Here is a 54,556-nt window from a genome sequence, read left to right as displayed (position 1 = left end):
CAGGCCTGCCACTGTGGTCCCCGTACCCGCCGCCAGCCACCAGCCGTCGAACGTGTCCCACCCCAGTGTCGCCAACTGGTCCAAGGCAAGCGCTTTCAAGTCGGTGCAGCCCTGCACGCCACGTTCACACGCACCGCCTTCGGGTAAGGCAAGCCAACCAGGGTAGCGGGCTTGCCAGGGTGCCCAGAACCCCGGCTGATGGCGAGCGCGGTAACCCCCATAACCCAACCAATGGAGCGTCATGCCCATGGCCTGAAGGTCCTCGGTGGTGGCTGTGGCCTGAGGCTCACCCCGCAGCAGGCCGACCGTTTGCAGCCCCATGCGCTGCCCCGCTGCAGCCAAGGCGTGGAGGTGGTTGGACCAGGGCCCGCCGAGGCTGATTAGCCCAAGGGCGCCCTGCTGCCGAGCCAGTTCCAGCCAGGGGCGCAGCTTGAACCACTTGTTGCCGCTGACCAGAGGGTCGATCAGGTCCAGGCGCAACACAGCCACCTCGACACCTGCGGCGACCAGCCAGGGCAGGCGCAGGGGTTGCAATGGCGGCAGGGGTAGGCTGGGGGTGATCACAGTGCAGCGGCAAGGCGCGAGCCTTGGTTGATCGCCCGCTTGGCATCCAGCTCGGCGGCCACGTCTGCGCCGCCAATCAGATGCACCGGTATCCCCGCGGCTTCCAGGCCCTGGGCCAGATCACGCAACGGGTCCTGCCCAGCACAGACCACCACGTTGTCCACCGCCAGCACCTGTGGGTCGCCTTCGCCCACCCGTATATGCAGCCCCAGATCATCTACCTTCAGGTACTCCACCCCGTTGAGCATCTGCACCTGCTTGCTTTTGAGCCCTGCCCGGTGAATCCAGCCGGTGGTCTTGCCCAGGCCATCCCCTACCTTGCTGGCCTTGCGTTGCAGCAACCACACCTGCCGCGCCGGGGGGCTGACTTCGCCGCGAATACCGGCCACGCCGCCACGGGCCTCCAGAGAAGGGTCAATACCCCACTCGCGCCAGAACGCCTCGGGGTTCACACTGCTGGCCATGCCCTGGTGCACCAGAAACTCACTCACATCAAAACCAATGCCACCGGCCCCTATGACAGCCACCCGAGCGCCCACTGCGCGGCGGCCTTGCAGCACGTCAAGGTAGGTCAGCACCTTCGAGTGTTCAATACCGGGAATGGGCGGAAGTCGCGGCGTGATGCCCGTGGCCAGAATCACCTCGTCAAAGCCGCCCCCAGCCAGGTCTGCTACCCCTACCCGCTGGCCAAGGCGCACGTCCACGCCGGTCGTTTCCAGCTTGCGACCAAAGTAACGCACGGTTTCATTGAATTCTTCCTTGCCTGGAATACGCTTGGCCACGTTGAATTGCCCGCCCACCTCGCTGGCCGAATCGAACAACGTCACCTGGTGCCCTCGCTCGGCTGCGACAGTGGCGGCCGCCAGCCCAGCGGGGCCCGCCCCCACGACCGCGATGCGCTTGGCGGCCAGGGTGGGCAGGTACAGCAGTTCGGTTTCATGACAGGCGCGGGGGTTGACCAGGCAACTGGTGAGCTTGCCCGCGAAGGTGTGGTCCAGGCACGCCTGGTTGCACGCGATGCAGGTATTGATCTCATCCGCCCGGCCCTGCGCGGCCTTGGCCACGAAGGCCGGGTCGGCCAGGAACGGCCGCGCCATGGACACCATGTCGGCGCTACCACTGGCCAGCACCTGCTCGGCGACGTCAGGCGTGTTGATACGGTTGGTGGTGATCAAGGGCACCCTTACGGCCCCTCGCAGCTTGGCGGTAACACGTGCGAACGCGGCGCGTGGCACCTTGGTGGCGATGGTGGGGATGCGCGCCTCGTGCCAGCCGATCCCCGTATTGATCAACGTGGCCCCAGCCGTTTCCACCGCCTTGGCCAATTGCACCACTTCCGGCCAGTCGCTGCCGCCTTCGATGAGGTCAAGCATGGACAGGCGGAAAATAATGATAAAGCGCTCGCCTACGGCTTCGCGTACCTGACGCACAATCTCCACCGCCAGGCGCATGCGGTTCTCGTAGCTGCCGCCCCAGCGGTCGGTGCGGTGGTTGGTCCAGGCCGCCAGGAACTGGTTGATGAAGTACCCCTCGGAACCCATGACTTCCACGCCGTCGTACCCTGCCTGCTGGGCCAGGCGGGCACAGTTGACGAAGTCAGCGATCTGTTTCTCGATACCGGCCTCATCCAGCTCGTGGGGCTTGAACGGGTTGATGGGGGCCTGGATGGCGCTGGGCGCTACCAGGTCAGGGCTGTAGGCGTAACGGCCGGCGTGAAGGATCTGCAGGCAGATCTTGCCCCCTTCGGCGTGCACGGCTTGGGTCACCACACGGTGGCGCTCGGCCTCCTCCTGCGTACTGAGCTTGGCGGCGCCCTTGTATACGCCGCCCTCGGCATTGGGCGCGATGCCCCCGGTAACCATCAGGCCAACGCCGCCTTGCGCACGTTCAGCGAAATAGGCCGCCATGCGCTCGAACCCGCCTGCCACTTCCTCAAGGCCCGTGTGCATCGACCCCATGAGCGTGCGGTTACGCAAGGTGGTAAAGCCAAGGTCCAGCGGGGCGAGCAAGTGGGGATACGGCTTGTGTGGGTCGTAGGCGGTGGTCATGGGGTGCTCCATCATCAGGGGGGTGCGGCCGCTCAAATCGTCGCCTGCACCATGGGTGCGACAGTAATGAGCACAGCGCAGGCACTCAATGATCGCAAGTGACAAGTCGTTGATCCTTTTGTACAGGGTGCTACCCTAGGGCCTCATTCCCTGTGCCTGCCCCCCATGCGCAAAATCGTTGTACTGCTGTGCGCCGTTTTCACCCTGTTTGCATTGGCAACCTACGCCTGGTGGACTACCCAGCGGCCGGTGGCCCATTACTTGTCCGACCTGCGCATCGAGCCCCTGCTTGAACAGGGCCGCCCAGGCGCGGCGGGCAACCTGCTGGGCCTGCAGCCGCGCATGACCCCTGCGGACTACCAGGACGCCCGCCGCCTGCAAATGAAGTTCGAAGCCTACCTGCGCCAGGCGCGTACCAAAGGCCTGCTGGGGCCACGGACCATCGTGGTGTTGCCGGAGCACATCGGCACCTGGCTGTGGCTTAGCGGCGAAAAGGATGAGGTGTACCGTGCCGAACAATTGAGCGAGGCCAGTGGCTGGTTGACCCTCAGCAACCCCCTGGCGTTTCTCGGTGCCTTGGTCGAAGGCCAGGGCGAGCGTCGCCTGAGCGAAGCCCAGTTACGCATGAAGGCGGCACGCATGGCCGACGACTACCAACGTGTGTTCGGTGGGCTGGCACGGCAATTCGGGGTCACCCTGGTCGCCGGTTCCATTGTGCTCCCCGAGCCTGGCCTGCAGGCGGGCCGCCTGACCCTGGGCAAAGGGCCTTTATATAACGTGACCGTGACCTTCGGCCCCGATGGCCTGCCAATGGCCGCGCCTTTACGTCAGCATCGCGTTCAGTTCCACCGGTTCCTGGCCGCAGGCACCGGGCCGGCGCTCCAGGTACTTCAAACCCCTGCCGGGCCTCTGGCGGTCGCCCTCGGAGATGATGCCCGCATGGCTCAAGTGCACGCCCAGGTGAAAGCCCAGGGCGTACGCATGCTGGCCGTACCGGGCTTTGTGTCCAGCGATGTGGACGAACCTGCCCCGCCAGAAGCGCCAGCGCTGACCGGCGCTGCACCTGCAGGCTTGGTGGTATACCTGCACGGTCGGTTCTGGAGCCACCGAGGTGTGGGCCAGGGCTATAGCTGGCAGGCGGGCCAGCGGGGCACGCCGCGAGCAGACCCCGGCACCGCAGGGATCATCAACCTGTGGCTGTAAAGGCCGGTCACTTGCGCCTGGGCGAGGTGTCGGTGGGCCTGTTGCAGGGGCTGGCCACCGCGCTTCACGAACAGGGGGTCAACCCTACCCCTCTGCTGGAGCAATTCGGCCTGGACAGTGCGCGGCTGGCCCAGCCTGGGGCCACCCTCTCCATCGCGCGCTACATGCGCCTGGGCCACGCCGCGATTCAACTGACCGGCAACCCTGCTCTGGGGCTGGCCATGGGCCGTGCGGCAACCCTGGGGCAGTCAGGATTGGCGGGCGTGACGGCCGCCCAGGCCCCCAACGTACGGGAAGCGGCCCGTACGCTGGTCCGGTTTGAACCGTTATATGGAAACAATTACCGGGGCCAGTCCCGCTTCGACGAAGACGCCCAAGGCGCCTGGCTCAGCTTCTACTCCATCAGCCCTTACAACGGTTTCAACCGTTTCGTGGTGGAGGCATTGCTCAGCGGGTGGCTACAACAGCTGTCTGTTGTGGCCCGGCAACCGCTCCAGGCCGAACAGGTACAGATCGAATTCCCTGCGCCTGCCTATGCCACCGCTTACGAAGGCTTGAGCCTCACCCCGGTGGCGTTCGAGGCGGGTCACAATCGCCTGCGCCTGAGCCAGCCGGTGCTGGCCCTGCGCAACCCTGACCACTGCCCTGGCACCTGGCGGTTGCTGCTGGGGCTGTGTGAAGAGGCGCTGGCCCGACAAACCCGTACCCGCACCCTGAGCGAGCGTATTGCCGCACTGCTGGGCCCCTTGCTGGAAGGCCGCCGGGAGCCCGATCTGGACCAGGTGGCGGCTCGGTTGAAGATGCCGCCCTGGACCCTGCGGCGCAAGCTGGCCGAAGAAGGTACCGGGTTTCGCGACATTCTTAACCAGACCCGGCGGGACCTGGCCCTGGCCTATATCCGCGATACGGACCTGAGCCTGGGTGAAATCACATGGCTGCTGGGGTTTACCTCTGCGGAGGCCTTCCAGCGTGCTTTCAAACGTTGGGCTGGCCAGCCGCCGGGCGCGTACCGGCGTGAGCACCGGCAGGCACGGCGAGAAAGCTACTGATCGGTAGCGGGTGCGGGGGGCTCTACACTGGCAGGGGTATCCGCCTTGATCGGTGCCTGCTCAGGCGGAGGGGCCAGAGGTTCGGCCCCTTCAGCAGGGACAGGTGCCAAGGGCTCCGGGGTGATGGCCGGCTCGGCAGGCGTTGCGGGTGCAGGCGCTTGCGCCCCAGGGGCCTGGGTAGGCGTTGCTGCCGACTCAGGCACGCCCAGCACCGCCTTGGGTGCCTCCTTGGGCTGGGCCACGTGATGGGCTCCACCGTGGGCTGCTTTGGGCAGGAAACTTTCCACCAGCCCGAAATAACGCTCGTAGAACTGCGTCGCCGACACTGTCTCGCTGGCCACCTTCACCATGGAGTCGTCCGTAGAGCCAATGGGCATGGAGACCGAACCCAATACCCCCACGCCCAGGCTGGCCGAGTTGTTGGTTTTCTTGAGGGCGTAGCGGTCCTGCAATGCGTTGGCGAACATGGTGGAGCTGCGGCCGCTGTCATTGTCGGCAGCGCACACTACGTTGAAGGAGATTTCCAGGTGAGTGTCGCCATTCTGCTGAAAGCTTTTATGGCCACTGACCAGCTTGGGGTCGCTGCTGGTAATGATGTAGCCCTGGCTGAGCAGTGCCCGCCGCGCGGCTTCACAGGACGCTGTATCACTGACCGGGTAGCTGCGGGAAAACGTACCCGAATCGTTGAAGTGTTCGTGTTCGTAGATCGCCGGCTTTTGCGAAGAACACCCTGCAGCGCTGGCCACGGCAAGGGCCAGCAGCGCCCCTTTGCGTGAAAAGGCGGCAGCGATGGAATTGAACATGTGCATATCCTGCTTGGGCATCGGCCGGGTGGGCATTGTGCACTACAACGCCAGCCCGGCCCGTGAAATCAGTGTACGAGGGCGTGAATTTTACTACGCCCGGCCGGTGGGCAACACCCTGGGCAGAGGACAGTGCCCACGCCTGTGCCGTATATTGCGCAGGCTTTGAGCACCGACCTGCCCCAAAGGATGCCCTGATGTCACGCCGCCTGATGCCCTCGATGACCGCCCTGCAATGCTTTGAAGCGGCAGCCCGGCACCTGAGTTTCACCCGCGCGGCCCAGGAACTGCACCTCACCCAAAGTGCCGTCAGCAAACAGGTAGCGCAGTTGGAGGACCTGCTGCGCCACCCCCTGTTCCAGCGTGTACGCCGGCGCTTGCAGCTCACCCCGGCCGGTGCCCTGTACCTGGCCGAGGTGAACAAGATCCTGACCCAGATCGACATGTCCAGCCGGTACATCCTGTCCTATGGCGCCGAAACCGAGGTGCTCAGGGTCGCTACCCAACCTACGTTCGGGGCGCGCTGGCTGATTCCCGCCCTCAAAGGGTTCGGCAAGCAGTACCCGCAGATTCACCTGGAAATCAGCAACGCCCTGGAGCCTTTCGACCTGTCCCAGTCACGGGCCGACATCGCGTTCTTCTTCGGGCAGGGGACCTGGCCGGGCGCCACCTGCCTGGCGCTGTTCGACGAAGAAGTGGTGCCAGTGTGCGCGCCCGAATGGTTGGCTGAGCACCCCATGACGCAACCGGCGGACCTGACCGGCGTGGTGCTGCTGCAATGCACGTCACGCCCTGAGGCTTGGCACGAATGGTTTCTGGCCCAACAGCTGCACTCCCCCAATAGCTACCACGGGCCACGTTTCGACACGTTCTACATGTGCATTCATGCCGCCGTGGCCGGCTGCGGCATGGCCTTGATTCCCCGTTACCTGGTGGAGGAAGAACTGGCCAGCGGCAAGTTGGTGGCGCCTGTACCCGCGGCCATGCCCAGCGCCGGTTCACACTTCATCGCCTATTCCGAGCACGCGGCGCAGGTGCCCAAGGTGAAATGCTTTGTGCAGTGGATACTGGAGCGGGCAGGCTCAGGGTGTGCTACTGCGGGCCAGGTTATCCCGAAACACCCGGGGTGAAAGCCCAGTGAGCCGCCGGAAGAACCGGGCAAAGTAGGCCGGGTCTGCAAACCCCAGCGTGTCGGCAATCTGGTTGATGGTCATGCTGGTATAGGTCAGGTCGCGCTTGGCTTCCAGCAGTAACCGCTGGTGGATGACCTGCAGCGGCGATTGCCGCGCCAGGCGCCGGCACAGGCTGTTGAGCTGAGGCACCGATACCCCCACGCGATGGGCCAGGGTTTCCACACTGGGCTGTTCCCGGAAATGGGCCTCCACCTGTTGCTGGAAACGCCCCAGCACGTCACGCCCGCGATCAGGCCGTTGGCCTTCGGCCCGATGCTGCTGAATGCGCCGCCCCAGCCACACCAGTGCCACATTGGCCAGGGCATGGAGCATCAGCTCGCGTCCCGGTTGCGGCCCCTGGTATTCATGCTGCAAAGCCTTGAACAGGCTATGGAGGTAACCACGCTCAGCCCCAGCAGGCAGCCGCACAGGCTGCTGAAACAGATCCTGCCCCATGCCGGCCTGGGTACGCAGCTGTTCGATCCACGGCGCTGCTAGCGTTACCACATAACCTTCCACGTTTTCGCTGAAACGAAAGCCATGCACGGCCAAGGGTGGTAGGAACTGCAAGGTGGCCTCGCGTACGGTTTCACGATGCCCCTCCACTTCGATTTCGGCACGGCCGCGGTGTACGTACAGCAGTTGATACAGGTCAGCGTGACGGTGCGGGCGAATCTCCCACTGGAACAGCTGGCTGCGCGCCGAAATGGTTTCGCAGTGCAACAGGTCAGCGACAGGCCAGTCCAGCCCCGCGCCATATAGCTTGAAGGTGGGAACGGGTTCAGGCGAAGGGTTGCGCACAGGTGACCTCGACAGTTCGATTATCGAACGCATTACGCAAAAGTACCGATTATTTAGCCGATTTGGCCTGTGCGCTGCAACGGCACCCACAAAAAATACAAGCCTACATAATAATGACAACAGGACACCTCCATGCACACCTCAGTCGCAATCATCGGCGCAGGCCCTTCTGGCCTGTTGCTTGGCCAGTTGCTCCAGCGCGCCGGCATCCCCAACGTCATCCTTGAGCGCCAAGCCCCCGACTATGTCCTTGGTCGTATCCGTGCCGGCGTGCTCGAACAAGGTATGGTGGACCTGCTGCGCAAGGCCGGCGTACACCACCGCATGGACGCCGAAGGCCTGGTCCATGAGGGCTTTGAGCTGGCGTTCGATGGGCGCCAGGTGCACATCGACCTCAAGGGCCTCACCGGTGGTAAAACCGTGATGATCTACGGGCAGACGGAGGTCACCCGCGACCTGATGGCCGCACGCGAGGCTGCTGGAGGCATGACCGTTTACCAGGCCGGCAATGTGCAGGTCCATGACCCCAAGGGCGAGCGCCCCTGGGTGACCTATGAGCAGGATGGCCAGATGCATCACCTGACCTGTGACTACATTGCCGGGTGCGACGGCTTTCATGGCGTTGCACGGCAGTCCATTCCCGTTGACGCCCTCAAGACCTTCGAGCGGGAATACCCCTTCGGCTGGCTGGGCGTTCTTGCCGATACGCCGCCTGTCAATAATGAGCTGGTCTACGCCGCTCACCCTCGCGGCTTTGCCTTATGCAGCCTGCGCTCCCCCACTCGCACGCGCTATTACGTGCAGGTGAGCGCGGACGAAAAAGTAGAGGACTGGAGTGACGAGCGCTTCTGGAATGAGCTCAAGGCCCGCCTGCCGTCAACGCTTGCCCAGCAGTTGGTCACCGGCCCCTCTATCGAGAAAAGCATCGCGCCCCTGCGCAGCTTTGTGGTGGAGCCCATGCAATACGGTCGGCTGTTCCTGGTAGGCGATGCGGCGCACATCGTGCCACCCACCGGGGCCAAGGGGCTGAACCTGGCCGCCAGTGATGTGAGCACGTTGTTTGATATCCTCGTAAAGGTGTACCAGGAAGGCCGTACCGACCTGCTGGCGCGGTATTCGGCTATCTGCCTGCGCCGCGTATGGAAAGCGGAACGCTTTTCCTGGTGGATGACCACGATGTTGCACCGCTTTCCAGGCGCCGACGCGTTCAGCGAGCGTATCAGCGCCACGGAACTGGACTATTTCACAGGCTCCGAGGCCGGGCGACGTACCATTGCGGAGAATTACGTGGGGTTGCCGTATGAGGCCGTGGAGGATAGGCCTGATACTGTGGTACAGAGTGCTTCGCATTGTGCTTGAGGGGTGAAGCGGCCATCCTCGTACCCTGAGAATGGGAGCCTTCCAGGCATTGGGTGGCGCTACCTAGGCGGCTCTACCTATTTCCAACGTAAGTGCTCCATAAACCGCGTTTTGCTCCACGATCTACAGCGCCCTCCCATTAGCTAGTAGCCGGACAACTCCATGGCAGCAGCGCTTCGCAATCCTCAACAACTTGCACTGCCATCAGCCGCTCCAGCATATACCGCAACCAAGCATAGAGTTCACGGACGTTCGCCTTGGCTATTTCGATCAGGCTGTAGATCTGCGCACTGGCTGTAACACCCTGAGGCATATCGCTGAACATCCAGTTCTTGCGTACGATCACGAACGGGCGGATGACGTTCTCAGCGCGGTTGTTATCCATCGGCAGGTGGTCGCCCTCGACATGACCTCTACGCATCTCGACATGCAAAGGACTGGTTATCATTGCCATGCATCAGGTAACCTTATTCACTATCTGAAGCGAAGCAGGGAGCTAAAAATGTCATTCGATGCATTTATGCAAATAGACGGCGTAGAAGGCGAGTCGTTGGATGCTGACCATAAAGGCTGGGTCGAGCTGCTGTCTTTACCATTACGATGCGATTCAGTCGGTCAGCCAATCGGCTAGTTCTAGCGGTGGTGCATCTGCCGGTGGAGTAACGTTAGGTGACTTCCAAATAAGCAAGCATGTAGATCGGGCAACGCCAAAGATTTTCGAGCTATGCTGTCGAGGCTCGCACATCAAAACAGTGACCATTCGTATACATAGGTCTGGTGGTGAGAAGTTCAAGTATATGGACATCGTTCTTGAAGAGGTTTTAATTTCTACAGTTAGAGGACATGGCGCTGATCAAGGCGGTTTCCCAGCGGAAGTTATCAGTCTAAATTATGGTCGCATCAGATTCGAGTATTCCCAGCAACGCCGCACTGATGGCAGCAATGCCGGTGTAGTATCCGGAGGCTGGGACAGAACCGCCAGTAAACCATTCGCACCATTCGCGTAAGGAAACGCAATATGGCTGACGATGGAGAGTTTAGCGTTGCGCTTAGTTTCGCTCAGATGGCTGCAATCTTGACTCAAGAGTCGCTTTCACCTGCGGAGATAATGTCGAACCGTATATTCGGTAGCTTACGCCTTGTCGGCGGTATCGTAGAGCTTGCAGGTTCAGGTGTACTGTGCGCAGTACCTGACCCAACAATGATCTCCAAGGTAGGATGTATAGCGATGGGTGTACATGCATCCGATCAGCTTTCGGCTGGTGCAACACAGCTCTTTACAGGCAAGGAAACTGACTCTTTTTCATTCAAGGCGGGCGAATCTGTGGCTGAAGCGCTAGGCGCGTCCAAAGCGACAGGTCAAGTCATTGGCCTAGCGACAGAGTTCGCGGTTCCCCTTTCAACCGCCTCGCTTTATAACGCATTCAGAGTATCCTCTGTACGAGCAGGCCGGATATCCGTCGTAACGAGTGAAAAACCGCTGCAAGCCTCTAAGTCGCTAGGCGGCGGGCATGCCATGCGCAAGCACGTGGGCAAAGACATTAATTTTTTAACCTCGAGGTTCGCGTCCAAAAAAGTTGGTATATCCTCTACATTTTACGATCTGCAAATAGCAGAGCGGGCAGTAAGCCAGGCACTCCAAAGAAACAGACTAAAAAATACTTATGTATTCAAAAGCTAAATTCTTATTGCGACACGAACAATATACCTTTGATACGAAACTAGAAAAGGCTATTGGATGGGGTGTTACCAGACAAGAACAGCCTAAGGCAATCACAATGTCAAAGGTTACAATAACCATTAAGTATTCTGAATACAATCACATGCCTTACTATATTGTGACTGCTTTTCCCTCTCTATAAGGTGAACTCATGGGCAAGTATATGCACTTGCATGGCTTTATGTACGAGGTTGGCGAAGGTGTTGGAGAGTTCCTTTCAGACGAAGAAAAGGAAAACTTCCGCCCATTGACCTTGCCTGAAATAGTGAAAAAATCTTTTGGCAAAGGCGGAATAATAAGCTTAATTCATGCCTTTGTTTTGAAGAGACAAATAAAGCACTATATCAAAAATCACATGACCGCTGAGGGCTTAGCGTATGTTTATCCTCCATTTGGTCAAGAAACCTCTTTCGCAGAAGATTATTTTGAAGGTGATCTGCACACCTTCCTAAATAACGTCCTAACGCTACTCGATAAAGAAATAATAAACCACCGGCGGAATCTATTTTCAAAACAAACCTGACTCTTTGCAAGCACTACATTACACGCTACACTAAAACTTTTAGACATAACTCAGCCTCGTTTTTTAGTCATTTTTATTAAGCCATTCGCTACATTTTTTTGATACCTCAGCAATGATTCGCATCCACTCTATCTAGCTCGCCGTCGAGCCAATGGATACTGGCCGTGATAATCGGGAAGACGACATATATCAGAATTGCCGTCAACGAAAAGCCTCTAGAGTTTGTCTGAAAACTCAGCCCGCAAGTACTTCTCGATATAGTTCAGTGTGCCCATGGCTTTGAAGCTACTCGACCTTCGGGCTGTACTATCTGCGCTTCGGCAAACTTGTGCCGGGCATGCGCCCAGCAGCCTAACCGAGTAATGCCCGGTAACGCCGCCACGGCGTTGTAACCTGCATAGTCGTCGGTCATCAAATAGCCGTTGTAGTCTTCGAGCAGGCGCAAGGTCACCGCCTGCGCGCGGCTAGGGTCGTAGCCGAACAGAATAATTGGCGTGTCGAGCGGCCCACCGGCCTACACCCACATCCAGGATTGCCCGGTGGGGTTGCGCCCGGATTCGTGAAGTACTTGAAGCCGCGTTTCGTCGCAATGGATAACGGGGCTTTCCAGTAGTCGATCTCGAAGCAGGTTCAGTAGCGGCTGAAATTACTTTGCACATTGGAATTGCAGTGAAGCCGCGTCACTGACTTTCTCGGATGATGGCGCAAAAAGCTTGCGCCGAAGCAAGGCGTAGTCTTCCTGCAAACGTTCAAGTTGCGTACCCATCGCGACCAGCAATTGCTTGAGCAACACCGGGTCGTCGAGCAGTGATTGGAGGGATAGTTTCATCGGCCGGATTATACCGGCCCAGCGTCATACGACCCAGCGCGGGGTGAAGATCCTGTGCGGTTTGTTGCGCCAGAGATCAAAGCCGTCGAGCATCCCGTTCAGTTTATCGACGGTCAGTTGGAGGGACTCATCATGCGGGTCCGGGCAGACGTGGAACCGCTCGGCTTCGAAGCGTTTGAGACAGAGTCAAAAGCCGTTGCGCTCCCAATACAACACCTTGACTTGGTTACGAGCGCGGTTGATGAACACGAACATCAGCGGGTCGAACACGGCGAACTTGATTTCCAGTCCGACAAGCGCGACCAAGCCGTTGGTGGATTTTCGAAAGTCGACAGGGTACGGGTAGAGGAAGACTTTTTCGGTCTTGGGGCCGGGACGCATCATCGGTGGGGCTCCTGGAATTGGGAGCGTCAGGATCGGTGACTACGTAAACGAGTTGAAGGTGCAGAGTGTTTCGCACTGTGCTTGATGGGTGAAGCGGCCACTAGCCATGCCTTGGGGGATGGGAGCATTCCAAGCCTCGAGCGGCCCCACCTAGGCGGCCCCACCTAGGCGGCCCCACCTATTTTCAACGCAGCATTATTGAGTCTTAGAACGTTGATACATGCCTTTAGGGAGCGTGCAACGTGCTACATGCATTGCGTACCAACAATCAAATCTTATACGCCCAGGCGTATATTCATATCGTATATTTATACACCTAGGGTTATAATAACCCTATCGACAACGACAGGAGGCGGGGGTGCAAAGTAGAGAGTTGATAAAGGAGCTTGAGGCAGATGGGTGGGTTCTAGACCGAATCAGAGGCAGCCACCACATGTACAAGCATCCGACCAAACCCAACACCGTTGCAGTGCCCCACCCAAAGAAGGATCTACCAAGGGGAACGGTCAAGGGAATCAAGGAAACAGCTGGGTTGAGATAACCCGGCTACACCCTTTGCACCTTCGCAGGAGACGCAGCAAATGAGATATCCAATGTGCATCGAGTGGGGCGACGAAGATACCGCCATCGGTATTCAGATCCCCGACATTCCAGGCGCCATTACCGCAGGCGATACCTTTGAGGAAGCCTATGCGGCTGCCGTTGAGGTTGCCCACATCATGCTCGAAGAACGTGCAACAGATGGTAAGGCGGTGCCCATGCCCTCAGCAGTATCGGCACACCGTGACAATCCAGACTTCGCTGGCATGGGCTGGGGCATGATCGAAATCGACGTGACGCCTTACCTGGGCAAAACCGAGAAGGTCAATGTCACCTTGCCTGGCTATGTCATCCAGAAAATCGACAGCTATGTGGCGGCCCATAAGATTAAAAGCCGCTCATCCTTTCTGGCTGATGCGGCCCTTGAAAAGATTGCTCGCTGATAAGAAGGCACGAAAAACCCGGCTCGCAATGGCCGGGTTTGAATTTCAATGGGCCAAATGTCTAGGCTCTGTACGAAAGTGTTGGGTAAAGCGTTGCTCCGCACAAAGCCCAAGCTATCGATCTTTTCTGATTACGCCGGAATAATCACCGAACGCCGGAATTTTCTCGTAGTTACCTGTTGGATCGAAATTGGCGTTAGCCTCTTCAACTTCATGAGGATTAAATTTCTCACACCTGATTACTAAGCCGCCCTCTTTGTTAAAAATATAGCTAGTGCCAACGGAAACCTTGCCATCAGCACTGAATTCACGATAAGTCGCCATGGTAAGAAAAAGCCTTTCCGAATCCATGCATTGGAATTGATAGGTCAGGTATTCACGTCCCTTCTCATCCAAGTAAACAACCCCTACCATGTCCTTATCCAGCAGAACCTCGACAAAACAAGATGGCGTAGTATTGGACCCAATCAATGCTACGTAGGGCTTTCCAGCAACGTGACGAACCTTCGCAGCCTCTTCACTGATAGGGCCTACTGCAGTGTTCTTGGATCGAAACCAGGCATCACAATAAAAAACTGGAACGTTCATTAATAAATCTTCCCGACCACCGTTGAAAAAGCGCTGACGCTACATCCCTGCCGGTACGCAAAGGCTGGGCACTATTGCTGCACGCAGGCAATCGTTACCAGCCCCTTACGCCGATCAAAGCCGATCAACCGTACAATCAAGCACTATTTGGTAGCAAAGCGTGTTTGTTCGAACGAGTCTCAGGGCGGTACGCAAAGCGCTTTCAGATACTTTCCTCATTGAGTATCTTTTCAGGGAATAAACATAGCCGCACTCACCCGCCATAGCGAGGCCCCCATGCCCTGTGAATCAGCCCACTACACCGAAACCGCCAAATGGCTGCACTGGCTGATGGCAGCCTTCTGGATCAGTGCCTGGGCGCTGGGGTTCTGTGCCGTGCACTGGCATGCGGTAAATGAAGACCACCAGGTTACGTTCTGGCACAAGGCAATCGCCAGTACCCTGCTGTTCCTGATTGTTTTGCGTGTGGCCTGGCGCCTCACCCACCCTGCGCCTGCCCTGCCCGGCAACATGACTCCGTTCATGCGCAAGGCCGCTCACCACGGGCACCTAGTGCTCTATGCCGTGGCCTTGATGGCGTTGCCGCTGTCCGGCTGGCTATGGAGCTCGGTGGTGGGCCGCTCGATTCTGGTGCTGGGGCTTTTCCCGCTTCCGCCACTGACCGGCGAGCACAGCAGCCTCGCCCCTTATGTAAAGGGCTTTCATACCTACGTGGCCTGGGCGTGCGGCGTGCTAGTAGCCGGGCACGGGTTGATCGCGCTCAAGCACCATGTGATTGACCGGGATGGTGTGCTCAGGGGCATGCTGCCGGGCCGACGGGCGTAACCCCCGGCTGGCCATAGGGTGCTGTCCATTGCAGCACGCTTGCCCGTATCATGCGCCGGTTCTTTTTCTCGGATACTTCCCATGCATATCCAGGCCTCGCCCTCCCAGCCCCGTGGCTGGTCCTTCTGGTGGAAACCGGCGCTTTTCCTGTTGGTAGCGATGGTAGGGCTATACTACGTGAAGTGGTCGCCCTATTACCTCAAGTCCTTCGTGGCAGCGGAAAAGCACAGCATTGGTGGTTCAATCATCAATGACCAACTCACCTCCCCCGTGGCCGCAGCACTGGCCTATGCACAGGTCTATTTCCTGGCGATCTGGAAAGCCGCCGTACTGGCGATTGTGCTGGGTTCGTTGCTGCAGGTCCTTATTCCCCGGGACTGGCTGTTGCGCCTGTTCGGCAAGGCAGGCTTGGGTGCCACTGTACGCGGCGGGCTGTTCGCACTGCCCGGCATGATGTGCAGCTGCTGTGCCGCACCAGTGGCGGCGGGGCTGCGCAAGCAACAGGTCTCCGTGGGCGCGGCATTGGCGTTCTGGATCGCCAACCCGGTGCTTAACCCCGCCACACTGGTATTCATGGGCTTTGTGCTGGGCTGGGGGTTTGCGGCCTTGCGCCTGGTGGGTGGTATCGCCCTGGTGCTGGGTGTGTCGCTGATTGCCCAGCGCCTTTCTCGGCCTGAGCAGTTGCCGGAACAGGCCATGAATGCCGTAGAAGCGGCCTCGGTGCCGCCCCAGGGCCATCTGTTGCAGCGCTGGGCGGTAAGCCTGTGGCAGCTGTTCTGGAGCACCATCCCGGTATATGTGGTAGCGGTGTTGCTGCTAGGCGCGGCGCGCGTATGGCTATTCCCTCACGTGGAAGGCGGCTTTGGCGAGGGACTGGGCTGGCTGGTGCCCATGGCCATCGTAGGCACCCTGTTCGTGATTCCTACGGCTGCAGAAATCCCCATCGTTCAAACCCTGATGGCCCTGGGCCTGAGCACGGCACCGGCAGTGGCGCTGCTCATGACCCTACCCAGCGTAAGCCTGCCGTCCTTGCTGATGCTGCGCAAATCCTTCGAGGCCAAGGTGCTGTGGGTGGTCGGCGGGCTGGTGATGGCGTTTGGTGTGGTGTGGGGGCTGGTGGGGGTGGCGATCTTGTGACGCTCAGGGGCGCTGCCGGCTGCAGAGGCCTGAAGCTGGCGGCGCCCTTGCTTGGCATCAACCGCTCACGCGCGCCTTCAGGTACTCAAGCACGGCTGCGCGCTCGCCTGCGAACTCGATCCGCTCGGCTTTGGCGTCTCGCTGGAAGGCGTACATGGGGTCGTAGTACTCCAGCAACAACCCTTCGATCCAGCCACGGTGCCCACTCACTTCGCCACGGGCACCCTGCTCGGCCAAGGCGGCCTGCAGAATGGCGGCGAAGCGCTGATACCGTTCCCCGCCCAAGCGCTTGGCGATGCCCGCCAGGCTCTGCTGCAGGCGCTCGGCAAAGGCGGTGAAGCCTGCCTCCTGGCCGTGCAGTGCTACGAACTCGGCGCACAGGTTCACGACGTAGTCCTGGAGGATGCGCGATACCCGCGACTCCAGGCCGTCCTCCAGCCACACCATTGGGCTTACCTGCATGCGCCGGTACAGCGAGAGCGGCAAGGCGCAGCTGCCGATCATTCGGCTTTCATCTTCCACCACAAAGGCCGCCTGGCCTTGGGCACGGCGCTTGAGCAGGTCCACGCCAAGCGCATTTTCGAAGGCAATGGGCGCAGGTTGAGCCGTGGCACGCTTGCCGAACCCCGAACCCCGGTGATTGGCCAAGGCTTCCAGGTCCACAGCATGGTCCAGCTCGGCCAGCACTTCGGTTTTACCGATACCGGTCATGCCACCCAGGCACACGAATTCGCAGGTGGCGACACTGTGCTCAGTCTGCTCGATCAGAAAGGTACGCAGCGCCTTGTAGCCGCCCACTACCCGAGGGTAGTCGATGCCGGTGGCCGCCTTGATCCATTGCTGGGTGATCTGCGACCGCAGGCCACCTCGGAAGCAGTACAGGTAACCCTCGGGGTTCGCCTCAGCGAACTGTGCCCAGGCGGCAATACGGGCTTCCTTCACGGCACCAGCTACCAGAGTGTGGCCCAGTTCGATAGCCGCCTGCTGCCCATGCTGCTTGTAGGCAGTGCCCACCCGCTCGCGCTCGCGGTCGTTCATCAAAGGCAGGTTGATTACGCCGGGGAACGCCCCCTTGTGGAATTCGACCGGGGCACGAACATCCATCAGGGGTACGCCCTCCAGGAACAGGCGCTTAAAGTCCGTGGTGTTGTCTACCATCACACAACCTCAACTGCATGGGTGCCTCGGGCAACCATTTCCCCAATCGGTTGCAGGGCCATGCCCAACTCGCCGGCAGTGGCCAGGAACGCAGGTGCCTCGCTCGGCGCCACGGCCACCAGCAAACCACCGCTGGTTTGAGGGTCGCACAGCAACAGGCGGGTGGCTTCATCCAGGGGGCTGACGCTTGCCCCATAGCTGTCGAAATTGCGCAGGGTGCCACCCGGCGCACAGCCCTGGGCCAGGTAATGTTCAACCCCTGGCAGGCGCGGCACGGCCTGGGCGTTCAGGCGGGCGGTGAGGCCCGCGCCATTGGCCATTTCCAGCAGGTGCCCGATCAGCCCAAAGCCGGTCACGTCCGTCATGGCGCGTACGCCTGCCAGCCGCGCGAAGCGGCTGCCGGCACGGTTGAGGGTGCACATCCAATCCCGGGCCACACCTATGTCTTCGTCACGCAGCAGGCCTTTCTTTTCTGCCGTGGTCAGAATGCCGATGCCCAGCGGTTTGGTCAGGTACAGCTGGCAGCCCAGTGTGGCGGTGTCGTTACGCTTGAGGTGGGCCTTTTCCACCAGCCCTGTGACGGCGAGGCCGAAGATCGGCTCCGGCGCATCGATGGAGTGGCCACCGGCAAGCGTGATCCCTGCCGCCTCGCACACCGCGCGGCCGCCACGGATCACCTCACGGGCGATTTCCGGGGCCAGCACGTTCACAGGCCAGCCGAGGATCGCAATGGCCATCAAGGGCGTGCCGCCCATGGCATAGATATCGCTGATGGCATTGGTGGCAGCGATGCGACCGAAGTCGAAGGGATCATCCACAATAGGCATGAAGAAATCGGTGGTGGAGACCACCCCGCGTTCCTCGTCAATGCCATACACCGCCGCATCGTCGCGCGACGCATTGCCTACCCACAGGGCCGGGTCCAGGTCCTGGGCGCCGCTGCCTGCCAGGATCACCTCCAGCACCTGGGGCGATATCTTGCAGCCGCAGCCAGCACCATGGCTGTATTGAGTCAAGCGAACGGGTTGGGTCATGACAGGCCTCTGAAGAGCAGGGGCCGAGAGTCTAGCATCCATGTTGGCTGCCTGTTGATGCCGGTGTGGCCAGCGGTCAAGTTGCGCCCGTTCATGCCGATAGCCTGGGCACGACCTTCACACCTTCACCACCCAGCCCACGGAGCGCGAGCATGCCCCCAGCCTGGCCCACGTGCCTTTTATGCGCTGCCTATGCTGCCGCCGCGCGCCTGGCCTGCCTGTCAGGTGCCAGCGAGGCGCCCCTGCTACAGGTGGTGCCCGAGCTGGAGGGTGGAGGCTTGAGCGCCCCCTTCAGCCGCAATACCCCTGCAGAAACGGTCGACGCTTTCCGTAAAGCGTTGTTGCACGTGCATGAAGACGGTCGTTACGAAGCCATCGTGCGTAAATGGACGGCACTTTGAACACCCATCCCTATGACGATCCCACCCACCCAGGCATGACGGCCGAACGCCCGCTGGCGCACCGGCTGGTCGTGGCAACACTGGTGTTTTGCCTGGCCTTCACGTGTGTCACGGTCACTGTGCGCACCTGGTTCGCGTGGCGCAGTGGCGAGCACGCCATGAATGCCGAGCTCGCCCTGATCGACCAGGTGTTCCAGGGCTCGCTGTCCAAGGCGATCTGGGAAATGGACCGCGAGAGCCTGGAGGCTCAGTTGCAGAGCGTCTCACAGGCTGGGCCGGTAGGCCGCGTGACCTTGAGCATTCCTCGCGCCGAACGTGCCGAAGAGGTACTGGTCCATCAGCGTGAGGGTTTCCTGGGTGCAGGCCCGGCACCTACACTCACCCGCGCGCTGACCGTTTCGCCCTACCCAGGGGCGGTTCAGCCGGTCGGCACCCTTACGATTGAGGGCGACCCTGCGCTGTTACGTGAACGCCTGTGGAAAGAGGTATGGGCCATCGCCCTCACTCAGGTGCTTCAGTCCTTGGCCCTGGCCGGCATCACCCTGCTGATGTTCAACAGCCTGGTGACGGTGCACGTGCGCCAGATTGCCCGCCATCTGGAGCGCCTCACCCCGGCCAGCCTTGGCACACGCCTGCGGCTGCACAGGCTGGGGCACCGTAATGACGAACTGGACCTGCTGGCCGTACGCATCAATGCACTACAGGACAACATGGCCCAGTACCTGGCGCTGCAGCACGAGGCCGAGCGGGCATTGGCCGCCAGCCGTGATCACCTGGCGCTGGAGGTAGCACAACGTACGGCCGAGCTGATGAGTGCCAATACCCAGCTGCAAAATTTGTCGCGCCTGGACCCCTTGACCGGGCTGGCCAACCGCCGCTATTTCGACGAACTCAAGGACGTCGAATTCAACCGAGCGCTTCGTACCCGACACCCCTTGACCGTACTGATGTGCGATGTGGATTACTTCAAGGCCTACAACGACACCCACGGTCACGTGGGCGGCGACGCTTGCCTGCAAGAAGTGGCGGCCCTCATGAAGGCGTTATTCACCCGCAGCGGTGAAGTGATTGCCCGCCTGGGCGGCGAAGAGTTTGCGGTACTGCTGCCGGACACCGATACCCCCCATGCGCTTCAGGCGGCGCAACGGTTGCGCCAGGCCTTGGCAGACAGGCAACTGCCCCATGGGGCGTCCCCGCTGTCACCGTGGCTGACCCTGAGCATTGGCGTGGCCGAGCTCGATGCCGGCTCAATGACCACCTTCGACCACCTGCTACGCCGCGCAGACGAAGCCTTGTACCGGGCCAAAAACACGGGAAGGGATCGCGTATGCGAGTAACACGCTGGCAGTCTCTGCGCATGGGCCTGCTCGGCCTGGTGTTGCTGAACCAGGCTACATCCCCTGCCCTTGCCGCCCCTATTGAAGCCATCACCGAGGCGTCTTCGTACAGCTACCTGGAGGAAGGCAAGGTCGCGGGGCCGGCCAGCGAGGTGGTCAAAGCCACCCTTGAGCAGGCAGGCCTGAACGATTACCACCTGGCGATTTACCCGTGGGCGCGTGCCTATGACATCGCAAGGGCCGAGCCCAACGTGCTGATCTACCCCATCATCCGCACCGCAGAGCGCGAACGCCTGTTCAAATGGGTGGGCGAATTCGAAGAAATAAAAACGGTGCTGTACCGGTTGCAGGGCCACGAGGGCGTGGAACTCCAAGACCTGGACCAAGCCAAGGCTTACACCGTGGGGGTGGTGCGCGACGATGTACGCGACCAGTACCTGCGCAACGCGGGGTTTACTCGCTTGGTAGTATCGGCGTCGGCGCTGGACAACCTGCGAAAGCTGCTGGCTGGCCAAGTGGACCTGATTCCCCTGTCACCGCGGGACGCACAACGTTTCTGTGAACAATTGCACATCCCGTTCTACACCCTGGAACCGGTCATGAACCTGGAGCAGATTACTGCCCACGCTTACATAGCCTTCAGCCTGGCTACGCCTGACGAGGTGGTACAGAAGGCCGTTGACGGGTTCAACCACTTGAAGGCGCGTGGGGAGGTTAGGCGCCTTATGGCGCCGTAGTACGCGCTGTCATTCCATCAGGTCGGCAGGATAGAACTCACCCTCCAGCCCTTGCTCCAGCAGGCGCTGTTCCACCAGCGGGCGCATACGCTCTCCAGTGGCGTGGTCTTTGGGGTTGGCCACTCGCAGCCAGACGCGCCGGACATTCTGCTCATGAGTGCCCTCGCTGAGCATGTCATGGCTGGCTACCGGCCCGCCTCGCCATAGGCATTGCCCGTCCGGGTGAGTACTGGCCTGGGGGTCGGCTTCAGGCGGCACTAGCCACAGCTCAGTGGCGCCCCGTAGGTCGGCGGTATTGATATGCGCTTCATCGATCGCTATGTTCATAAGGCCCTGGGCTCGAACAAGAGGGTGTGTTGCTCTGAGTCGCCGCCCGTACCACGGGTTCATTCCAATGCCGCACGGCTGCCCACATGCTGGCCGCCGCCCATTGTGCGGCACCGCCTACCACAAGGATCTGCCATGAAACTGTATTACCTGCCTGGCGCTTGTTCACTGGCCCCTCATATCGTACTGCGCGAAACCGGTACGGCAGTCACCTTGGCCAAGGTCGACCGCAACACCAAACAAACAGATACGGGTGAGAGCTTTCTTGAAGTGAACCCCAAAGGCTACGTACCGGCTATCGCCCTGGATGACGGTACGGTCATCACCGAAGCCCAGGTCGTGCTGCAATACCTGGCCGACCATGCCCCTCAAAGCGGGCTTGCGCCTGCCGCCGGAAGCCCGGATCACTACAAGCTGCAGGAATGGCTGGGGTTCATTTCCACCGAACTGCACAAGAACATGGGGTCGTTTTTCAACCCCAAGCAAACCCCGGAATGGCGTGAAACCGTCGCGGCCCTGCTGGGCAAACGGCTGGACTACGTCACCACCCAACTGGACGGCAAGGCCTTCCTCCTTGGCGACACGTTTACGGTGGCCGATGCCTACCTGTTCACGGTCTTGAACTGGTCCGGCAAAGCGAAGTTCGACTTGAGCCCCTGGCCCGTACTGGTCGATTATCACAAGCGCCTGAGTGAGCGCCCTTCCGTACAACAGGCGCTGAAGGAAGAAGGCCTGATCTAATCCTCTCGCACTTGCCGCCCGCGCTCAGCGGGCGGCTCCTCCAGGCGCCCGATGATCCCCTCCCAGGCTTACCTTCAACTGCACATAGCCGCCCTGTTGTACGGGCTTTCCGCCTTGTTCGGCCAGGCCCTCCAGGTGCCACCGGTGGTGATCGTCTGTGGCCGGGGCGTGTTCGCTTTGGCGGTGCTTGTACCCCTTTGCCTTTGGGCCAGGGGCTCGCCTAATCACTCAGCGTTCCCGCCGCTGGGCGCGGCCGGCAAAGTGACGCTTATGTTGCTGGGCTGCGCACTGGCAGGGCATTGGGTGCTGTTCTTCATGGCCATCCAGGCCGGCGGCGTGGCAGTGGCTACCTTGGGTTTTGCTACCTTCCCGGTGTTTACGGCGGTGACGGAACGGCTGGTATTTGGATACCCCATGGGCCCCAAAGCCTGGGCCATTATCGCCTTGGCCACCCTGGGGCTCGCTTTGGTAGGCCCGGGAGCCGATGCTGGCTCCGCCAGCCTGACAGGCCTGGCCTGGGGCGTACTCAGCGGTGCGGTATACGCCGGTATCGCCATTGCCAACAAACGCCTAAACATTCAGGCCCATGGCTTTACCCTGAGCCTGTGGCAAATGCTTGGGATTGTACTGGCCACGCTGCCGTTCGTAGGTGGCCAATGGGCAGGCGTCACGCCTATGGGCTGGCTGCTGCTGGCAGGGCTGGGTGTACTGTGTACGGGGCTGGCCTACACACTGTTTATCGGTTCGCTCCAGCACGTCAGTGCCAATACGGCTGCCGTGGTGATCGCCTTGGAGCCAGTCTATGCCATTGCTGGCGCCTGGCTGCTGTTCGGCAATCGCCCTACCCTGGCCATGGCCGCAGGCGGCGCACTTATTCTGGGCGCAGTGGCTTGGGCAAGCCATTCCCCCGGCAAACCCGTGGCCGGCTCTCTCTGACCCCAGGTCGGCCTAACGTCAGCTGCCTGCATCACCGTGAGCCTCTTGGAAGAAATAGTCCTTCCAGCTGCCAGCCTTGTGCTTGAGAACACCCAGTTCCTGCAGTTTTTCGGCATAGATGAACGTACGCTGCGGGACCACGGTGAAGTCGATTTCAGGGTCTTGGATGATTTTTTCCACAAACGGCAGCGGCAGCTTGGACTGTTCCACACGCACGTAGGTCTGCGCGGCTGCGGCCTTGTCGGCCTTGATGATCTGCGCGGCTTCCACCAGCGCCTCGTAGAATGCCTGGTAGGTTTTTGGGTTTTCGTCGTGGAATTTCTCGGTGGTGTACAGCACGTTAAACGTAGCCGGCCCTCCGAGGATGTGATAGGAACTGATGACCTTGTGCACCTTCGGGTTTTCTAGTGCCTGGTACTGGAACGGCGGGCTGGAGAAGTGGGCCGTCACCTCCAGGCCACCGGAGATCAGGGCGGAAGTCGCATCAGGGTGTGGCAGGCTGATCGACCACGTATCGAAGCGTTTGAAATTATCGTTGCCGAACCGTTTGGCGGCTTCGATCTGTAACGTACGGGACTGGAACCCTACGCCCGCCGCAGGCACGGCGATGCGATCCTGGGCCGTGAAATCCTCAAGGGTTTTCACCTCTGCCCGGTTGCTCAGCAGGTAATTGGGCATGGACCCCAGCGAAGCGATAGCCTTCACGTTTTGCTTGCCACGGGTGCGGTCCCAGACAGTGAGCATCGGCGGTACGCCGGCTGAGACGACATCTAGCGCACCGGCCAGCAACGCCTCGTTCATGGCCGTGGCCCCGGAAATGCTGCTCCAGTCGACGCTGATGTCCAGGCCCAGGGCCTTGCCATGCTTCTCGATCAGGTGTTGATCACGGACGACGTCCAATATCAGGTAGCCGATTCCGAATTGCTGGGCAATGCTGATCTTACCTTCAGCCTGGGCACCGCCTGCCACCAAGCTACCCGCCAGTGCGCCGAGCAGCGTGATAATACGTAACGAAGCCATGGGGGCTCTCCAGTCAGAGTTACAGGGCCCAGAATGCCAGGGCTGCGCCAGCATAAAAGCATAAGAATAAAGATTTAAATATCTTTAATGCATAAGCATATGCACCCGTAACCTGGCTGTCTCACGCCTTGGCGTGCCAGGGTCAGCCGGCGGTCCAACCTCCATCCATGCTCCAGGCCGCGCCCCTTACCTGACGTGCCGCCTCACTGCACAGAAAGCTCACCAGCTCCCCCAGTTGCTCGGGGGTAACAAACTCCAGCGAAGGCTGCTTGTCAGCCAGCAAGGCCTGTGTGGCGGCCTCAGGGGAAAGGCCCTGTGCGATCCGGGTATCAATCTGCTGCTGCACCAGGGGGGTGAGCACAAAACCGGGGCAAAGGGCATTGCAGGTGATGTTCAGCTCGGCTGTTTCCAAGGCAACCACCTTGGTAAGCCCCACCACCCCATGCTTGGCCGCCACATAGGCCGCCTTTCCCACCGACCCCACCAGGCCATGGGCGGAGGCGATATTGACGATGCGCCCCCACCCACGCGCTTTCATACCTGGTAGGCAGAGGCGCGTGGCATGGAAGACCGACGACAGGTTGATGGCGATGATGGCGTCCCAACGCTCCACCGGAAAATGCTCCACGCTGGCCACATGCTGAATGCCCGCGTTGTTGACCAGAATGTCCACCGCGCCGAAGGTTGCTTCGGCCAAGGCCACCATGGCTGCAATTTCGCCTGGCTCGCTCACATCCGCCGGGTGGTGGATAGCCTGCACGCCGTGAGCCTGCACGGCTCGGAGTGCAGGCGCCGGGTCGCCGAACCCATTGAGCACCAGGCTGGCGCCAGCTTGGGCCAACACAGTGGCGATACCCAAGCCAATACCGCTGGTGGAGCCGGTGACGAGTGCAGTTTTGCCGTGTAGTTGCATGGAACGCTCCTTGACGAAGAGGTAGCGTTACAGCGTAGCGAGGCTGCGTTAAGGCGCCAGTGGCCCAGGTATTCTCCTGTTCAGTGCATGGCCACAGGCGCCGCGCCTGCCTGAGGCTCAGGCACGCCATAACGCCGCGTAGACCAGGCGCACAGCACCAGGCCGCCCAGGGCCAGCAGGCCGCCCACCAGCCCCACATGCCCCACACCCAACTGGCTGGTGACCACACTTCCCAGCAAGGCGCCGCCACCAATGCCAATGTTGTAAATGCCTGAATGCAGTGCCATGGCCACATCCGTCGCATCGGGAGCCAGGTTCAGTACACGGGCTTGCAACACCAGCCCAAAGCACATAATGAAGATTCCCCACAACGCGCTTTGCAGCGTCAAGGCAGGCAGCACATTGGCTACCGGGGTCATCAGCAGCAGGCACAGGGTCAGGCCTGCGATGGCGGCCAACAGCAGGCTACGTGGGTAGCGATTGTTGTAGCGGCTGAACACGAAGGAACCCAGGATACCGGCGCCGCCGAACACCAGCAGCAGGCCCGTGGTGGTTTCGCCACGAAGCTTGGCCACCGTGGCCACGAAGGGCTCGATGTAGGTATAGGCCGTGAAGTGTGCGGTCACCACCAAGGCAGTCAGCACATACTGCAGCATCAAGGCTGGCCGCTTGAACAGGATGGGCAGGCTGCGCAAGGAGCCTGAATTCTGGCTCGGCAGCGACGGCAAGGCACGTACCAGCACCACCAGGGTGGCGCAGGCCGCCAGCCCAATCACCCCGAACGTGGTCCGCCAACCGAACGCTTCGCCCAGTACTCGGCCCAGCGGAATACCCAGCACCATGGCCAGCGATGTGCCGGTGGCCAGCAGCCCCAGGGCCTGCACTTGTCGGCCGGGTGGGGCTACCCGCACCGCCAGCGAGGCAGTGATGGACCAGAACACCGAATGGGCGAAGGCAATGCCAATGCGGCATGCCAGCAGCATGGCAAAACTGTTGGCGAACGCGGACAACAGGTGGCACCCCACAAACAGGCCAAAGATGATCACCAGCAGCTTTCGGCGCTCCATGTTGCGGGTCAGCAGCATGATAGGCAGTGAAATCAGGGTCACGATCCAGGCATACACGGTCAGCATCAGCCCAACCTGGGCCGTGGTCATGTCGAAACTGTCCCCAATGGAGGACAACAGCCCCACCGGAACGAACTCGGTGGTATTGAAAATGAACGCGCCCAACGCCAGGGCGATGACGCCCAGCCAGCTTTCGGGGCTCGATGGTGCTTGTGAACTCATGCTACTCACTCTGAATCAGGGGTTCGGCCAGCAGGCACTGGCGCAGAACGGCAAAACGGGACAGCCCGATGCAAGGTCGGGCACGCGGCTATGGACCACAGGCCATAGCGGGTGTGCGGTCTGATTGTTATGGGGGGGTGGGCAGGTATCAATCCAGCGCCGATGCTACCTTGGGTTGCCCTGCAGGGTAAATGCTGCCTGCGCGTACCGGGTGTACCACTGCATAGGCAAACAGACGCAGGCCACAGGGCCGCTTCGCTGTGATAGCCGTCACAAAATCGAATTTCGGGCCGCCCGTACAGGCCGGAAAGGCCCTATTGCGCTGGCCCCAGGCGGAACCAGAATGCCACTATTGAGTCCGAAGCGGGTCGATGGTCTTGGCGCCAGGGTGCCGAAGGGGTTCAAGGGTGCACAGGAAACGATTGGAGTCCATGCTTCAGATGCTCGAAGAGCTCGCGGCTGGGCGTTGGCAGGTGAGCCGCAAGGGTTATGCCGGGTCTGGCCACAGGCGACCGTCGTTTCTGCCAGACGTCTGGGTAACACCCATGGATGACCCCCTGGGCCACGCCGCCTGCGCCATTGGCTTTGCCTGCCTGGATGAGCGCTTCGAAGGGCTCTACCTGGATGGCCTGGAGCCCTGCACCCGGCTCCCTGGCACCGCCCGTACCCATGCCCGGCTGGCGAAAGGCTGGGAGGCGGTAGCCGCTTATTTTGAACTGGACCAAACCACTGCGCGCAGCCTGTTCGGTGTAGAGCGCTCGCCTGCGTCCATCACCCAAGTGCGCGACTGGCTGCGTGCCTTCCTGTATACCCCCACCGACCAACCCAGGCCCGACCCTCAAGCGCAGCATTGCGGTTAGGCCTTCGCCTCATGCGGTAGGGTTTACAGGCCGGTTGGCGATGCCAAACGGCACATGCACCATGGGAATGTTTCCTGCGGCCGAGGCCAGGTGGCTGCGTTGGTCATCGAAGAACATGTGTGGCTTGAGCACCGACAACACCCTGCTCTTTTCCATGCCGCCCAGGAAAAACGCCTCGTCAGGCGATACCCCCCACGCTTTGAGTGTGGTGACTACCCGTTCATGGGACGGCGCGTTGCGAGCCGTCACGATGGCGATCCGCAGGATCTTGCTGTAGGTAGGGTCTTCGCTGAGCCGTTGCGCTTCCAGCTGTTGCAAAAAAGCCAGTTTGCGAAATAGATCGGCCAGTGGCCCAGGCTGGTGGGCAATGGCCTGGTGCTCACTCTCATAGGTCTGGAATTCGGCAAGGTCCAGGTTGCGCTTGAAGACCGTCTCAGCTTCATCGTCCGCGATCACACCGTCGAAGTCGAACGCTACCCGCAACTCGGTATCGATCTCATCGTCGTACACCCGGGAAGGCAACACCACCCCCGCCGGATAATCCGCATCAATGGCCCGCTGCACGTCGCCCTCATTGGCACTGAGGAACAATGAGGCGTTGAACGCCGGTATGTACTCGTGAGGGGAACGGCCGGTCATGAAGGCCGCACGGCTGATGTCCAGCCCATAGTGCCGGATAGACCTGAACACGCGCACGCCCGTCTCTGGCGAGTTGCGAGAGAGCAGCACCACTTCCACCGGGGCCTGCGCTGAAAAGCCTGTATTGAGGCTCAGGAAGCGGCGAATAAAGGGAAACGCGACCCCTCTGTCAAAGGGCTGGTCAGCGTTGCGTTGCTGATGCAGGCGGTAGGCTTCCACCCCCTCGTTCAGGTACACCTCGTTGGACTCGGACAAGTCGAACAGGGCGCTGGACGCAACGCCAATCACCAGTTTTTTTTCGATGGGGTACGGCATAAAGGCCCGTCAGCAATGGTTCTGCAGCAGCATACGTGACCCTACGCGGCCACGCCAAGGACGCTAGCACCGCGCGCCGAAGCAGATCGGCTCAATGGTTGCAGAACGGGCTCAAGCCGAGTGCGCTTAGTGCCGATAGCGTGGATGAGCCCAGTGCAAGAAGCCGCCTGTCAGGCGGCCACAGGTCTCGACGCTACTGCCGGAGGGCGCGCAATGGAACACAGCAACCATGTCGGTTCATACACTGAGGCGCACAAAAGCCTGATGAACCTGTTGAGCGACAGTGTAATGGCTCAGCTCGTGCGCCCTAGTGAGCCCGAGGCCGCTTCGGAGGCCGACCAGGCTATGGAAGCGGCTATGGCCAGTAGCTTCTACTTCAAACGTCGCAGCGCCAAGCGGTGCGGCTGCGCCCAATGCAAGGCCGTGCGCGCAGCTATGGGAGCGTGCTGGCCGACTAGCGTTTGGCCTCAAGGTCTGGATGAGCCGAACGCCCCAGGAACTGCTGTGTCGTAGGCGCCAGGTGCTCCAGTATCCACTGAGCCATGGCTTTTTCCTGGACAAGGATTTTCTCGCAGGCTTCAGCTGTCTGGGTGTCGCCTGCTGCTTTGGCGGCGGCGATGATCACGGTGTACGTGGCAATCTCAAGGTTTTCGAACACATACCCGCTCATGGAGCCTTTGATCACCTCATCGGGCATGGCCATGCCCGCCATGGCTTGACCAAAGGCCATCAGTTTTCCGCCCATGTCTTTCAAGGTCGATGGGCTGCCACCCAGGCGCTGGATAGCTTCGTCTACTACGCCCTGCTGCCACCGGGTTTCTTCAATGTGTTGCTGAATGCGTTGCTTAAGGTCAGGGTAATGTTCCAGTCGCTCGGCCTGGGCTGTCAGCATTTTTTCAGCTTGCTGCTCCATGGCGTGTGCGTCCCTCAACCAGTCGAGCAAGTTGTCATGTACCGATGCCATGTTCGTGTTCTCCAAGTGTTGAACGCACTGGGTAATCAGCGCATTCCTGTTCCTATAGCCATTCGCTAGACCATTCTCTATACGGGTGGCTGCATCTACCTCGCAGAACCCGGACGGGTGGCAATCAACGTTGGCGCATTAACCCTTACTACGGCTTGGGTCGGCACTGCGCGGATACGTGCGCTCTTCTTGAAGCGTGCCATCAAGTTTATGAATCTTTACCGAAGCGGTTTTTCCCTCCAGGAAGGTATGGGTTTTTTCCACTATTTCATCTTTAGTAGGTGCAGTGTGGGAGGCCCGAGTAGCGCCCTGCTTCTTAAGCTCCCAATGGTCGTTCACTTTAGTGATGTGATAGTTATCCATGAAAACCTCCTGATCGGTGCATTTGCAGAACGGGTGCAAAAGATATAGAGGCAATGAAACTGCCCCAGTTCTAAAACATTAAGCACAAGGTGCTATAGGGCGTAACCACACTGGATAGAATCAGCGACCCAAGGGTCTGAAGGTCACGTGAAATTAGACCGGACCTTCGCCCATGAATGACAACATCCACCCAGTAGACCTGGAGAAAGCCTACCGGCTGCTCAATCATGGCCCCACCGTACTGGTGTCGGCGCGCCATGGCGAGGAACAGGACGTGATGGCTGCCGCCTGGGCGTGCGCACTGGACTTTTCACCCCCTCGGCTGAGCGTGGTCTTGGACAAAAGCACACGCACCCGCGCGCTGATCGAGCGCGCTGGCACGTTCGTGATTCAGGTGCCAACGGCGGCGCAGGTGCAACTCACCTATGAGGTGGGCAACCGTTCCCTGGCCGATGACCCGAACAAGCTGGCCCAGTGTGGTGTGTCCCTGTTGGCGTTCGAAGGGCATGACCAGCCCTTTGTAGAGGGTTGCTGTGCCTGGCTGGCCTGCGAAGTGATACCCGAGCCGCACATCCAGCACACCTACGACCTGTTTATCGCCCAAGTGACAGGGGCCTGGGCAGACCGCCGGGTATTCGAGAACGGGCACTGGAAATTCGAGGACGCGGACCCGCAGCTGCGCAGTATTCACTACGTGGCGGGTGGTCAGTTCTACGGGATTGGTGCATCGCTGGTTGCCCGCCACACCCCGAAAGGGTAGCGGGCAAATGTACTGCGGGGTTACTGCGGGCTACTGCAAGCTACTGCTAGGTTAAAGCGCCATGTCATGGGCCGGTGCAGCAGGTGCAGCCGGGCTGGCAGGCGTGGTCGCAGCAGGTGTTACAGCCGGGCCCACTGGGGGTGGCGTGTCCAGTTGCAGGGTCTTGGCTGTGTAGGCCCACTCCTCGGCAACGCGCTGAGGGTTGTCGTTCAGGTGAGTGCCGTAGCTAGGCACGATCTGGCGGATCTTCTCCTGCCAGGCCGGGGTAGCGACCTTATCCTTGAATACCTTTTCCAGCACGTTCAGCATGATCGGGGCTGCAGTGGAGGCACCTGGCGAAGCACCCAGCAGGCCGGACATGGTGCCGTCTGCAGAGGTGACCACTTCGGTCCCCAGCTTCAACACACCGCCTTTGTCGGCGTCACGCTTGATGATCTGTACGCGCTGACCGGCCTGCCACAGGCGCCAGTCTTCTTTCTTGGCGTTGGGGAAGTACTCGCGCAGTGCATTCATGCGGTCTTCGTCAGACAGCATCAGCTGGCCAGCCAGGTATTCCACCAATGGGTATTCGGCAATGCCGACCTTGGTCATGGGCCAGATGTTGTGTGGCGTGGTGCTGGTCAGCAAATCGAAGTACGAGCCGTTCTTCAGGAACTTGGTGGAGAAGGTCGCGAATGGCCCGAACAGGATCACGCGCTTGCCGTCCAGCATGCGGGTGTCCAGGTGCGGCACGGACATGGGTGGCGAACCCACCGACGCCTTGCCATAGGCCTTGGCCAGGTGCTGCTCGGCAATGGTGGGGTTATCGGTGACCAGGAACGAACCACCCACCGGGAAGCCTGCATAGTCCTTGGCTTCAGGAATGCCGGACTTCTGCAGCAAGTGCAGCGCCCCGCCGCCTGCGCCAATGAATACCACACGGGCATCAGTAGCCGACGTTGTGCCGTCTTTCAGGTGCTTGTACTCAACGTGCCAGCTGCCGTCTTCGTTACGCTTGATGTCTTCCACTTCGGTGGACAGCTTCAAATCGAAACCAGGCTGTGTCTGCAAGTGGCTGACGTACTGGCGAGTGACTTCGCCCCAGTTCACGTCGGTGCCCAGCGGTGACCAGGTGGCAGCGATTTTCTGGGCCGGGTCCCGGCCTTCCATCATCAGCGGCACCCATTTCTTGATCTGCTCAGGGTCTTCGGAATACTGCATGCCTGCAAACAGGGGGCTGGCCTTGAGGGCTTCATAGCGCTTCTTGAGGAAGGCCCTGTTTTCGTCGCCCCACACAAAGCTCATGTGCGGCGTGGAGTTGATGAACGAGTGCGGGTTTTTCAGCACATCGTTGCGTACCTGCCACGACAGGAACTGGCGAGTGACCTGGAAGGCTTCGTTGATCTCGACCGCTTTAGGGATCTCAACCTTGCCCTCCTTGTTTTCCGGGGTGTAGTTCAGTTCAGCCAAAGCCGAGTGACCCGTGCCCGCATTATTCCAGCCGTTGGAGCTTTCCTCGGCCACGCCGTCAAGGCGCTCGATCATCTCCATGGACCAGCTTGGCTCCAGCTCGTTGAGCCAGACACCGAGCGTAGAACTCATGATGCCGCCGCCGATGAGCAACACATCAACCCGTTTCGTTTCAGCGGCCAGGGCAGAGCCGCTGGCAACCGATACAGCCAGGGCAAGTAGCGCACCGCTTGCTTTTTTCAACATATCTACTTCCACATTAATGAGGCCCTGGGCGTCTCAACCCATGGCCACCTGATCGACAGAGGCATCACAGCTGGCATTGCGCCAACATGCGGCAAGGTTAAATCTCAAAACTTTCGTGAACCTTTCACCAGCCTTTCAGTCTCGCTCAGCTCTTGTGCTTGTGAGAGACCGAAAGGTTTTCAAACACTACCCGCCCGCCTTCACTGGTATACCCGGTGTGATCCTGGGTATACACCCCCGCTTTGAAGTACAGCGGCTTCTGTTTCCAGCTTGAGCTCAGCTCGGTATTCCATCCGTAGTCAGCTGCCTTTATCGCCAGCTTTCCGCTTTTCATGAGGGTGATCACGTAAGAAAAGGGTTTATTCAATGGCACGTTCTGAGCAATGGTAATGATCGTGGGATCGTCCTGGCCAGGCGACCTGCGCAGCTTTGCGACAATATTGCCTTGCCGCTCCTTGTCCATGAACTGGTACTCCACCTTCAGCAACGGGTCATTGCTGTTGTACTGGTGAATCTGCCCGATGACCACCCTGCCACTGGAGGGCACCTCGGTGACTTTCAGCTTGGCGCGCAGGTAATTGTCCGCCTCAGTGTATTTCCAATTGCGCAGCGAACCGTCGGCATAGGTTTCGCGCAATTCACTACGTGGGTACTTGGCGCTTTCAGTGGTCGACCCTGTCACGGGCGCCCAGAAGTACAGGCGGCTGCCGTCCTTGCGGAAATACTTGTCCTTGTAACCCTTCACCAAGATTGGTGTTTCGATAATTTTGGCAGGGGAGCCAACCGGGACGCTGAGGTTCCATGTGGAGAGATCGATCATGACAGGCGTTACCAGTGATGCGGCGGGCCTAACCGTTAGCGCGCGCCGTTAGCGGATAAGACCTAGCACCGTTCGGAGCTAAGCAGGAGCGGCGGGTTTTATATAGGGGCAAGCCCTTTTTGAACATGATGGCACGCCACAGCTTTGACGCCTGCGTATTGGCACGGCACTACAACCCTTGGTGTACAAGCGATTACACCCCGTTACCGTTCGTCGGTTTTATTACAACAGAGCTGAACTAACTTTCACAGCCTGGATGATGGCACACCGCCATTTTCCTCTACGTTTTCGCCGAGACCGCTATGAGAAATGCGATTCCATTACAAGATTTACCGACCGTTCGTCTGGTGGCTGAGCTTTGTTTTAAAGCACGAAACGGATGCGCTTGAGTCTTTAGCCAATAATATGGCGCCAATATAAAACCATGGCACCCGCGCCGTTACTGGCTTAGCGTCAAAAAGTTCAATTCCGAGCAATAACATCAAGGAGCCATCACTTCTTCAATAAAGTCGCTTTTCTGGCGAACCCCCCCAAATTCAGGGGGCTTCAGGCTTTTCAGCAGGTGCCGAAACAACAATCAACGAGATGGTGAGCAACAGCTTGCCGGCACCCACGAATACAGTTACCTGGAGTTCACCATGATCGACCTCGACACTTGGAACCTGAGCATTCCTGTTGGAAGCCCGGCCATTACCATCGACACCCCTAAATTGGCTACTGGCTACAAGGACGGCTTCTTCAAGTCGGGTGACACCCTGTTCTTCTGGGCCCCTGTCACAGGTTCGGTCACCAAGAGTGCCAAGTACCCACGCACCGAGCTACGCGAGACGAAACCTGACGGTAGCTTGTATAACTGGAAGTACAGCGCGGCAGACAACATGCTGCGGGCAGCGGTTGCCGTGAACCAGGTGCCCTCCTCCGGCAAGATCGTGATTGGTCAGATCCATTGCTTCAAAAGCACAGAGCCTATGCTCAAGCTTGAGTACCAGTGGAAAGACGCCAAGCGCCTGGGCAACGTCGTTGCCAAATTCCGGGCCACTCCGGACTCGGAGCCTGAAGTGATTACCGTGGCCGAGAAGGTTCCGATGAACCAGCGTTTCACCTACACCATTCACCTCACGCCATCGGGCGCATTGACGGTCAATGCCGCCGGGTTCCAATGGGGCACCAAGGTCGCCAGCAGCTGGGCCTCTGAAGACCTGTACTTCAAGGCAGGCGTGTACACCCAGGACAACACCGGTTACGCCACAGAAGGCGGTGCCGCTACCTTCTACAAATTGGCTGTCGAACATACGCCCAAGAAGGGCTAACGTTTAGCGGACCAATAATTGAACATTACTTTAGCCTGTCTTCGGACAGGTTTTTTTTGCCCTTAATTCAAGCATTACATAGAGTTGAAGCGCGCTTCGTTATGTTCAAAAAATATTACGCCCAATTTAAATGAACGATCGGCGTGCCAGCCTCACTATATTCCTGTGACCAGCATCCTAGACGCTGGGAACTGTTTAAGATGAGGAAACACTGGCACGCTAAAGATTGGAATTTAAGCAAGTTTCAATAGCGTGGCCTCACACAGCACAAGCCACTGTCATGAGCAGTGGGTGCAAAAGGGCGAAACAGGTAACGCCTGTACTTCGACACCCTTTAAATCCGTGATAATGAGGAAAAAAGCATGTTCGTACATAACAAGCGTCTCCAATATACCGTACGCGTTGCGGCACCTAACCCAGGCCTGGCCAACCTGATGCTTGAACAGTTCGGCGGCGCCCAAGGTGAACTGTCCGCAGCTATGCGTTATTTCACTCAAGCAGTGACCGAGGAAGACGCTGGCCGTAAAGACATGCTTTACGACATTGCCACGGAAGAACTGAGCCACTTGGAGATCATCGGCTCGATTATCGTAATGCTGAATAAAGGCGGCCGTGGCCAACTGGCCGAGGGCGTGCAGCAAGAAGGCGAGCTCTACCGTTCATTGACCGGTGCTGGCAACGATTCCCACATCACCAGCCTGTTGTACGGGGGCGGTGCTGCGCTGGTGAACTCCGGTGGCGTGCCATGGACTGCTAGCTACATCGACACCATTGGCGAACCCACTTCAGACCTGCGCTCTAACATTGCCGCAGAAGCTCGGGCGAAGATCGTGTATGAGCGTTTGATCAATGTCACCGATGATCCGGGTATCAAAGACGCCTTGAACTTCCTGATGACCCGCGAAATCGCTCACCAGATGTCGTTTGAAAAAGCACTGCATGCCATTCAGCCGAACTTCCCGCAGGGCAAACTGCCTGGCAAGCCAGAATTTGCCTCGGTGTACTACAACATGTCCCAGGGTAATGACATGACCGGCCCGTGGAACACTGGTGACAACCCGGTAGGCACGTGGGAAATCCGCGAAGCCACGCCTGCCGTCGATGGTGGCGATGGCCTGGCCACTGTGGACCTGCCTTCCCAGGACCTGGAAGTGGTAGAAGCCATGAAACTGCGCACTGCCTCCAACCCTGAAGCAGACCCGATGACCGGCGCGGACCTGGGCAAGCTGGGCGCAGCAAAACCGTTGTAAGCCCGCAACGCTAACCCTCGCACCACCCCTGAACCCCTGCCACTGGCAGGGGTTCGTTATTGATGCACGCAGGTAACGTCACCTGCTCAGTACTTGCTGATGGAACCGCTTGAGTTCACCCAGTGCATGCCAGGTCGCCTGGCGTATCACCTGCTGGCGATCACCTTTGAACCGGTGGGTCAAGGAAAACAGCCTGGTCTGCCCCTGGACGGTAAACGCCCAGGCAAAACAGACTGTACCGGGGGCAATGTCGTCCATAGGGTCCGGCCCGGCCACACCGGTGGTAGCCACGGCGACATTGGCTTCGCTGTCCTCCAGTGCCCCTTTGGCCATCTCCCGGGCAACTTCTTCGCTGGTAAGGCCGAACTGATCGATCGTGGCCAGTGACACGCCTAGCAGGCGCTGCTTGGCAGTAGGGGAATACACCACGTAGCCGCTTTCCATGACCTTGCCACCGCCAGGTACCGACCCTAATGCGGCGGCTATCAGCCCTGCTGTGCAGGACTCGGCCGTGGCCAGATAAAGTTTGTTGGCCATCAGGTAGGCAACCATGGCCTCAAGGTCTACGACAACCGCTTCTGGAAGGTCCATGCGCACAGCACTCGTTGACTATAAGACCCTTTTTTTGATTACCGTGGCCGTCAGGGATTCAAACCTGTGTAACTATTTCTTCATTTACGGCCCTGCCATTATGGCCTGGCAGGGCCTGGCCCTGCGGCGTACAACCGCGCCGCACTGGCGCAGGCCCCTGCGAGCGCAAAGCCACACCCCAGCCATAGGCACAGCTGCGCGCCCGCTGTGGTAAACAGGTGGAAACACAGCGCCACCAGCGCCGCACCCAGGGTTTGCCCCACAAGCCGCGAGGTTGCCACAACACCACTGGCACCGCTGCTACGGGACGCCGGCGCACTGGTCATCAGCGCCTTGAGGTTGGGCGACTGGAAAAACCCGAAGCCGGCGCCACACAGCGCCATGCGCCAGCCGATATCCAGCGCGCTGGCGCCGGGAGACAACAGCGCCAATGCCCCCATGCCCATCCCCAATACCAGTAGGCCCAGCCCCCCTAGCAGCCCGGGTGCGAACCGGTCAGACAGCCGGCCCGCCACCAGCGCCATCAGCGCGACCACCGCAGGCCAGGGGGTAATCAGGTACCCCGTGGCCACCTGGCTATGGCCGAGCTGCTCCTGCAGCAGAAACGGCAGTGCCACAAAGGCCAGCCCTTGGGTACAGAAGGCACACACGGCGGTCAGTGAAGACAAGGCGAACAGGGGAATACGGTACAGGTCCACGGCCAGCATGGGTGCGTGGTGGCCAGCCTGCCGGCGGCTCAGCCACACGCCGCACACCAGCGCCACGGCCAGCTCTGCCCCAATCACGGTGCTGTGGGTGCCTTGGGCAGCAGAACTGAGTGCCAGCACCAGGAACCCGAACAACCCCGAGCACAGCACGGCTGCCACACGGTCATATGGGTGGGTAGCGGGTGTGATCAACGGCAGGTTGCGGCTGGCCATCCACATGGCCATCAACCCAAGGGGCACATTGATCAGAAACAGCCAATGCCAGCTGGTGATCGAAAGAATCGCCGAAGCCAGGGTAGGGCCGAGTGTGAAGGCCAGGCCCACTACCAAGGAGTTGATCCCCATGCCACGGCCCAGCCGCGCAGCCGGGTAAATATGCTTGAGCAGCACGGCGTTCACGCTCATCAAGGCCGCGGCCCCCAGGCCTTGGACCACGCGTGCGATGGCCAGGCTTGGCAGGTTCCAGGCCAGCCCACAGAACAGGGACGCCAGCACAAACACCAGCAGCCCCCCCAGGTACACCCGCCGTGGCCCCAGCACTTCCCCTAATGCGGCAAAGGGCAACAAGGTAGCGATCATCGCCAATTGATAGGCGTTCACCACCCAGATCACGGATGCCGATGTGGCGCCGATACCGGCCGCTACGGTCGGCAAAGCCGTATTGATGATGGCGGTATCCAGGGTCGCCATGCCCACGGCCAGGCAGACGGCGATAACGGCAGGAATCAACTGTTGGCGTGCAAGACCGTCTACGGCGGGCATCGGGCGTGGCGTCCTTGTGAAAGTAGTCATCAGCAGCAAAGTCGCCAAAGGGTAGCAGGTTGCTATTGGCCCGCGAACCCAAGGTCGCGTGAGGGCGGCGCTGCCTTGCGCATGGGGTGATTCGTCCGACGATGCATACAAGTGTATTCAAGGGCGGTAGCATGCCGCCTTTTCGTACAAACCCTCGGCGCACTACACAAGCTTTGATGAATACTCACGCATGAACAGACAGGTAGTGACCCGGCGCGGGCTGATTGTGCTCGGGATACTGGCGCTCGCCGGGCAGGCGACGGCCGATGACAAGGAACGGGGCAGCCCCCACACGCGCCACCGCGGTTACAAGGTAGGCGGTGGCATGGTGGCTGTTATCATGCTGGCCGTTTTCGGGAGCATGGCGTTGTTCGGCGAGTTTCGACATCGCCGCGCGCCACCCAGTGCACTGCCCTCCCCCGAACCACTGCCCGAAGAGGCCGTGTGGGGGGAGGCCGTGTGGGAGGCCGAGTACCCTTCCACAGCGCTGCCTGATGCGTCTGTGCCCGGCAGCTCACGGCAGCGTCGCGCCCGGCGTGGCGCAACGGTAGAACCTGGTCCCGAGGGCTGAAGCCCGCCTTTGATCCGAAGTGCCTGAACGATAAGCGCCTGGGGCCAGTCCACTTTTTACGTCACCTGCAAACAGCGCTGCCTGCAGTGTTTCCCGGATTTCAGCGCCTTGCACCGACGCGCACCCCTTGCTCGTCGGAGACCGGTATGAAGATTGCCCAGATCGCACCTTTGTATGAATCAGTACCTCCGCAGTTGTATGGCGGTACCGAACGCGTGGTTGCCCACCTCACGGATGCCCTTGTAGAACAGGGCCATGAGGTCACACTGTTCTCAGCGGCGGGAGCACAGACACGTGCCACGGAGGTGGATTGCCGCGCCCAGGCTCTGCGCCTGGACAGCGCCCCGCTGAAATCAGACCACGCCAGCCACCTAAGCATGCTGCACCGAGTTCGAGAACAGGCCGATAACTTCGACATCTTGCATTTCCACATCGACCTGTTGCATTTCCCTTTCTTTGAAACACAAGCGTCCAAAACCCTGACCACCCTGCACGGGCGCTTGGACATTATCGACCTGCCGCTGGCTTATCATCTGTGGCAGGCTTATCCACTGGTGTCCATTTCTCACGACCAGCGCCGCCCACTGCCCACTGCCAACTGGTATGGCATGATCCACCATGGGCTAGCGGATACCCATTACCCCTTCAGCGCGCAGCCCGAAGGCTACTTGGCGTTCCTGGGGCGCATTTCCGAGGAAAAAGGGCCTGAGCGCGCTATTCGACTTGCCATCGCCACAGGTATCCCCCTCAAGATAGCCGCCAAGGTCGATAGTGCTGACCGTGCTTACTTCCATCAGGTGATACAGCCTCTGCTGGCGCATCCGCTGATCGACTTTCTAGGCGAAATCGGCGACCACGAAAAAGGTGCCTTCCTGGGCAATGCGCGTGCATTGCTGTTTCCCATCGACTGGCCAGAGCCCTTCGGGCTGGTCATGATCGAGGCTATGGCCTGCGGTACCCCCGTGATTGCCTGGAACCACGGGGCAGTGCCCGAAGTGGTCGAACACGGCCGCACCGGTTATATCGTGGAGTCCATAGGCCAAGCGATACAGGCGATCCAAGCGGTGGGTACCCTGGACCGCAAGGCTGTCCGAGCCGCATTTGAACAACGGTTTTCGTCTCAGACCATGGCCCGACAATACGCCGCCTTATATGCAAGGCTATGTACCGAGCGGCTGACAGGCCACTTGGTAGACGGCATGCCCCATGCCCTGATGCCCGCACCTTCCGAACACTCGCTGACCAGCCTTGGGCTTACCGCGCTTTGACGCGTGATACAGGTAGATCGCCATGAACAGTACAAGCAGCCAGAAAGACTATGTCTTAGTGGAAGGCGACATGTTTTTGGTCACCAATGCCTTCGGTGACATCACCGGAAGCGCCGATGGCCTGTTTTATCAGGACACCCGGGTACTCTCCGATTACCGCCTGAGCGTCGCCGGTCAGCAACCCTGCCTGTTGTCGGCGTCGGTGAGCCAGGACAACGTGTACTCCACGTCACATTTCACCAACCACCCCTTGCCGGTCATCGGGGAAACCTCAGCCCCTCAAGGGGTACTGCACATCGAGCGGCGGCGCTTTCTGTGGGACGGCAGCATGCACGAATGCATCGTGATCACCAATTACAGCGACGCGGCTGCCGACCTGGCCCTGGCCCTGCACTTCGCCGGCGACTTTCGTGACATGTTCGAGGTGCGGGGTGCGCCACGGGCACATCGCGGCACCCTGGAACCTGCGGTGGTGGGCAGTGACCGTGTCGCCATGCGGTATACAGGCCTGGACGCTTATGTGCGAAACAGCGTGATCCGGTTTTCCCATACGCCAGAAACGCTCAGCGATACGGTGGCCGAATTCAGGGTCGCGTTACCCCCCCATGCCAACAGCGAGCTCTATGTGCTCGTAGGGCCAGGTAGCCAGGCACCGGGCCGCGGGTACTTTCGCGCCTGTGCGGCACGTGCGCGGCTAGCCATGCGCAGGAAACAGCGCCAAGGTGCCCGGTTGGTAGCTTCAGGCCGGCTGTTCCAGCACTGGATCGACAAGTCCCGTGCAGACGTTGCATTGCTGACCGCCGAGTTCCCCACCGGCCCTTACCCGTATGCCGGTATTCCGTGGTACTCCACACCCTTTGGCCGGGACGCCATCATCACCGCGCGCCAATTACTGTGGCTGGACCCTGGGTTGGCGCGGGGTGTACTGCGTTACCTGGCTGCCCATCAGGCGCAGGAAACATCAGCGTTCCGTGATGCCGAACCGGGCAAGATCATGCACGAGACACGGCAGGGTGAAATGTCCCGGCTCAATGAGCTGCCCTTTGGCCGCTACTACGGAGGGGTCGACACCACGCCGTTGTTTATCGCCCTGGCCGGTGCCTACGTGCGCCGGGTAGACGACTGGGCTTTTATCGATTCGCTGTGGCCCCACCTGGAAGCCGCTGCCGGGTGGCTGGCCCAGAATGCTCAACGTAACCCTGAGGGCTTTATCAGCTATGCCCGAGGCGAGGCCACAGGGCTGGCCAACCAGGGCTGGAAGGACAGCCATGACTCCATCTTCCATCAGAACGGCGATAACCCCGAGGGCCCCATTGCCCTGGTGGAGGTGCAAGGGTACGCCTACGAGGCTTATCACAGCCTGGCCTATATGGCCGAAGGCCGTGGGGACCCGGCCCTTGCCTTGCATTGGGCACAGCAGGCGCAGCGCATGCAGCAGGCAGTGGAGCGTCATTTCTGGCTGGACGACCAGCAGTTCTATGCCGTTGCACTGGATGGCGAACAGCGCCCCTGTAAAGTACGGGGTTCCAATGTAGGGCACCTGCTGGCCAGCGGCCTACCCTCTCCAGAGCGTGGGCGCATTGTCGCCAAACAGCTGCTAGGCAGTGCGTTTCACAACGGCTGGGGCGTGCGCACCCTGGCGCGTGAAGCCGTACGCTACAACCCTATGTCGTACCATAATGGCTCGGTATGGCCCCATGATGTAGCGCTCTGTGCGTTGGGTATTGGCCGGTATGGCCAGCACGACGGTGTGGTCAGGCTGTTGGGGGGCGTATTCGAAGCGGCGAGCCATTTCGACATGCGCCTGCCTGAGCTGTTCTGTGGGTTTGAGCGGGCGCCCGGCGAAGCGCCTATCGCCTACCCGGTCGCCTGCCTGCCCCAAGCCTGGGCAGCCGGTTCGGTCTTCATGTTGCTCCAGGCTTGCCTGGGGATCGCCATCGATGCCCAGCGCAACAAGATCACCATCACCCGCCCCCAGCTGCCGTTTGGCATTGCCCGGTTGGATGTGCGCCATCTGGGCTTTGCGCAAGCCAGCGTAGACCTGACCTTCCAACGCATTGGCAAGCGTGTAGTCTGTTATGTAGAGCGGCAGGCCGATGGGCAGGCCATTCATGTGGATGTTCGATACTGACCAGGAATCCCAATGCCTTTGCACGAACTGCCAACCCTTTACGATGCGTACCTGAACTGCCTGAACACGCGCAACCTGGCGGGCCTGGCCGAACTGGTGGCGGAAAACGTGGAATACAATGGCACGCCCATGGGCCTGGCAGGCTACCGTGCCATGCTGGAACGGGATTTCGAAGCCATTCCCGACCTGGCGTTTCGCAGGGTGTTTCTGGTCACTGAACCGCCCAACATCGCCTGTCGGCTCCACTTCGACTGCACCCCTAAGGGGGAGCTCTTTGGCCTGCCAGTCAATGGCCAACGCGTGCAGTTCACCGAGAACGTGTTCTACGCCTATGAACGAGGCAAGATCCGGCGCGTGTGGTCGGTCATCGACAAAGCTGCCATTGCCGATCAACTAGGCCGCAGCACCGGCTAAGCGCCTTTGCCCCTACGGCCCCACCCCTGGTGCTGGCCGTGCCAGGCTTACCTTGGCGTCCGGGGTGCGGCCCAGTACGCGGTTGAAGGCCCAACTCAGGGCTATCAGTGTGTCCAAGGCCACACCCGTTTCAATCCCCAGGCCCTGCAACAGGTACACCAGGTCTTCAGTGGCCAGGTTGCCACTGGCCCCTTTGGCATAGGGGCAGCCTCCAAGGCCGCCTAGGGCGCTGTCGAACACGCTGACGCCCTCCAGCAGGCTGGCGTAGACATTGGCCAAGGCCTGGCCATAGGTATTGTGATAGTGCCCGGCCAGTTGCGCGCGGGGTACAGCGTGGCCCACCACGTCGATCAACCGGCGGGTCTGGGTGGCCGTGCCAACGCCAAGGGTGTCGCCCAGGGAGACTTCATAGCACCCCATTTCCGACAAGGCCAAGGCCACAGGGCGCACCTGTTCCGGCGTGACCTTACCGTCGTATGGGCAGCCCATCACGCAGGAGACATAACCTCGCACCCGGACCCCTTCGCTCAACGCCCGTGCCAGCACAGGCTCGAAACGGGCCAGGCTTTGGGCAATGGAACAGTTGATATTGTGCTGGGAAAACCCTTCGGACGCGGAGGCAAAGACGGCCACCTCGCGCACGCCACACGCCAGGGCGTTTTCCAGGCCGCGCAGGTTGGGGACCAGGGCCGCATAGGTCACGCCGGGCGCCTGGCGCATGGCCGCCCACACCGCAGCGGTGTCCGCCATCTGTGGTACCCAGGCCGGGGCCACAAAACTACCGGCTTCGATATACCCCAGCCCAGCGTTCGCCAGGCCATCGATCAGCTCCACCTTCGCCTGGGTCGACACGTGGCCAGCTTCGTTTTGCAGGCCGTCCCGTGGTCCCACTTCCACAATGCGTACGGCGTCAGGCAGGCGCATGGGCGGTGTCCTCTACGGCGACGAGCACAGTGCCTTCGCTCACCTTGTCCCCCTGGGCGCACAGCACGGTGCTGACCGTACCCGCCGCCGGAGCTCTTACCGTATGTTCCATTTTCATGGCCTCAAGCACGACCAGCGCGGCGCCGGCCTCCACCAGCTGGCCTACGTCAACCAGCACGCTGACCACGCGGCCATTCATCGGCGCTGCCAGGCTGCCCAATGCAGCCTGGTGCCGACCCGCCAGGGCCAGGGGGTCCACCGCCTGCACCTCGTACTGCCTGCCCTGCCACTGCAGGTACAGCACATCGCCCCGGCGTACGCCCGTGGCCTGTACGGGTGTATCCGGCAGGAGCACCACCCGTTGCTGTTGCTCGCCACACTGCAGGTGCAGCAGCACTTCAGCTGGCCCGGCACTGCGCCACCCGGCTCGCCTGGCCCAAAGCGAGCCGTTGGCAGGTGGCTCAAAGGTCGCCAGGTAGCACCGTGCAGCCTGTTGCCAGAACACCTTGGTCAGCGCCGGGGCGGGCGGGCACAGCTGCGCCTGGTGCCGAGCAATGAACCCCGTGTCCAACCGAGCCTGGGCAAAGTCGCCATGGCCGAGCACACGCTGCACAAACCCGCGGTTGGTCTTCACGCCCCCTACCGTGGTCTGTTCGAGCATGGCCAGCAGGCGCCGCCGGGCTTCTTCGCGGGTGTCACCCCAGGCAATCAACTTGGCCAGCATGGGGTCGTAGAACGGTGAGACCTCATCCCCTTCCTGTACACCACTGTCCACCCGGCGGCCCTCGCCGGGCGGCGGCTCCCGATACACGGCCAAACGGCCGCTGGCGGGAAGAAAATCCTGGTCTGCGTCTTCAGCATACAACCGTGCTTCGATGGCATGGCCGTGCAAGGGCACGTCAGCCTGGCCGATGGGCAGGGGCTCACCGCTGGCCACTCGCAGTTGCCAAGCCACGAGGTCAAGGCCGGTGATGGCTTCTGTGACCGGGTGTTCCACCTGAAGGCGGGTGTTCATTTCCATGAAATAGAACGTGCCTCGGGCATCGAGCAGAAACTCCACCGTTCCAGCGCCGGTATAGCCAATGGCCTTGGCCGCTCGCACAGCGGCCTCACCCATGGCCTTTCGCAGTGCGGTGGGCAAGCCGGGCGCAGGCGCCTCTTCGATCACTTTCTGGTGCCGCCGCTGGATGGAGCAGTCGCGCTCATGCAGGTACAGCCCATTACCCTGCTGATCGGCAAACACCTGGATTTCCACATGGCGTGGCGCTAGCACGTATTTTTCTACCAGCAACCGCGCATCGCCAAACGCCGACAGGGCCTCGCGCCGTGCGGACGCCAGCCCCTCGGCCAGCGCAGCGTCGTCCTCCACCACCTTCATGCCTTTGCCCCCGCCCCCAGCGCTGGGCTTGAGCAGCACGGGGTAGCCTATCTCCCGCGCCGCCGTGCGGAAGCATTCATCGGCCTGGTCTTCACCGTGGTAGCCCGGCACCAGCGGTACCCCAGCCGTAGCCATCAGCGCCTTGGCCGCTGCCTTGCTGCCCATGGCCTCGATGGCACTGGCAGGCGGCCCAATGAACGTCACCCCTCGGGCTTCCAGAGCCCGTGCAAAGGCGGGGTTCTCGGACAGAAAGCCGTACCCAGGGTGCACGGCCTGGGCACCGCTGGCCTCTACGGCAGCCAGAACCTTATCCATGGCCAGGTAGCTCTCTCCCGGTGTTTCGCCGCCCAAGGCAATCGCCTGATCGGCTTCGAGCACATGGCGCGCATTGCGGTCTACGTCGCTGTACACCGCTACACAACGAAAGCCCATGGCCTTGGCCGTGCGCAGGATGCGACAGGCGATTTCGCCACGGTTGGCGATCAATAGGGTGTCAAACGTACTCATGGCTGCACCTCCTGCCAGGCGGGCTGCCAGGCGGGCGCACGTTTTTCCAGAAAGGCGCCAATACCCTCCTGGCCTTCGGAGCTGGTACGCAGCTGAGCAATCACCTCTTCGGTGCGACGGCGCAGCGGCTCGCTAAGGCCGCCCTCGCCCACTTCCAGCAGTAACGCCTTGCTGGCCCGCATAGCTTGCGGCCCGTTGCGCAGCAGGTTGCCTACCCAGCGTGCCGCGTAGTCATCCAATGCTGCAGGCGCGCAGACTTCAGCCAACAAACCTAGAGCCAACCCCTCGGTTGCCGTGAACAGGTCGCCCGTGAGGGTGTAGCGTCGCGTGGCTCGGCTGCCCAATGCCTGAACCACATAGGGGCTGATGACCGCAGGGGCCAGGCCCAGGCGCACTTCGGACAGGCTGAAGCGTGCATCCTCTGCGGCGATGGCCATGTCGCAGCAGCTGACCAGCCCAAGCGCACCGGCAAACGCCGCACCCTGTACCACCGCGAGGGTAGGACAAGGCAAGGTGTACAGCCGGTGCATCAGGTCACTGAGCCGCCGGGCCTCGGCCAGGTTGGCCTCCAGGCCCAACTGGGCACTGGCGTGCATCCACTGCAGGTCGGCGCCTGCACTGAAGTGTCGGCCACGGCCGCGCAGCACCAGCAGGCGCACCTGGCTATCGGTTTCCACCTGGGCCAGCGCGTCATGCAGTTCGTCGATCATCTGGGCGTTGAAGGCGTTATTGACCGCCGGCCGGTTGAGCCACAGGGTGGCCGCGCCGCCGTCATCAATGAGCAGTTCAAGGGTAGAAAAGCGTTTCATGGCAAAGCCTCTTGGCAAGCGGCGCGGGTTACATGCGGAACACACCAAAACGGGTGTCGGCGATAGGGGCATTGGCCGCAACGGCCAGCGCCAGGCTCAGCACGTCCCGGGTTTGCGCAGGGTCGATGATGCCGTCGTCCCATAACCGGGCGGTGGAGTAAAGGGCCGTCGCCTGGTGCTCGTACTGGTCCACCAGCGGCCGCCTCACGGCCTCGATATCCTGTTCAGTAAAGGCCTGGCCGCTGCGCGTAGCCTGCTCCTGCTTGACCTGTGCAAGCACGTCGGCCGCCTGGGCAGCGCCCATCACGCCGATTTTCGCGTTGGGCCACATCCAGAGGAAATTCGGATCGTAGGCACGCCCGCACATGCCGTAGTTACCCGCGCCAAAACTGCCGCCTATGATCACCGTGAACTTGGGCACCTGGGCACAGGCCACGGCGGTGACCAGCTTGGCACCGTGCTTGGCAATGCCACCGGCTTCGTATTTCTGCCCTACCATGAAGCCGGTGATGTTCTGCAGGAACAGCAGCGGGATCTTGCGTTGGCACGCCAGCTCGATGAAGTGCGCGCCTTTTTGCGCGGCCTCCGCAAAGAGAATGCCCTCGTTGGCCAGTACCGCTACCGGGTAGCCACCGATGCGGGCAAACCCGCACACCAGCGTTGTGCCGAACAACGCCTTGAATTCATCCAGGCGTGAATCGTCCACCACCCGAGCGATCACTTCACGCACCGCCAGGGGTTGGCGCGGGTCTGCCGGGATGACGCCATACAGTTCGTCTGCGGGGTAACGTGGGGCTATAGGCGCAGCGGGTTGCAGGCTGGCAGCCGGTTGCAGGTTCAGGTTCGCGACACAGCGGCGGGCAATGGCCAAGGCATGGGTGTCGTTCTCGGCATAGTGGTCCGCCACGCCAGAGGTGCGGCAATGCACATCGGCGCCCCCCAGATCTTCAGCGGTCACCACCTCCCCGGTCGCGGCCTTCACCAAGGGTGGGCCAGCGAGAAAGATCGTGGCCTGCTCGCGCACCATGATGGTTTCGTCGCTCATGGCCGGCACATAGGCGCCGCCCGCCGTGCAGGAGCCCATCACCACGGCGATCTGTGCAATGCCCTCGGCGCTGAGGGTGGCCTGGTTGAAGAAAATGCGGCCAAAGTGTTCACGGTCCGGGAACACCTCATCCTGGCGTGACAGGTTGGCCCCGCCCGAATCCACCAGGTAGAGGCAGGGCAAACGGTTCTGCCGCGCGATAGCTTGGGCGCGCAGGTGCTTTTTCACCGTCAGGGGGTAATAGCTGCCGCCTTTGACCGTGGCATCGTTGGCAATCACCATGCATTCGATGCCTTCCACACGGCCAATGCCGGTAACCAGCCCGGCGGCTGGCACCAAGTCGTCATACACCTCATGGGCCGCCAGCGGTGCGATTTCCAAGAAGGGGGAACCAGGGTCCAGCAACAGGTTGATGCGCTCGCGGGGCAACAATTTGCCCTTGCCCGTATGGCGGGCCTGGGCCGCTGCACCACCGCCCTGCCGCACCTGCGCCAGCAATTGGTACACCTGGCTTACCTGGGCCAGCAAGGCGTCACGGTTGGCCAGGTAGGCCGGGGACCGAACATCAAGGCCCGTGTTCAAGATCGTCATCTGCCACTCCTTTGCCAGGGGCTTAACGGGTTTCGTTGAACAGCTCACGCCCGATCAGCATGCGCCGGATTTCGCTGGTGCCCGCGCCGATCTCGTAGAGCTTGGCGTCACGCCAGATCCGCCCTACAGAGAACTCATTGATGTAGCCATTACCCCCCAGGATCTGGATGGCCTCTCCGGCCAGCCAGGTGGCCTTTTCCGCTGCATAGAGAATCACGCCGGCGCAGTCCTTGCGTACCTGGCGCGCGTGGCCTTCGCCCAGTGCGTCCAGTTGCCGGCCTACCGCATAGAGGTAGGCCCGGCAGGCTTGCTGGGTGGTGTACATGTCCGCCACCTTGCCCTGGATCAGCTGGAACTCGCCGATGCTTTGCCCGAATTGCTTGCGGTCATGCAGGTAAGGCACCACGGCGTCCATGGCGGCCTGCATCAGGCCCAAGGGCCCGCCTGACAGCACAGCACGCTCGTAATCCAGGCCGCTCATGAGCACCTTCGTGCCCTGGTTGACCTCACCCAACACATTTTCCAGGGGCACGTGCACGTTATCGAACACCAGTTCGCCGGTGTGCGAGCCGCGCATGCCTAGCTTGTCCAGCTTCTGCGCTACGGAGAAACCAGGGGTGTCGGTCTCGAGAATGAACGCCGTGATGCCTTTGGCCCCGGCCCCTGGGTCTGTCTTGGCATAGACCACCAACACGTTGCAGTCCGGGCCGTTGGTGATCCACATCTTGGTGCCGTTGAGGCGATAGCCGTCCCCTACCCGCTCGGCCTTCAGGCGCATGGATACCACGTCCGACCCTGCGTTGGGCTCGCTCATGGCGAGGGCGCCTATGTGCTCACCCGAAATCAACGGTGGCAAAAAGCGCTGCTTCTGTTCGTGGGTGCCGTTGCGGTTGATCTGGTTCACGCACAAGTTGGAATGCGCGCCATAAGACAGGCCAATGCCCCCTGCGCCACGGGAGACTTCTTCCATGGCCACCATGTGGGCCAGGTAGCCCATGCCGGCACCGCCATAAGCTTCTGGCACGGTGAGCCCCAACAGGCCCATGTCGCCGAACCTGCGCCATAGCGGCATGGGGAACTGGTCGGTGCGGTCGGCCTCCTGGGCCAGGGGTGCAACCTCCTTGGCCACAAACCCCGCGACCGAATCGCGGAGCATGTCGATGTCTTCACCAAGAAAAAAATTCAAGCCGAGGGTCGGGGTCATCACTGTGCACTCTTGTCATTGTTGTATGAGCGTCTGTTGTATGAGCAGCTCTTGCTTGAGCGTGGCGAAGCGTCAGGAAGCGTCGGCCACCTGTTCAAGGGCAGCGCGGCAGCGGTCTTCGGCAGTGTCCAGTTCCAGGTTCATCTGCTCGATATCAAGCATCTGCTGCCGAAGCTGGTGACGGCGCTCTTCGATTTTCTCCAGGAACCGGGCCAACTGCTTGCGGTTGCCTGCCGGGTCGTAGAGGTCGATCAACTCCTTGCATTCGGCCAGGGAGAAACCAAGGCGCTTGCCACGCAGGATCAGCTTGAGCGTGACCAGGTCCCGCGGATAAAAGATGCGCTCCTGGCCGCGACGTTCTGGCGCCAGCATGCCCTGCTCTTCGTAGAAACGGATGGTACGCGGGGTGACGTCCAGGGCGCGCGCCAAGTCGGAAATGGTGTAGGTCTGGTTCACAGCAGTGAATGCCTCAAGGTTTACGTTAACGTAAACGTCGTGACCGAAACTGTCAAATGCCGCCGCGGCCATTGAAGGGTTGAGGCGCAGTCGAGGCGGCGCAGGCGTTGTGCCGTCAGGTCGTAGCCGGGGCCCGTGCCGCTGCCTGCAATACCTCCAGTAATCGCTCTACCGAATAGGGTTTGTCCAGCAACTCGAAACCGTGGGTGCCCTCCTGGGCAATCACTTGGCTATAGCCGCTGGTCAGCACCACGGGCAGCCCAGGGTACAGGCGGCGTATCTCCCGGCCCAGCGTGATACCGTCCATGCCCGGCATCATCACATCGGAGAACACCACGTCAAAAGCCTGAGGGTGCTCACGCAACTCAGTCAGTGCCTGCTCTGCGTGGCCGGCCCATGTGGTTTTGTGGCCCAGCTCCAGCAATGCCTGGGTTGCAAAGGTGCCCACGTCCACGTTGTCTTCGACCACCAGCACCCGCAAGGGGCGACCGGGGCTGGCGGGGTGATCATTCACTGGGCCTTGGGCAATGGCGGGGCATGCCAAGGCCTGAGGGAGGTAGAGCACGAATTCGGCGCCTGCGCCCGGCGTGTTAAACACCCGTACATCGCCCCCAGACTGCTTGGCAAAACCGAACACTTGGCTCAAGCCCAGGCCAGTCCCCTGCCCAACGCTTTTGGTGGTGAAGAACGGCTCGAAAATACGGTCCACATGGTCGGGGGCGATACCGCTGCCAGTGTCTTTCATGGAAATGGCCACGAAAGCGCCTTCCACGGCCGGCTGGCTACCCGTCTCTGGTATAGCCGCCACCACCTGCACAGACAGGCTCAACTGACCCTTGCCGTTCATGGCGTCACGGGCATTCACGGCCAGGTTGATGAGCGCTGCATCGAACTGAGCCGTGTCGGCATGGGCGAAACAGGCCGGCACACTGAGGGCCAGCGTGGTCCAGATACCCGACCCCGTAAGGGTTTCGATCATTTCAACAATGTTGCGCACGCTTTGCGAGACGTCGAACGTTTCGGGCTTCAGGCTTTGCCGTCGAGAAAAGGCTAACAGCTGGGAGGTGATGCGGGTGGCGCGGTTCACCGTGTCGGAGATAGCAGACATGTAGCGGCTTCGCCGCTCCTCAGGGAGGTTCGGGCGCTTGAGCAGGTCCACCGAGGAGCGCACTACGGTCAGCAGGTTGTTGAAGTCATGGGCAACGCCGCCCGTAAGCTGGCCCAATGCCTCTAGTTTCTGGGCCTGGCGAAGCTGGTCTTCCGCCTTGGCGCGCTCTTCCACCGCCTCGCAAATACGCTGCTCCAGCGTACTGTTCAGTTCGGCCATGCCAATTTCGAGCAGTTTTTGATCCGTGATGTCCTGCACCAGCCCGAACATTTTCACCACTTGGCCCATGGCATTCACCTGAGAGGTGCTGCGGGCTCGTATCCAGCGCACAGCCTGGTCGTTCGCGCGCTGAATGCGGCATTCGAAGTTCCAGCCCGTGCCCTCTTCAGCCGCCTGCCGGTAAGCCGCTTCGACAGCATCGCGGTCTTCGGGCAGCACATGGGCCAGGAAGGTTGGGAACCCCCATTCCGCCACAGGCTCGGGGTGGCCGAAAATCTGATCGTGCTGCAGGGCACGTACCGAGGTATTGGTAAGCACGTCCAGCTCCCACTCACCTATCTGGCCGGCCTCTACGGCCAGGCGCAGTCGGGTTTCACTGTCACGCAGCGTGGCCAGCCACTCGTGTTGAGCTGCACCGGCGAGCGTGGTAGCGGTAGTGTCGGTAGCCAAGTGAAACAGGCCGCCAACGCCCCCGCTTTCATCCCGGATGGGTGACGTGGAGACGGTAAAGCAGGCGTGTTCCATTTGCGCTACGCGGCCAACATCTGCGTGTTGCTGTTCCCGGCGTACAGCCTGCCCTGCCTTGGCCCTGGCAAAGAGCTCACGTGTGGCCTCCCAGGTACTGGCCCAGGTGACCTGATACCCCTGGCCAAGTGCCTGCGGGTGTAGCTCGCCACACAGTGCACCATAGCGGTCGTTGTAAAGCTGGGTATTTTCATCCCCCCAGGTGATGTTGATGGGGGCATCGGCGGCCAGGCACAGGCTGACGGCAGTGCGCAGGCTTTGTGGCCAGTGATCGATCGGGCCCAACGGGGTAGCCGCCCAGTCCTTGGCTTCGATCAGGGCAGCCATATCGCCGCCGCCAGATAAGAACGTATGAGACATCACCAGGTCGGCCTAATCAGGTATGCAGGAGGAACGAAACGGCCTATGAACGTGGGCCCAAGTAGCCGCGCAGCGCCCGAAGCCACGCCACCCGCCTTGGCTTTTTACGGGATATTGGAGGCTTTCGCCACTGCCGTTGCGCTTGAGCCGCCTGACGTTATGCCGCAGACAAGTGTTCGTACAGAATAGTGGCGCCAATCAAGATCAGCACCACCCCACCCGCCATTTCTGCACGGCGCCCGGCCAGAGTGCCCAGCACCCGGCCCAACAGGGTGCCAGCAGTGACCATCACAGTGGTTGCCACGCCGATGGCCGCCGCGGCTACCAGAATATTCACATTGATGAACGCCAGCCCTACACCCACCGCCAGTGCATCGATACTGGTGGCTACCGCCGTGGTTGCCAGCATGAAGAAGGAATGGTGCGAGGCTTTTTCTTCTTCCTCGTGGTCCGCCTGCAGCCCGTTGTAGATCATGTGGGCGCCCAGCAGCAGCAGCAGCGTGAAAGCGATCCAGTGGTCCCAGCTTTCCACAAAACTGGAAGCGGCACGCCCAAGCAGCCAGCCGATGAGCGGCGTGATCGCTTCGATGGCGCCGAAGATCACGCCCGTACGCAACGCCTGGGAGAACCGCGGCTTATGCAGCGCCGAGCCTTTGGCGACAGCGGCCGCAAAGGCATCGGTGGACATGGCCATGGCTAGAAAAAACAGGGAAATGGGATTCAACGCAACCGCTCCGGCCGGGCAACGAAGACAACGACTCACCGCAGGCCCGACTGGCCACGACAGGTCGTTGGTCTCGCCAACCAAAACGGTGTTCGTACCACGGCGACTGCCGAGAATGTTGATACGAACGCACCAGGCGCTCACGCCAGGTGCAGGCTACTCCCCAAAGCGAAGCGAAGGGTAAAGCGTGGTTTGTCAAAAAAACGTGATGCTTGAAAGGGATCGAATTTACCCAGCCCTCGTCTGTCCACGCTGTTACAGACGCACGGCCCTTCACGGCAGTGCGCGTTTACCGCGCAGACGGAGTATCCCCATGACCAACCACATACTCATTGCCGGCGCCAGTGGCGTGATCGGCCACGCTGTACTGGAGGCCTTCGTGGCGGCTGGCTGGCAAGCCAGCACGGTGAGCCGCTCTACAACGCCACCCAGTGCCCAACCCCACCTGCCAGCAGACCTGGCAGACCCGGCCAGCCTGGCCCGTCACACCCAAGCCCTGGCCAGCGTAACGCACCTGTTCTACAGCGCGCTCAAGCCCGATCCGGACCCGGCCACCGAAGCCAATGAAAACGCCGCCATGTTCGAACACCTGGTCAACGCCCTGCGTACGGCCGGGGCGAAGCTGGAGCGCATCACCTTCGTGCAGGGCGGCAAGGTGTATGGCGCTCATCTGGGGGTGTACAAGACGCCCGCCCGTGAGGACGACAGCCGCCACTTCCCCCCCAACCTCTACTTCCGCCATGAAGATTTCGCCCGCTCCCTGGAAGCCGAAGGCATCCCTTGGACCGCCCTGCGCCCGGACATCGTGGTGGGGCACTCGCTGGGTTCGGCCATGAACCTGGGCAACCTGATCGGGTTGTACGGGGCGCTCTGCCGGGAGACCGGCACCGCCATGCAGTTTCCCGGCCCGGAGCGGGCCTATCGCAACGCGCTGGTGAATGTGACCTCGGCCGAGCTGATCGGTGAGGCGGCCCTGTGGGCCGTGGAAAACAAGGCAGACGGTGCCTATAACATCACCAACGGCGATGTGTTCCGCTGGAGCCATGTATGGCCAAAGCTGGCCGCCTGGTTCGGTGCAGAGGTCGGCGAACCGCAGCCCATTTCCCTGGCCCAGCGGATCGAGGCCATGCGCCCGGTCTGGCAACAGTTGGCGGCCCGTGAAGGCCTGGCCGAACCGGACATCGACCGAATCGCCCTGGGCGCTTTCGGCGACTTTATCTTCCATGTGGAAACCGACGCTATCTTCGACGTCACCAAGGCCCGCCAGGCCGGTTTTTCGAACATGGTGCTGCGCTCCGACGACGCGCTTATCGCCCACTTGGAAGGCATGCGCGCGCGCAAACTGATCCCCTGACTGCCAAGCGCCCCTCCGGGAGTGCCTACAGTGGCCCTCCCTGGGCGGTCTTGATCAGCCCACCCAAAATATCGCGTTCGCTGCCGGGCAGTTCCTCATACCAGGCCTGGGTCGCGACCGGGTCTTCCCCGTGAATGATTGCCGCACGTTCCCGCGCCTTGAGCACCAGCCCGGCCACGCGGTCGGCGCGCTGGTGTTCATAGGCGTTCAAGCCGGCGTTGAGTGTATCGGCGCGTTCAAGGCAGCGTGCCAGTACCCAGGCGTCTTCCATGGCCTGGCAACCGCCCTGGCCGATGTTGGGTGTCATGGCGTGGGCGGCGTCGCCCAACAACGTCACTCGGCCCGTCACTAGGCGGGGTACGCGCCGGGTGTCGTGGATTTCTACCCGTGCCACGGCAGCGGGGTCCAGCTGTTCGATCAACTGCTGCACCGGTGCGGCCCACCCCTCGAAATGCTTTTGCAGCTCGGCGCGGTACTGCTCACGCACATTGGGCGTACCTGCAGGCAGAGGGACGTCGAAGAAGAAATAGAATTCGTCAGTGCCCATGGGCATGAGCGAGACCCGCTTGTGCTCACCCACGAACTGCGCCCATTCGTAGGGATCACCCAGCGCCGCATCCATGCGTATACGGCCGTTCCAGTTCACATACCCACAGTACTGCCGGTCGATGGGCTCCCCCGCCACGGCACTGCGTAAGGTGGAATGCGTGCCATTGGCAGCCACCAACAGGTCGGCCGTAACGGCCTCGCCGTTGGACAACTGCACGCAAACACCCTCGGGGGTTTCGGTATAGCTTTCGCACCCTACGCCCAGGGTAACCGCCTCCTCACCCACGGCCTCCAGCAGCAGCTGCTGCAAGGCGGCCCTGGCAATGGGGCAGGCGCGCTGCTGCACCTGCTGGTACAGCGGCGCCAGGCTGAACCGGGTCAGCAGGCCGCCGGTATGGCTGAAATAGCTCATGGCCCGCATGTCTCCAGCCACCGCCTCGGCTGCCGCACCCACGCCCAAGGCGTGTAGCACCTTCATGCCATTGGGCCAGATGGAAATGGCTGCGCCTACCGGCGCCAGGGTGGTTGCGCGTTCATACAGGTGCACCTGATGCCCGGCCTGGCGCAGGGCAATAGCTGCACACAACCCGCCCATGCCGGCGCCGGCGATTACTACAGTGAGGTTTTGCATGGTCGTCCTGAACGTTGCTTGGAACCTGGCAAGTGTAAAGCAAGAAGCTGACCAGGTAGTCAAGTGCCCTGGTTCCGCTGGGCACCTCGCCCCACCTAGGCTCCTGAGGGACCAGGCCAGTGCGGTCACCCTGTGCATGCACCAGCCTGGCGCAAGCCCATGGCCGGGATGCACCCCTATGGCAGGGGCTGCGACATAAAATAAAGGTGAACTAACGTTCAGTTATGGCAATCCTTCCTTGTGCGAATTGAACAAGAACCTCACAGGCCAGCCGGTGTGCTGACCGTCAAGGAGCTGCCATGACCACGTCCCCTCGCCTTGCCTACCGGCACACGCCGGGCCCGCTTCACGGGACCCTGCTCGCCGGCACTGTGCCGCTGTTTCTGGGCGGGCTGTTGAGCGATATCGCCTATTACAACAGCTACCAGATTCAATGGAGCAACTTCGCCGCCTGGCTGATTGCCGGGGGCTTGCTGTTCTGCGGCCTGGCCGTGCTGTTCGCTCTGGGCAACCTGGTACGTGCTCGGCACAAGGCCGGGCGCCCGGTTGCATACCTGCTGTTGCTGGTGGTCACATGGGTATTGGGGCTGGTGAACGCCTTCGAGCATGCCAAGGATGCCTGGGCTGTCATGCCCTCGGGCCTGGTCCTTTCAGTCGTTGTCACAGTACTGGCGTGCATCGCCACCTGGGTCGGCATGAGCAACCTGCGGTCGGAGGGTGAAGCATGAAACAGATACACGCATTGACGGCGTTGAGCGTGGCGCTTTTGTTGAGTGCCTGCGGGGGCGAAGCGGACAGCGTCCAGGCCCACGGGGCAGACCCAAAGATGCCTGAAGCTCAA

Annotated in this window: 57 protein-coding genes, 3 pseudogenes and 1 riboswitch (2 of these 61 cut by a window edge); of the genes and pseudogenes, 29 read left to right on the top strand and 31 right to left on the bottom strand. The window is 60.9% G+C overall.

The annotated features are described in order from the left end of the window. Together HBH25_RS00710 and HBH25_RS00705 are read right to left on the bottom strand one after the other, a co-directional pair. Positions 1-564, bottom strand: the 5' portion of a protein-coding gene (locus HBH25_RS00710) for a 1-aminocyclopropane-1-carboxylate deaminase/D-cysteine desulfhydrase (RefSeq protein ID WP_168080506.1). The gene continues 369 nt to the left of window position 1, outside the view; 564 of the gene's 933 nt are visible here — the first part of the coding sequence; it begins with the start codon at positions 562-564; the stop codon falls past the left edge of the window. Then, on the bottom strand, positions 561-2,612 hold the full coding sequence (locus HBH25_RS00705) for an NADPH-dependent 2,4-dienoyl-CoA reductase (protein ID WP_168081411.1): 2,052 nt from the start codon (positions 2,610-2,612) through the stop codon (positions 561-563). The genes HBH25_RS00710 and HBH25_RS00705 overlap by 4 nt, the downstream gene beginning before the upstream one ends. Positions 2,613-2,777: 165 nt before the next feature. Here HBH25_RS00705 and HBH25_RS00700 point away from each other — a divergent pair, with 165 nt between their 5' ends. Both HBH25_RS00700 and HBH25_RS00695 read left to right on the top strand, forming a co-directional pair. Continuing rightward, positions 2,778-3,815 carry a carbon-nitrogen hydrolase family protein gene (locus HBH25_RS00700; protein WP_168080504.1) on the top strand — a complete coding sequence of 346 codons (1,038 nt, stop codon included), beginning with the start codon at positions 2,778-2,780 and terminating at the stop codon, positions 3,813-3,815. Then, the gene (locus tag HBH25_RS00695; RefSeq protein ID WP_324616839.1) at positions 3,806-4,864 is read left to right on the top strand and encodes an AraC family transcriptional regulator; all 1,059 of its coding nucleotides are present in this window, start codon (positions 3,806-3,808) and stop codon (positions 4,862-4,864) included. The genes HBH25_RS00700 and HBH25_RS00695 overlap by 10 nt, the downstream gene beginning before the upstream one ends. On the opposite strand, the gene HBH25_RS00690 is transcribed toward HBH25_RS00695, so the two are convergent. Beyond that, positions 4,858-5,667, bottom strand: a complete 810-nt coding sequence (locus tag HBH25_RS00690) for a DUF2242 domain-containing protein (protein WP_229631770.1) — start codon at positions 5,665-5,667, stop codon at positions 4,858-4,860. The two genes, HBH25_RS00695 and HBH25_RS00690, sit on opposite strands and share 7 nt — an antisense overlap. Here HBH25_RS00690 and HBH25_RS00685 point away from each other — a divergent pair. Then, complete coding sequence (locus HBH25_RS00685) at positions 5,666-5,836, top strand: hypothetical protein (RefSeq protein WP_168080253.1); 171 nt, start codon at positions 5,666-5,668, stop codon at positions 5,834-5,836. The genes HBH25_RS00690 and HBH25_RS00685 overlap by 2 nt on opposite strands. A gap of 28 nt (positions 5,837-5,864) precedes the next feature. Next, positions 5,865-6,797, top strand: coding sequence for a transcriptional regulator GcvA (gene gcvA / locus HBH25_RS00680; RefSeq protein ID WP_168080500.1), 933 nt, complete (start codon positions 5,865-5,867; stop codon positions 6,795-6,797). Here gcvA and HBH25_RS00675 read toward each other — a convergent pair. Beyond that, positions 6,750-7,673 carry a helix-turn-helix domain-containing protein gene (locus tag HBH25_RS00675; RefSeq protein ID WP_168080498.1) on the bottom strand — a complete coding sequence of 308 codons (924 nt, stop codon included), beginning with the start codon at positions 7,671-7,673 and terminating at the stop codon, positions 6,750-6,752. The genes gcvA and HBH25_RS00675 overlap by 48 nt on opposite strands. 99 nt (positions 7,674-7,772) lie before the next feature. On the opposite strand from HBH25_RS00675, the gene pobA reads away from it, so the two are divergent. Continuing rightward, on the top strand, positions 7,773-8,999 hold the full coding sequence (gene pobA / locus HBH25_RS00670; RefSeq protein WP_168080496.1) for a 4-hydroxybenzoate 3-monooxygenase: 1,227 nt from the start codon (positions 7,773-7,775) through the stop codon (positions 8,997-8,999). A 139-nt stretch (positions 9,000-9,138) separates the two neighbouring features. Here the strand turns inward: pobA and HBH25_RS00665 are convergent. Continuing rightward, positions 9,139-9,408: pseudogene (locus tag HBH25_RS00665) on the bottom strand (transposase domain-containing protein); the annotation flags it as partial. 93 nt (positions 9,409-9,501) lie between these two features. Here HBH25_RS00665 and HBH25_RS00660 point away from each other — a divergent pair. The 4 genes and pseudogenes from HBH25_RS00660 to HBH25_RS00650 all read left to right on the top strand — a co-directional run bounded on the left by HBH25_RS00660 (position 9,502) and on the right by HBH25_RS00650 (position 11,242). Further along, a pseudogene (locus tag HBH25_RS00660) lies at positions 9,502-10,006 on the top strand (Hcp family type VI secretion system effector). A gap of 11 nt (positions 10,007-10,017) precedes the next feature. Continuing rightward, entirely contained in the window at positions 10,018-10,680 is a 663-nt protein-coding gene (locus tag HBH25_RS23470; RefSeq protein ID WP_267874350.1) for an RNase A-like domain-containing protein, read from the top strand. After that, entirely contained in the window at positions 10,664-10,861 is a 198-nt protein-coding gene (locus HBH25_RS23465; protein ID WP_267874349.1) for an RNase A-like domain-containing protein, read from the top strand. Before HBH25_RS23470 ends, HBH25_RS23465 begins: the two co-directional genes overlap by 17 nt. A 9-nt stretch (positions 10,862-10,870) precedes the next feature. Further along, on the top strand, positions 10,871-11,242 hold the full coding sequence (locus tag HBH25_RS00650) for a hypothetical protein (protein WP_229631769.1): 372 nt from the start codon (positions 10,871-10,873) through the stop codon (positions 11,240-11,242). 289 nt (positions 11,243-11,531) lie between these two features. Here HBH25_RS00650 and HBH25_RS00645 read toward each other — a convergent pair. The 3 genes and pseudogenes from HBH25_RS00645 to tnpB form a co-directional block, all read right to left on the bottom strand. Next, positions 11,532-11,888 (bottom strand): annotated as a pseudogene (locus HBH25_RS00645) (IS66 family transposase); the annotation flags it as partial. Beyond that, the gene (locus tag HBH25_RS23005) at positions 11,889-12,071 is read right to left on the bottom strand and encodes a hypothetical protein (RefSeq protein WP_178088792.1); all 183 of its coding nucleotides are present in this window, start codon (positions 12,069-12,071) and stop codon (positions 11,889-11,891) included. It abuts the pseudogene before it with no gap. 186 nt (positions 12,072-12,257) lie between these two features. Further along, on the bottom strand, positions 12,258-12,455 hold the full coding sequence (gene tnpB, locus HBH25_RS00640; protein WP_229631768.1) for an IS66 family insertion sequence element accessory protein TnpB: 198 nt from the start codon (positions 12,453-12,455) through the stop codon (positions 12,258-12,260). Positions 12,456-12,813: 358 nt separating this feature from the next. On the opposite strand from tnpB, the gene HBH25_RS00635 reads away from it, so the two are divergent. Further along, positions 12,814-12,996 carry a type II toxin-antitoxin system HicA family toxin gene (locus HBH25_RS00635; protein ID WP_168080492.1) on the top strand — a complete coding sequence of 61 codons (183 nt, stop codon included), beginning with the start codon at positions 12,814-12,816 and terminating at the stop codon, positions 12,994-12,996. Positions 12,997-13,036: 40 nt separating this feature from the next. Beyond that, positions 13,037-13,438 carry a type II toxin-antitoxin system HicB family antitoxin gene (locus tag HBH25_RS00630; protein ID WP_168080490.1) on the top strand — a complete coding sequence of 134 codons (402 nt, stop codon included), beginning with the start codon at positions 13,037-13,039 and terminating at the stop codon, positions 13,436-13,438. 114 nt (positions 13,439-13,552) lie between these two features. Here the strand turns inward: HBH25_RS00630 and HBH25_RS00625 are convergent, their stop codons facing one another. Further along, the gene (locus HBH25_RS00625; RefSeq protein WP_168080488.1) at positions 13,553-14,026 is read right to left on the bottom strand and encodes a lytic transglycosylase; all 474 of its coding nucleotides are present in this window, start codon (positions 14,024-14,026) and stop codon (positions 13,553-13,555) included. Between the two features lie 276 nt (positions 14,027-14,302). Between HBH25_RS00625 and HBH25_RS00620 the strand changes: the two genes are divergently transcribed. Both HBH25_RS00620 and HBH25_RS00615 read left to right on the top strand, forming a co-directional pair. Beyond that, on the top strand, positions 14,303-14,851 hold the full coding sequence (locus HBH25_RS00620) for a cytochrome b (protein ID WP_168080486.1): 549 nt from the start codon (positions 14,303-14,305) through the stop codon (positions 14,849-14,851). A gap of 81 nt (positions 14,852-14,932) precedes the next feature. Then, positions 14,933-15,988 (top strand): permease, encoded by a 1,056-nt coding sequence (locus HBH25_RS00615; protein ID WP_168080484.1) that lies wholly within the window; start codon positions 14,933-14,935, stop codon positions 15,986-15,988. Between the two features lie 57 nt (positions 15,989-16,045). On the opposite strand, the gene mnmH is transcribed toward HBH25_RS00615, so the two are convergent. Together mnmH and selD are read right to left on the bottom strand one after the other, a co-directional pair. After that, on the bottom strand, positions 16,046-17,146 hold the full coding sequence (gene mnmH / locus HBH25_RS00610; protein ID WP_168080482.1) for a tRNA 2-selenouridine(34) synthase MnmH: 1,101 nt from the start codon (positions 17,144-17,146) through the stop codon (positions 16,046-16,048). Continuing rightward, a complete protein-coding gene (gene selD / locus HBH25_RS00605; RefSeq protein WP_168080480.1) occupies positions 17,146-18,180 on the bottom strand; it encodes a selenide, water dikinase SelD in 1,035 nt (344 codons plus the stop codon). Before selD ends, mnmH begins: the two co-directional genes overlap by 1 nt. Before the next feature lie 152 nt (positions 18,181-18,332). On the opposite strand from selD, the gene HBH25_RS00600 reads away from it, so the two are divergent. Genes HBH25_RS00600 through HBH25_RS00590 form a run of 3 tightly spaced genes read left to right on the top strand, consistent with a single transcriptional unit; the run spans position 18,333 to position 20,655 of the window. Next, positions 18,333-18,581 carry a type 2 periplasmic-binding domain-containing protein gene (locus HBH25_RS00600; RefSeq protein WP_168080478.1) on the top strand — a complete coding sequence of 83 codons (249 nt, stop codon included), beginning with the start codon at positions 18,333-18,335 and terminating at the stop codon, positions 18,579-18,581. Further along, positions 18,578-19,918, top strand: a complete 1,341-nt coding sequence (locus HBH25_RS00595) for a GGDEF domain-containing protein (protein ID WP_195755869.1) — start codon at positions 18,578-18,580, stop codon at positions 19,916-19,918. Before HBH25_RS00600 ends, HBH25_RS00595 begins: the two co-directional genes overlap by 4 nt. Then, the gene (locus tag HBH25_RS00590; protein WP_168080476.1) at positions 19,909-20,655 is read left to right on the top strand and encodes a substrate-binding periplasmic protein; all 747 of its coding nucleotides are present in this window, start codon (positions 19,909-19,911) and stop codon (positions 20,653-20,655) included. The genes HBH25_RS00595 and HBH25_RS00590 overlap by 10 nt, the downstream gene beginning before the upstream one ends. Before the next feature lie 9 nt (positions 20,656-20,664). Here the strand turns inward: HBH25_RS00590 and HBH25_RS00585 are convergent, their stop codons facing one another. Next, a complete protein-coding gene (locus tag HBH25_RS00585; RefSeq protein ID WP_168080474.1) occupies positions 20,665-20,982 on the bottom strand; it encodes a hypothetical protein in 318 nt (105 codons plus the stop codon). Positions 20,983-21,117: 135 nt separating this feature from the next. On the opposite strand from HBH25_RS00585, the gene gstA reads away from it, so the two are divergent. Continuing rightward, positions 21,118-21,723 carry a glutathione transferase GstA gene (gene gstA, locus HBH25_RS00580; protein ID WP_168080472.1) on the top strand — a complete coding sequence of 202 codons (606 nt, stop codon included), beginning with the start codon at positions 21,118-21,120 and terminating at the stop codon, positions 21,721-21,723. Positions 21,724-21,774: 51 nt separating this feature from the next. Next, positions 21,775-22,659 carry a DMT family transporter gene (locus HBH25_RS00575; RefSeq protein WP_168080470.1) on the top strand — a complete coding sequence of 295 codons (885 nt, stop codon included), beginning with the start codon at positions 21,775-21,777 and terminating at the stop codon, positions 22,657-22,659. Positions 22,660-22,677: 18 nt separating this feature from the next. On the opposite strand, the gene HBH25_RS00570 is transcribed toward HBH25_RS00575, so the two are convergent. The 3 genes from HBH25_RS00570 to HBH25_RS00560 form a co-directional block, all read right to left on the bottom strand. Beyond that, positions 22,678-23,679, bottom strand: a complete 1,002-nt coding sequence (locus HBH25_RS00570) for an ABC transporter substrate-binding protein (RefSeq protein ID WP_168080468.1) — start codon at positions 23,677-23,679, stop codon at positions 22,678-22,680. A 142-nt stretch (positions 23,680-23,821) separates the two neighbouring features. Beyond that, the gene (locus HBH25_RS00565; RefSeq protein ID WP_168080466.1) at positions 23,822-24,592 is read right to left on the bottom strand and encodes a 3-hydroxybutyrate dehydrogenase; all 771 of its coding nucleotides are present in this window, start codon (positions 24,590-24,592) and stop codon (positions 23,822-23,824) included. 80 nt (positions 24,593-24,672) lie between these two features. After that, positions 24,673-25,881, bottom strand: coding sequence for a sugar transporter (locus HBH25_RS00560; protein ID WP_168080464.1), 1,209 nt, complete (start codon positions 25,879-25,881; stop codon positions 24,673-24,675). A 431-nt stretch (positions 25,882-26,312) separates the two neighbouring features. Here HBH25_RS00560 and HBH25_RS00555 point away from each other — a divergent pair, with 431 nt between their 5' ends. After that, positions 26,313-26,741 carry a hypothetical protein gene (locus HBH25_RS00555; protein ID WP_168080462.1) on the top strand — a complete coding sequence of 143 codons (429 nt, stop codon included), beginning with the start codon at positions 26,313-26,315 and terminating at the stop codon, positions 26,739-26,741. A 9-nt stretch (positions 26,742-26,750) separates the two neighbouring features. Here HBH25_RS00555 and HBH25_RS00550 read toward each other — a convergent pair whose 3' ends face one another. The 3 genes from HBH25_RS00550 to HBH25_RS00540 all read right to left on the bottom strand — a co-directional run bounded on the left by HBH25_RS00550 (position 26,751) and on the right by HBH25_RS00540 (position 29,022). Continuing rightward, positions 26,751-27,695, bottom strand: a complete 945-nt coding sequence (locus tag HBH25_RS00550) for a 5'-nucleotidase (protein WP_168080460.1) — start codon at positions 27,693-27,695, stop codon at positions 26,751-26,753. Positions 27,696-28,149: 454 nt separating this feature from the next. Beyond that, on the bottom strand, positions 28,150-28,659 hold the full coding sequence (locus HBH25_RS00545; protein ID WP_168080458.1) for a ferritin-like domain-containing protein: 510 nt from the start codon (positions 28,657-28,659) through the stop codon (positions 28,150-28,152). 138 nt (positions 28,660-28,797) lie between these two features. After that, positions 28,798-29,022 (bottom strand): DUF2188 domain-containing protein, encoded by a 225-nt coding sequence (locus HBH25_RS00540; protein WP_168080456.1) that lies wholly within the window; start codon positions 29,020-29,022, stop codon positions 28,798-28,800. A 172-nt stretch (positions 29,023-29,194) separates the two neighbouring features. Here HBH25_RS00540 and HBH25_RS00535 point away from each other — a divergent pair, with 172 nt between their 5' ends. Continuing rightward, positions 29,195-29,782 (top strand): flavin reductase family protein, encoded by a 588-nt coding sequence (locus HBH25_RS00535; protein ID WP_168080454.1) that lies wholly within the window; start codon positions 29,195-29,197, stop codon positions 29,780-29,782. 51 nt (positions 29,783-29,833) lie between these two features. Here HBH25_RS00535 and mqo read toward each other — a convergent pair whose 3' ends face one another. Next, entirely contained in the window at positions 29,834-31,477 is a 1,644-nt protein-coding gene (mqo, locus tag HBH25_RS00530; protein WP_168080452.1) for a malate dehydrogenase (quinone), read from the bottom strand. 145 nt (positions 31,478-31,622) lie between these two features. After that, complete coding sequence (locus HBH25_RS00525) at positions 31,623-32,297, bottom strand: polysaccharide lyase family 7 protein (protein ID WP_168080450.1); 675 nt, start codon at positions 32,295-32,297, stop codon at positions 31,623-31,625. 638 nt (positions 32,298-32,935) lie between these two features. Between HBH25_RS00525 and HBH25_RS00520 the strand changes: the two genes are divergently transcribed. Both HBH25_RS00520 and HBH25_RS00515 read left to right on the top strand, forming a co-directional pair. Beyond that, positions 32,936-33,607: a polysaccharide lyase family 7 protein gene (locus HBH25_RS00520; protein ID WP_168080448.1), complete on the top strand. Its 672-nt coding sequence runs from the start codon at positions 32,936-32,938 to the stop codon at positions 33,605-33,607. A gap of 362 nt (positions 33,608-33,969) precedes the next feature. Further along, positions 33,970-34,857, top strand: a complete 888-nt coding sequence (locus HBH25_RS00515) for a manganese catalase family protein (RefSeq protein WP_168080446.1) — start codon at positions 33,970-33,972, stop codon at positions 34,855-34,857. Between the two features lie 78 nt (positions 34,858-34,935). On the opposite strand, the gene HBH25_RS00510 is transcribed toward HBH25_RS00515, so the two are convergent. After that, the gene (locus tag HBH25_RS00510; protein ID WP_168080444.1) at positions 34,936-35,448 is read right to left on the bottom strand and encodes a CinA family protein; all 513 of its coding nucleotides are present in this window, start codon (positions 35,446-35,448) and stop codon (positions 34,936-34,938) included. Between the two features lie 98 nt (positions 35,449-35,546). Further along, complete coding sequence (locus HBH25_RS00505) at positions 35,547-36,917, bottom strand: MFS transporter (RefSeq protein ID WP_168080442.1); 1,371 nt, start codon at positions 36,915-36,917, stop codon at positions 35,547-35,549. 220 nt (positions 36,918-37,137) lie between these two features. On the opposite strand from HBH25_RS00505, the gene HBH25_RS00500 reads away from it, so the two are divergent. The 4 genes from HBH25_RS00500 to HBH25_RS00485 all read left to right on the top strand — a co-directional run bounded on the left by HBH25_RS00500 (position 37,138) and on the right by HBH25_RS00485 (position 41,331). After that, positions 37,138-37,518, top strand: coding sequence for a hypothetical protein (locus tag HBH25_RS00500; protein WP_168080440.1), 381 nt, complete (start codon positions 37,138-37,140; stop codon positions 37,516-37,518). A 146-nt stretch (positions 37,519-37,664) separates the two neighbouring features. Beyond that, positions 37,665-38,786, top strand: a complete 1,122-nt coding sequence (locus HBH25_RS00495; protein ID WP_168080438.1) for a glycosyltransferase family 4 protein — start codon at positions 37,665-37,667, stop codon at positions 38,784-38,786. A 22-nt stretch (positions 38,787-38,808) separates the two neighbouring features. Continuing rightward, a complete protein-coding gene (locus tag HBH25_RS00490) occupies positions 38,809-40,917 on the top strand; it encodes an amylo-alpha-1,6-glucosidase (RefSeq protein ID WP_168080436.1) in 2,109 nt (702 codons plus the stop codon). A 12-nt stretch (positions 40,918-40,929) separates the two neighbouring features. Further along, the gene (locus HBH25_RS00485) at positions 40,930-41,331 is read left to right on the top strand and encodes an ester cyclase (RefSeq protein ID WP_168080434.1); all 402 of its coding nucleotides are present in this window, start codon (positions 40,930-40,932) and stop codon (positions 41,329-41,331) included. Between the two features lie 12 nt (positions 41,332-41,343). Here HBH25_RS00485 and HBH25_RS00480 read toward each other — a convergent pair whose 3' ends face one another. From HBH25_RS00480 to mntP, 8 genes are all read right to left on the bottom strand, one after another. Continuing rightward, complete coding sequence (locus HBH25_RS00480; protein ID WP_168080432.1) at positions 41,344-42,255, bottom strand: hydroxymethylglutaryl-CoA lyase; 912 nt, start codon at positions 42,253-42,255, stop codon at positions 41,344-41,346. Then, a complete protein-coding gene (locus tag HBH25_RS00475) occupies positions 42,242-44,140 on the bottom strand; it encodes an acetyl/propionyl/methylcrotonyl-CoA carboxylase subunit alpha (RefSeq protein WP_168080430.1) in 1,899 nt (632 codons plus the stop codon). Before HBH25_RS00475 ends, HBH25_RS00480 begins: the two co-directional genes overlap by 14 nt. Beyond that, the gene (locus HBH25_RS00470) at positions 44,137-44,949 is read right to left on the bottom strand and encodes an enoyl-CoA hydratase-related protein (protein ID WP_168080428.1); all 813 of its coding nucleotides are present in this window, start codon (positions 44,947-44,949) and stop codon (positions 44,137-44,139) included. The genes HBH25_RS00475 and HBH25_RS00470 overlap by 4 nt, the downstream gene beginning before the upstream one ends. Before the next feature lie 28 nt (positions 44,950-44,977). After that, the gene (locus HBH25_RS00465; protein WP_168080426.1) at positions 44,978-46,585 is read right to left on the bottom strand and encodes a carboxyl transferase domain-containing protein; all 1,608 of its coding nucleotides are present in this window, start codon (positions 46,583-46,585) and stop codon (positions 44,978-44,980) included. Between the two features lie 22 nt (positions 46,586-46,607). After that, positions 46,608-47,789: an isovaleryl-CoA dehydrogenase gene (locus HBH25_RS00460; protein ID WP_168080424.1), complete on the bottom strand. Its 1,182-nt coding sequence runs from the start codon at positions 47,787-47,789 to the stop codon at positions 46,608-46,610. 72 nt (positions 47,790-47,861) lie between these two features. Beyond that, positions 47,862-48,245: a MerR family transcriptional regulator gene (locus tag HBH25_RS00455; protein WP_168080422.1), complete on the bottom strand. Its 384-nt coding sequence runs from the start codon at positions 48,243-48,245 to the stop codon at positions 47,862-47,864. Positions 48,246-48,360: 115 nt separating this feature from the next. Further along, positions 48,361-50,424, bottom strand: coding sequence for a hybrid sensor histidine kinase/response regulator (locus tag HBH25_RS00450; RefSeq protein WP_229631767.1), 2,064 nt, complete (start codon positions 50,422-50,424; stop codon positions 48,361-48,363). A gap of 190 nt (positions 50,425-50,614) precedes the next feature. Next, positions 50,615-51,181 (bottom strand): manganese efflux pump MntP, encoded by a 567-nt coding sequence (gene mntP, locus HBH25_RS00445; RefSeq protein ID WP_168080418.1) that lies wholly within the window; start codon positions 51,179-51,181, stop codon positions 50,615-50,617. Between the two features lie 3 nt (positions 51,182-51,184). Continuing rightward, positions 51,185-51,358, bottom strand: a riboswitch (yybP-ykoY riboswitch). Positions 51,359-51,494: 136 nt separating this feature from the next. Here mntP and HBH25_RS00440 point away from each other — a divergent pair. Further along, positions 51,495-52,535 (top strand): SDR family oxidoreductase, encoded by a 1,041-nt coding sequence (locus tag HBH25_RS00440; protein ID WP_168080416.1) that lies wholly within the window; start codon positions 51,495-51,497, stop codon positions 52,533-52,535. A gap of 25 nt (positions 52,536-52,560) precedes the next feature. Here the strand turns inward: HBH25_RS00440 and hpxO are convergent, their stop codons facing one another. Further along, entirely contained in the window at positions 52,561-53,715 is a 1,155-nt protein-coding gene (hpxO, locus tag HBH25_RS00435) for an FAD-dependent urate hydroxylase HpxO (protein ID WP_168080414.1), read from the bottom strand. Positions 53,716-54,014: 299 nt separating this feature from the next. Here hpxO and HBH25_RS00430 point away from each other — a divergent pair, with 299 nt between their 5' ends. Then, a complete protein-coding gene (locus HBH25_RS00430; RefSeq protein WP_168080412.1) occupies positions 54,015-54,443 on the top strand; it encodes a DUF2231 domain-containing protein in 429 nt (142 codons plus the stop codon). Beyond that, positions 54,440-54,556, top strand: partial view of a PQQ-dependent sugar dehydrogenase gene (locus tag HBH25_RS00425; protein ID WP_168080410.1) — the 5' end (the start) only. It continues 1,176 nt past the right edge of the window; the window shows 117 of its 1,293 coding nt (coding positions 1-117); its start codon is at positions 54,440-54,442; the stop codon falls past the right edge of the window. Before HBH25_RS00430 ends, HBH25_RS00425 begins: the two co-directional genes overlap by 4 nt.

Source organism: Pseudomonas quercus (assembly GCF_012033695.1).
Lineage (GTDB): Bacteria > Pseudomonadota > Gammaproteobacteria > Pseudomonadales > Pseudomonadaceae > Aquipseudomonas > Aquipseudomonas quercus.
Note: the sequence above shows the minus strand (reverse complement) of the source record. Positions and strands in the feature narration are given on the sequence as shown.

What these genes read in the sequence shown, in the direction of transcription:
- HBH25_RS00705 (WP_168081411.1), bottom strand. Translation starts at nt 2,612, where the DNA reads ATGACCACCGCCTACGACCCACACAAGCCGTATCCCCACTTGCTCGCC.
- HBH25_RS00700 (WP_168080504.1), top strand. Translation starts at nt 2,778, where the DNA reads ATGCGCAAAATCGTTGTACTGCTGTGCGCCGTTTTCACCCTGTTTGCA.
- HBH25_RS00685 (WP_168080253.1), top strand. Translation starts at nt 5,666, where the DNA reads ATGTGCATATCCTGCTTGGGCATCGGCCGGGTGGGCATTGTGCACTAC.
- HBH25_RS00690 (WP_229631770.1), bottom strand. Translation starts at nt 5,667, where the DNA reads ATGTTCAATTCCATCGCTGCCGCCTTTTCACGCAAAGGGGCGCTGCTG.
- gcvA (WP_168080500.1), top strand. Translation starts at nt 5,865, where the DNA reads ATGTCACGCCGCCTGATGCCCTCGATGACCGCCCTGCAATGCTTTGAA.
- HBH25_RS00675 (WP_168080498.1), bottom strand. Translation starts at nt 7,673, where the DNA reads ATGCGTTCGATAATCGAACTGTCGAGGTCACCTGTGCGCAACCCTTCG.
- pobA (WP_168080496.1), top strand. Translation starts at nt 7,773, where the DNA reads ATGCACACCTCAGTCGCAATCATCGGCGCAGGCCCTTCTGGCCTGTTG.
- HBH25_RS23470 (WP_267874350.1), top strand. Translation starts at nt 10,018, where the DNA reads ATGGCTGACGATGGAGAGTTTAGCGTTGCGCTTAGTTTCGCTCAGATG.
- HBH25_RS23465 (WP_267874349.1), top strand. Translation starts at nt 10,664, where the DNA reads ATGTATTCAAAAGCTAAATTCTTATTGCGACACGAACAATATACCTTT.
- HBH25_RS00650 (WP_229631769.1), top strand. Translation starts at nt 10,871, where the DNA reads ATGGGCAAGTATATGCACTTGCATGGCTTTATGTACGAGGTTGGCGAA.
- HBH25_RS23005 (WP_178088792.1), bottom strand. Translation starts at nt 12,071, where the DNA reads ATGAAACTATCCCTCCAATCACTGCTCGACGACCCGGTGTTGCTCAAG.
- tnpB (WP_229631768.1), bottom strand. Translation starts at nt 12,455, where the DNA reads ATGATGCGTCCCGGCCCCAAGACCGAAAAAGTCTTCCTCTACCCGTAC.
- HBH25_RS00630 (WP_168080490.1), top strand. Translation starts at nt 13,037, where the DNA reads ATGAGATATCCAATGTGCATCGAGTGGGGCGACGAAGATACCGCCATC.
- HBH25_RS00625 (WP_168080488.1), bottom strand. Translation starts at nt 14,026, where the DNA reads ATGAACGTTCCAGTTTTTTATTGTGATGCCTGGTTTCGATCCAAGAAC.
- HBH25_RS00620 (WP_168080486.1), top strand. Translation starts at nt 14,303, where the DNA reads ATGCCCTGTGAATCAGCCCACTACACCGAAACCGCCAAATGGCTGCAC.
- HBH25_RS00615 (WP_168080484.1), top strand. Translation starts at nt 14,933, where the DNA reads ATGCATATCCAGGCCTCGCCCTCCCAGCCCCGTGGCTGGTCCTTCTGG.
- mnmH (WP_168080482.1), bottom strand. Translation starts at nt 17,146, where the DNA reads ATGGTAGACAACACCACGGACTTTAAGCGCCTGTTCCTGGAGGGCGTA.
- selD (WP_168080480.1), bottom strand. Translation starts at nt 18,180, where the DNA reads ATGACCCAACCCGTTCGCTTGACTCAATACAGCCATGGTGCTGGCTGC.
- HBH25_RS00600 (WP_168080478.1), top strand. Translation starts at nt 18,333, where the DNA reads ATGCCCCCAGCCTGGCCCACGTGCCTTTTATGCGCTGCCTATGCTGCC.
- HBH25_RS00590 (WP_168080476.1), top strand. Translation starts at nt 19,909, where the DNA reads ATGCGAGTAACACGCTGGCAGTCTCTGCGCATGGGCCTGCTCGGCCTG.
- HBH25_RS00585 (WP_168080474.1), bottom strand. Translation starts at nt 20,982, where the DNA reads ATGAACATAGCGATCGATGAAGCGCATATCAATACCGCCGACCTACGG.
- gstA (WP_168080472.1), top strand. Translation starts at nt 21,118, where the DNA reads ATGAAACTGTATTACCTGCCTGGCGCTTGTTCACTGGCCCCTCATATC.
- HBH25_RS00575 (WP_168080470.1), top strand. Translation starts at nt 21,775, where the DNA reads ATGATCCCCTCCCAGGCTTACCTTCAACTGCACATAGCCGCCCTGTTG.
- HBH25_RS00570 (WP_168080468.1), bottom strand. Translation starts at nt 23,679, where the DNA reads ATGGCTTCGTTACGTATTATCACGCTGCTCGGCGCACTGGCGGGTAGC.
- HBH25_RS00565 (WP_168080466.1), bottom strand. Translation starts at nt 24,592, where the DNA reads ATGCAACTACACGGCAAAACTGCACTCGTCACCGGCTCCACCAGCGGT.
- HBH25_RS00560 (WP_168080464.1), bottom strand. Translation starts at nt 25,881, where the DNA reads ATGAGTTCACAAGCACCATCGAGCCCCGAAAGCTGGCTGGGCGTCATC.
- HBH25_RS00555 (WP_168080462.1), top strand. Translation starts at nt 26,313, where the DNA reads ATGCTTCAGATGCTCGAAGAGCTCGCGGCTGGGCGTTGGCAGGTGAGC.
- HBH25_RS00550 (WP_168080460.1), bottom strand. Translation starts at nt 27,695, where the DNA reads ATGCCGTACCCCATCGAAAAAAAACTGGTGATTGGCGTTGCGTCCAGC.
- HBH25_RS00545 (WP_168080458.1), bottom strand. Translation starts at nt 28,659, where the DNA reads ATGGCATCGGTACATGACAACTTGCTCGACTGGTTGAGGGACGCACAC.
- HBH25_RS00540 (WP_168080456.1), bottom strand. Translation starts at nt 29,022, where the DNA reads ATGGATAACTATCACATCACTAAAGTGAACGACCATTGGGAGCTTAAG.
- HBH25_RS00535 (WP_168080454.1), top strand. Translation starts at nt 29,195, where the DNA reads ATGAATGACAACATCCACCCAGTAGACCTGGAGAAAGCCTACCGGCTG.
- mqo (WP_168080452.1), bottom strand. Translation starts at nt 31,477, where the DNA reads ATGTTGAAAAAAGCAAGCGGTGCGCTACTTGCCCTGGCTGTATCGGTT.
- HBH25_RS00525 (WP_168080450.1), bottom strand. Translation starts at nt 32,297, where the DNA reads ATGATCGATCTCTCCACATGGAACCTCAGCGTCCCGGTTGGCTCCCCT.
- HBH25_RS00520 (WP_168080448.1), top strand. Translation starts at nt 32,936, where the DNA reads ATGATCGACCTCGACACTTGGAACCTGAGCATTCCTGTTGGAAGCCCG.
- HBH25_RS00515 (WP_168080446.1), top strand. Translation starts at nt 33,970, where the DNA reads ATGTTCGTACATAACAAGCGTCTCCAATATACCGTACGCGTTGCGGCA.
- HBH25_RS00510 (WP_168080444.1), bottom strand. Translation starts at nt 35,448, where the DNA reads ATGGACCTTCCAGAAGCGGTTGTCGTAGACCTTGAGGCCATGGTTGCC.
- HBH25_RS00505 (WP_168080442.1), bottom strand. Translation starts at nt 36,917, where the DNA reads ATGCCCGCCGTAGACGGTCTTGCACGCCAACAGTTGATTCCTGCCGTT.
- HBH25_RS00500 (WP_168080440.1), top strand. Translation starts at nt 37,138, where the DNA reads ATGAACAGACAGGTAGTGACCCGGCGCGGGCTGATTGTGCTCGGGATA.
- HBH25_RS00495 (WP_168080438.1), top strand. Translation starts at nt 37,665, where the DNA reads ATGAAGATTGCCCAGATCGCACCTTTGTATGAATCAGTACCTCCGCAG.
- HBH25_RS00490 (WP_168080436.1), top strand. Translation starts at nt 38,809, where the DNA reads ATGAACAGTACAAGCAGCCAGAAAGACTATGTCTTAGTGGAAGGCGAC.
- HBH25_RS00485 (WP_168080434.1), top strand. Translation starts at nt 40,930, where the DNA reads ATGCCTTTGCACGAACTGCCAACCCTTTACGATGCGTACCTGAACTGC.
- HBH25_RS00480 (WP_168080432.1), bottom strand. Translation starts at nt 42,255, where the DNA reads ATGCGCCTGCCTGACGCCGTACGCATTGTGGAAGTGGGACCACGGGAC.
- HBH25_RS00475 (WP_168080430.1), bottom strand. Translation starts at nt 44,140, where the DNA reads ATGAGTACGTTTGACACCCTATTGATCGCCAACCGTGGCGAAATCGCC.
- HBH25_RS00470 (WP_168080428.1), bottom strand. Translation starts at nt 44,949, where the DNA reads ATGAAACGCTTTTCTACCCTTGAACTGCTCATTGATGACGGCGGCGCG.
- HBH25_RS00465 (WP_168080426.1), bottom strand. Translation starts at nt 46,585, where the DNA reads ATGACGATCTTGAACACGGGCCTTGATGTTCGGTCCCCGGCCTACCTG.
- HBH25_RS00460 (WP_168080424.1), bottom strand. Translation starts at nt 47,789, where the DNA reads ATGACCCCGACCCTCGGCTTGAATTTTTTTCTTGGTGAAGACATCGAC.
- HBH25_RS00450 (WP_229631767.1), bottom strand. Translation starts at nt 50,424, where the DNA reads ATGGCTGCCCTGATCGAAGCCAAGGACTGGGCGGCTACCCCGTTGGGC.
- HBH25_RS00440 (WP_168080416.1), top strand. Translation starts at nt 51,495, where the DNA reads ATGACCAACCACATACTCATTGCCGGCGCCAGTGGCGTGATCGGCCAC.
- hpxO (WP_168080414.1), bottom strand. Translation starts at nt 53,715, where the DNA reads ATGCAAAACCTCACTGTAGTAATCGCCGGCGCCGGCATGGGCGGGTTG.
- HBH25_RS00430 (WP_168080412.1), top strand. Translation starts at nt 54,015, where the DNA reads ATGACCACGTCCCCTCGCCTTGCCTACCGGCACACGCCGGGCCCGCTT.